Annotated in this window: 49 protein-coding genes and 4 tRNA genes (1 of these 53 only partly in view); 29 read left to right on the top strand and 24 right to left on the bottom strand. The window is 64.5% G+C overall.

The features are described 5' to 3' along the window. The 7 genes from priA to ftsH all read right to left on the bottom strand — a co-directional run. Window positions 1-478 carry the 5' portion of a primosomal protein N' gene (gene priA / locus Q0J57_RS07075; protein WP_297218677.1) on the bottom strand. Its footprint begins 1,883 nt before the window's first position, so only the first 478 of its 2,361 coding nucleotides appear in the window; it begins with the start codon at window positions 476-478; the stop codon falls past the left edge of the window. A gap of 89 nt (window positions 479-567) precedes the next feature. After that, window positions 568-1,440: a UTP--glucose-1-phosphate uridylyltransferase GalU gene (gene galU, locus Q0J57_RS07070; protein WP_297218675.1), complete on the bottom strand. Its 873-nt coding sequence runs from the start codon at window positions 1,438-1,440 to the stop codon at window positions 568-570. A 16-nt stretch (window positions 1,441-1,456) separates the two neighbouring features. Continuing rightward, complete coding sequence (gene glmM / locus Q0J57_RS07065) at window positions 1,457-2,809, bottom strand: phosphoglucosamine mutase (protein WP_297218672.1); 1,353 nt, start codon at window positions 2,807-2,809, stop codon at window positions 1,457-1,459. A 30-nt stretch (window positions 2,810-2,839) separates the two neighbouring features. After that, window positions 2,840-3,766 (bottom strand): CdaR family protein, encoded by a 927-nt coding sequence (locus Q0J57_RS07060; RefSeq protein WP_297218671.1) that lies wholly within the window; start codon window positions 3,764-3,766, stop codon window positions 2,840-2,842. Beyond that, window positions 3,753-4,496, bottom strand: a complete 744-nt coding sequence (gene cdaA / locus Q0J57_RS07055; protein ID WP_297218669.1) for a diadenylate cyclase CdaA — start codon at window positions 4,494-4,496, stop codon at window positions 3,753-3,755. The genes Q0J57_RS07060 and cdaA overlap by 14 nt, the downstream gene beginning before the upstream one ends. A 96-nt stretch (window positions 4,497-4,592) precedes the next feature. Further along, window positions 4,593-5,483: a dihydropteroate synthase gene (folP, locus tag Q0J57_RS07050; RefSeq protein WP_297218667.1), complete on the bottom strand. Its 891-nt coding sequence runs from the start codon at window positions 5,481-5,483 to the stop codon at window positions 4,593-4,595. Further along, entirely contained in the window at window positions 5,470-7,506 is a 2,037-nt protein-coding gene (ftsH, locus tag Q0J57_RS07045; RefSeq protein ID WP_297218665.1) for an ATP-dependent zinc metalloprotease FtsH, read from the bottom strand. Before ftsH ends, folP begins: the two co-directional genes overlap by 14 nt. 182 nt (window positions 7,507-7,688) lie before the next feature. On the opposite strand from ftsH, the gene Q0J57_RS07040 reads away from it, so the two are divergent. From Q0J57_RS07040 to Q0J57_RS06975, 14 genes are all read left to right on the top strand, one after another. Beyond that, window positions 7,689-7,782: transfer RNA gene (locus tag Q0J57_RS07040), tRNA-Sec, on the top strand. Window positions 7,783-7,880: 98 nt separating this feature from the next. Then, window positions 7,881-8,573, top strand: a complete 693-nt coding sequence (locus Q0J57_RS07035) for a 4'-phosphopantetheinyl transferase family protein (RefSeq protein ID WP_297218663.1) — start codon at window positions 7,881-7,883, stop codon at window positions 8,571-8,573. 69 nt (window positions 8,574-8,642) lie between these two features. Further along, entirely contained in the window at window positions 8,643-9,929 is a 1,287-nt protein-coding gene (gene trmD, locus Q0J57_RS07030) for a tRNA (guanosine(37)-N1)-methyltransferase TrmD (RefSeq protein WP_297218661.1), read from the top strand. Between the two features lie 53 nt (window positions 9,930-9,982). Beyond that, on the top strand, window positions 9,983-10,330 hold the full coding sequence (gene rplS, locus Q0J57_RS07025; protein ID WP_297218658.1) for a 50S ribosomal protein L19: 348 nt from the start codon (window positions 9,983-9,985) through the stop codon (window positions 10,328-10,330). Between the two features lie 258 nt (window positions 10,331-10,588). Beyond that, window positions 10,589-11,290: a ribonuclease HII gene (locus tag Q0J57_RS07020; RefSeq protein ID WP_297218778.1), complete on the top strand. Its 702-nt coding sequence runs from the start codon at window positions 10,589-10,591 to the stop codon at window positions 11,288-11,290. Further along, window positions 11,287-11,682 (top strand): hypothetical protein, encoded by a 396-nt coding sequence (locus Q0J57_RS07015; RefSeq protein ID WP_297218656.1) that lies wholly within the window; start codon window positions 11,287-11,289, stop codon window positions 11,680-11,682. Before Q0J57_RS07020 ends, Q0J57_RS07015 begins: the two co-directional genes overlap by 4 nt. Continuing rightward, entirely contained in the window at window positions 11,676-12,122 is a 447-nt protein-coding gene (locus Q0J57_RS07010) for a YraN family protein (RefSeq protein WP_297218654.1), read from the top strand. The genes Q0J57_RS07015 and Q0J57_RS07010 overlap by 7 nt, the downstream gene beginning before the upstream one ends. Further along, a complete protein-coding gene (gene rsmI, locus Q0J57_RS07005; protein WP_297218652.1) occupies window positions 12,055-12,906 on the top strand; it encodes a 16S rRNA (cytidine(1402)-2'-O)-methyltransferase in 852 nt (283 codons plus the stop codon). The genes Q0J57_RS07010 and rsmI overlap by 68 nt, the downstream gene beginning before the upstream one ends. Before the next feature lie 17 nt (window positions 12,907-12,923). Beyond that, window positions 12,924-13,673: a PTS system mannose/fructose/sorbose family transporter subunit IID gene (locus Q0J57_RS07000; protein WP_297218649.1), complete on the top strand. Its 750-nt coding sequence runs from the start codon at window positions 12,924-12,926 to the stop codon at window positions 13,671-13,673. Between the two features lie 45 nt (window positions 13,674-13,718). Further along, complete coding sequence (locus Q0J57_RS06995) at window positions 13,719-14,015, top strand: HPr family phosphocarrier protein (RefSeq protein ID WP_297218647.1); 297 nt, start codon at window positions 13,719-13,721, stop codon at window positions 14,013-14,015. A 2-nt stretch (window positions 14,016-14,017) separates the two neighbouring features. After that, entirely contained in the window at window positions 14,018-15,781 is a 1,764-nt protein-coding gene (gene ptsP, locus Q0J57_RS06990; protein ID WP_297218645.1) for a phosphoenolpyruvate--protein phosphotransferase, read from the top strand. Beyond that, the gene (gene smpB / locus Q0J57_RS06985; RefSeq protein WP_297218643.1) at window positions 15,778-16,233 is read left to right on the top strand and encodes an SsrA-binding protein SmpB; all 456 of its coding nucleotides are present in this window, start codon (window positions 15,778-15,780) and stop codon (window positions 16,231-16,233) included. The genes ptsP and smpB overlap by 4 nt, the downstream gene beginning before the upstream one ends. 4 nt (window positions 16,234-16,237) lie before the next feature. Next, the gene (locus Q0J57_RS06980) at window positions 16,238-18,811 is read left to right on the top strand and encodes a ComEC/Rec2 family competence protein (RefSeq protein ID WP_297218641.1); all 2,574 of its coding nucleotides are present in this window, start codon (window positions 16,238-16,240) and stop codon (window positions 18,809-18,811) included. A gap of 201 nt (window positions 18,812-19,012) precedes the next feature. Next, on the top strand, window positions 19,013-19,588 hold the full coding sequence (locus Q0J57_RS06975; protein ID WP_297218639.1) for an isochorismatase family cysteine hydrolase: 576 nt from the start codon (window positions 19,013-19,015) through the stop codon (window positions 19,586-19,588). Window positions 19,589-19,885: 297 nt separating this feature from the next. On the opposite strand, the gene mutM is transcribed toward Q0J57_RS06975, so the two are convergent. From mutM to Q0J57_RS06940, 7 genes are all read right to left on the bottom strand, one after another. Beyond that, a complete protein-coding gene (gene mutM, locus Q0J57_RS06970; protein WP_297218637.1) occupies window positions 19,886-20,761 on the bottom strand; it encodes a bifunctional DNA-formamidopyrimidine glycosylase/DNA-(apurinic or apyrimidinic site) lyase in 876 nt (291 codons plus the stop codon). A 5-nt stretch (window positions 20,762-20,766) separates the two neighbouring features. Beyond that, complete coding sequence (gene rimM / locus Q0J57_RS06965; protein WP_297218635.1) at window positions 20,767-21,318, bottom strand: ribosome maturation factor RimM; 552 nt, start codon at window positions 21,316-21,318, stop codon at window positions 20,767-20,769. 8 nt (window positions 21,319-21,326) lie between these two features. Beyond that, on the bottom strand, window positions 21,327-21,557 hold the full coding sequence (locus tag Q0J57_RS06960; RefSeq protein WP_297218633.1) for a KH domain-containing protein: 231 nt from the start codon (window positions 21,555-21,557) through the stop codon (window positions 21,327-21,329). A gap of 32 nt (window positions 21,558-21,589) precedes the next feature. Next, entirely contained in the window at window positions 21,590-21,829 is a 240-nt protein-coding gene (rpsP, locus tag Q0J57_RS06955; protein WP_297218631.1) for a 30S ribosomal protein S16, read from the bottom strand. A 104-nt stretch (window positions 21,830-21,933) separates the two neighbouring features. Beyond that, entirely contained in the window at window positions 21,934-23,433 is a 1,500-nt protein-coding gene (gene ffh, locus Q0J57_RS06950) for a signal recognition particle protein (RefSeq protein ID WP_297218630.1), read from the bottom strand. Window positions 23,434-23,652: 219 nt separating this feature from the next. Next, window positions 23,653-23,729, bottom strand: a tRNA-Asp gene (locus tag Q0J57_RS06945). A gap of 150 nt (window positions 23,730-23,879) precedes the next feature. Beyond that, window positions 23,880-23,955, bottom strand: a tRNA-Val gene (locus tag Q0J57_RS06940). A 255-nt stretch (window positions 23,956-24,210) separates the two neighbouring features. On the opposite strand from Q0J57_RS06940, the gene Q0J57_RS06935 reads away from it, so the two are divergent. From Q0J57_RS06935 to hmcF, 6 genes are all read left to right on the top strand, one after another. Continuing rightward, window positions 24,211-24,711 carry a MarR family transcriptional regulator gene (locus Q0J57_RS06935; RefSeq protein WP_297218627.1) on the top strand — a complete coding sequence of 167 codons (501 nt, stop codon included), beginning with the start codon at window positions 24,211-24,213 and terminating at the stop codon, window positions 24,709-24,711. Between the two features lie 977 nt (window positions 24,712-25,688). Continuing rightward, on the top strand, window positions 25,689-29,918 hold the full coding sequence (gene rpoB / locus Q0J57_RS06930) for a DNA-directed RNA polymerase subunit beta (RefSeq protein WP_297218625.1): 4,230 nt from the start codon (window positions 25,689-25,691) through the stop codon (window positions 29,916-29,918). A 63-nt stretch (window positions 29,919-29,981) separates the two neighbouring features. Next, on the top strand, window positions 29,982-34,148 hold the full coding sequence (rpoC, locus tag Q0J57_RS06925) for a DNA-directed RNA polymerase subunit beta' (protein WP_297218622.1): 4,167 nt from the start codon (window positions 29,982-29,984) through the stop codon (window positions 34,146-34,148). Window positions 34,149-34,785: 637 nt separating this feature from the next. Beyond that, entirely contained in the window at window positions 34,786-35,130 is a 345-nt protein-coding gene (locus tag Q0J57_RS06920) for a cytochrome c3 family protein (protein ID WP_297218620.1), read from the top strand. 48 nt (window positions 35,131-35,178) lie between these two features. Continuing rightward, complete coding sequence (gene hmcE, locus Q0J57_RS06915) at window positions 35,179-35,862, top strand: sulfate respiration complex protein HmcE (RefSeq protein WP_297218618.1); 684 nt, start codon at window positions 35,179-35,181, stop codon at window positions 35,860-35,862. A gap of 39 nt (window positions 35,863-35,901) precedes the next feature. Then, complete coding sequence (gene hmcF / locus Q0J57_RS06910; RefSeq protein ID WP_297218616.1) at window positions 35,902-37,290, top strand: sulfate respiration complex iron-sulfur protein HmcF; 1,389 nt, start codon at window positions 35,902-35,904, stop codon at window positions 37,288-37,290. A 410-nt stretch (window positions 37,291-37,700) separates the two neighbouring features. Here hmcF and Q0J57_RS06905 read toward each other — a convergent pair whose 3' ends face one another. Further along, complete coding sequence (locus Q0J57_RS06905) at window positions 37,701-38,624, bottom strand: diaminopimelate dehydrogenase (protein ID WP_297218614.1); 924 nt, start codon at window positions 38,622-38,624, stop codon at window positions 37,701-37,703. 171 nt (window positions 38,625-38,795) lie between these two features. Here Q0J57_RS06905 and Q0J57_RS06900 point away from each other — a divergent pair, with 171 nt between their 5' ends. After that, window positions 38,796-39,911, top strand: a complete 1,116-nt coding sequence (locus Q0J57_RS06900) for a radical SAM protein (RefSeq protein ID WP_297218612.1) — start codon at window positions 38,796-38,798, stop codon at window positions 39,909-39,911. A 42-nt stretch (window positions 39,912-39,953) separates the two neighbouring features. After that, complete coding sequence (locus Q0J57_RS06895; protein ID WP_297218610.1) at window positions 39,954-40,640, top strand: phenylalanine--tRNA ligase beta subunit-related protein; 687 nt, start codon at window positions 39,954-39,956, stop codon at window positions 40,638-40,640. 108 nt (window positions 40,641-40,748) lie between these two features. Here the strand turns inward: Q0J57_RS06895 and Q0J57_RS06890 are convergent, their stop codons facing one another. The 8 genes from Q0J57_RS06890 to Q0J57_RS06855 all read right to left on the bottom strand — a co-directional run bounded on the left by Q0J57_RS06890 (window position 40,749) and on the right by Q0J57_RS06855 (window position 48,136). Next, complete coding sequence (locus Q0J57_RS06890; protein WP_297218608.1) at window positions 40,749-41,459, bottom strand: ABC transporter ATP-binding protein; 711 nt, start codon at window positions 41,457-41,459, stop codon at window positions 40,749-40,751. A gap of 2 nt (window positions 41,460-41,461) precedes the next feature. Beyond that, window positions 41,462-42,229: an ABC transporter ATP-binding protein gene (locus Q0J57_RS06885; RefSeq protein WP_297218606.1), complete on the bottom strand. Its 768-nt coding sequence runs from the start codon at window positions 42,227-42,229 to the stop codon at window positions 41,462-41,464. Then, the gene (locus tag Q0J57_RS06880) at window positions 42,226-43,197 is read right to left on the bottom strand and encodes a branched-chain amino acid ABC transporter permease (RefSeq protein WP_297218604.1); all 972 of its coding nucleotides are present in this window, start codon (window positions 43,195-43,197) and stop codon (window positions 42,226-42,228) included. Before Q0J57_RS06880 ends, Q0J57_RS06885 begins: the two co-directional genes overlap by 4 nt. Next, the gene (locus Q0J57_RS06875) at window positions 43,194-44,099 is read right to left on the bottom strand and encodes a branched-chain amino acid ABC transporter permease (protein ID WP_297218602.1); all 906 of its coding nucleotides are present in this window, start codon (window positions 44,097-44,099) and stop codon (window positions 43,194-43,196) included. The genes Q0J57_RS06880 and Q0J57_RS06875 overlap by 4 nt, the downstream gene beginning before the upstream one ends. Before the next feature lie 121 nt (window positions 44,100-44,220). Then, complete coding sequence (locus tag Q0J57_RS06870) at window positions 44,221-45,345, bottom strand: branched-chain amino acid ABC transporter substrate-binding protein (RefSeq protein ID WP_297218600.1); 1,125 nt, start codon at window positions 45,343-45,345, stop codon at window positions 44,221-44,223. A gap of 226 nt (window positions 45,346-45,571) precedes the next feature. Continuing rightward, on the bottom strand, window positions 45,572-45,910 hold the full coding sequence (locus Q0J57_RS06865; RefSeq protein WP_297218598.1) for an Hpt domain-containing protein: 339 nt from the start codon (window positions 45,908-45,910) through the stop codon (window positions 45,572-45,574). Window positions 45,911-46,031: 121 nt separating this feature from the next. Further along, window positions 46,032-47,258 (bottom strand): amidohydrolase family protein, encoded by a 1,227-nt coding sequence (locus Q0J57_RS06860; RefSeq protein WP_297218596.1) that lies wholly within the window; start codon window positions 47,256-47,258, stop codon window positions 46,032-46,034. Between the two features lie 8 nt (window positions 47,259-47,266). Then, on the bottom strand, window positions 47,267-48,136 hold the full coding sequence (locus tag Q0J57_RS06855; protein ID WP_297218594.1) for a YitT family protein: 870 nt from the start codon (window positions 48,134-48,136) through the stop codon (window positions 47,267-47,269). A 372-nt stretch (window positions 48,137-48,508) separates the two neighbouring features. Here Q0J57_RS06855 and Q0J57_RS06850 point away from each other — a divergent pair, with 372 nt between their 5' ends. The 4 genes from Q0J57_RS06850 (at window position 48,509) to amrB (ending at window position 53,806) form a co-directional block, all read left to right on the top strand. Continuing rightward, window positions 48,509-49,486, top strand: coding sequence for an aspartate carbamoyltransferase catalytic subunit (locus Q0J57_RS06850; protein WP_297218592.1), 978 nt, complete (start codon window positions 48,509-48,511; stop codon window positions 49,484-49,486). Then, window positions 49,487-50,749, top strand: coding sequence for a dihydroorotase (locus Q0J57_RS06845; RefSeq protein WP_297218590.1), 1,263 nt, complete (start codon window positions 49,487-49,489; stop codon window positions 50,747-50,749). A gap of 500 nt (window positions 50,750-51,249) precedes the next feature. Then, window positions 51,250-52,713: an NAD-dependent succinate-semialdehyde dehydrogenase gene (locus tag Q0J57_RS06840; protein WP_297218588.1), complete on the top strand. Its 1,464-nt coding sequence runs from the start codon at window positions 51,250-51,252 to the stop codon at window positions 52,711-52,713. 232 nt (window positions 52,714-52,945) lie between these two features. After that, a complete protein-coding gene (gene amrB, locus Q0J57_RS06835; protein WP_297218586.1) occupies window positions 52,946-53,806 on the top strand; it encodes an AmmeMemoRadiSam system protein B in 861 nt (286 codons plus the stop codon). Between the two features lie 374 nt (window positions 53,807-54,180). Here the strand turns inward: amrB and rfaD are convergent, their stop codons facing one another. After that, window positions 54,181-55,152: an ADP-glyceromanno-heptose 6-epimerase gene (gene rfaD, locus Q0J57_RS06830; protein WP_297218584.1), complete on the bottom strand. Its 972-nt coding sequence runs from the start codon at window positions 55,150-55,152 to the stop codon at window positions 54,181-54,183. A gap of 291 nt (window positions 55,153-55,443) precedes the next feature. Here rfaD and Q0J57_RS06825 point away from each other — a divergent pair, with 291 nt between their 5' ends. The 3 genes from Q0J57_RS06825 (at window position 55,444) to Q0J57_RS06815 (ending at window position 57,604) form a co-directional block, all read left to right on the top strand. Then, a complete protein-coding gene (locus Q0J57_RS06825; RefSeq protein WP_297218582.1) occupies window positions 55,444-56,238 on the top strand; it encodes an ABC transporter ATP-binding protein in 795 nt (264 codons plus the stop codon). Then, window positions 56,235-57,398, top strand: a complete 1,164-nt coding sequence (locus tag Q0J57_RS06820) for a SufD family Fe-S cluster assembly protein (RefSeq protein WP_297218579.1) — start codon at window positions 56,235-56,237, stop codon at window positions 57,396-57,398. The genes Q0J57_RS06825 and Q0J57_RS06820 overlap by 4 nt, the downstream gene beginning before the upstream one ends. Before the next feature lie 130 nt (window positions 57,399-57,528). Continuing rightward, window positions 57,529-57,604, top strand: a tRNA-Ile gene (locus Q0J57_RS06815). The last annotated feature ends 67 nt before the right edge of the window (window positions 57,605-57,671 follow it).

Genomic DNA, 57,671 nt, shown 5'->3' with positions numbered 1-57,671 from the left:
CGGCGTCCATGCCCGGCGCCAGCAGCCGTGCCCGTCCCGCGCACAGGGCCTCCGCCAGCACGGCCTGCCGCGCCGGCTCCTCGCCGGCAATGGCCCGCAGGTCCAGCGTATGCCCCCGCTGTCCGTTCTCCCCTTCCAGCAGACGCAAGCGCACCTGGGCCGCGCGCAGCCCCTGCGGCAGCACATGGCCCAGCACGGCGCCTGCCGTCAGGCTCTGGCGGGCGGCCAGCTCCCGGGCCAGGGCCAGCAGATCGGCGTCAAGAAGGGGCTGCTGTTCCAGCGGCCAGGCCACATCCTTGCACTGTATGCCCTCGGGCGCACGATCCGTGGTTTGCAGCAGCACACCGGCCCGCAGGCCACGGCCCAGCGGTACGGCCACGCGCAGGCCCGGACGCCAGAAATCCTCCGGAAAGAAGACCGGCAAGTGATAGCTCAGATGGCTGTATGGCGGGGAAAGCAGAGCAACAAGAGCATACATGAGGCAGCATCACGGAAAAACCGGAGGGACGCCCCGCACGGGAACGCCCCTCCGTCAGTGTCGGCAAGGTCAGAAAAAGAGTCGCCGGCCTACTGGAACTGCACAAAGGCCCGGAGCTTTTCCAGCAGGTCGTAGCGCAGGTCCTCGTCCTGCAGAGCAAAATAGATATTTGCCGAAAGATAATCTGACCAGTCGCCGGCATCAAAACGCATGCCCGCCATGCGCACGGCCATCATGCCGCGCTCCCGGGCCAGCATCCTGAGGGCATCGGTCAGCTGAATCTCGCCCCCGTGACCAGGCTTCACCTGCGCAAGGTAATCGAAGATATCGGGCGTGAGCACATAGCGCCCCACAATGGCCAGGCGCGACGGCGCATCCTCCCGCCGGGGCTTTTCCACCATGTCCATGACCCGGTACACGCCGGGGGACACTTCCTCGCCCTGGATGATGCCGTAGCGGCTCACCTTTTCCCACGGCACTTCCATGACCCCGATGACCGGCATCTTTTCGGCCTGGGCCACCTCGATGAGCTGCTGTATGCCCGGCGTGGCGCCGAACATGAGATCATCCCCCACCATGACGGCAAAGGGTTCATCCCCCACCAGCTCCCGCGCACACAGCACGGCATGGCCAAGCCCCAGCTGCTTCTTCTGCCGCACGGACATGATGTTGACCATTTCCGCCACGTGCCGGACTTCCGCCAGCTTGTCCAGCTTGCCGGCACGCTCCAGCACGGCCTCCAGTTGCAGATTGTAGTCAAAATGGTCTTCGATGACGTTCTTGTCGCGGTTGGTGACAAAGATGACATCCTGAATGTGGGCGCGCTGCGCCTCTTCCACCACATACTGGATGGCAGGCTTGTTGTAGATGGGGAGCATTTCCTTGGGAATGTTCTTTGTGGCGGGCAGGGAACGGGTGCCCCATCCGGCAACGGGAATGATGACCTTGCGTATATTCTGCATACGTCCTCCCTGTCGATCAGCGCAGTTCACGGCTGACCACATCGGCCAGCTCCGTGGCATAGCGCACAACCTTGTCTTCGTCTTCCGCCTCCACCATGACCCGGCACAGCGCTTCGGTACCCGAATAGCGCAGCAGCACGCGGCCGCGGCCGGCAAGGGCCTTTTCCACCTCCGCCACGGCCTTGCCGATGGCCGGGCGTTCCTCAAAGGGCAGCTTTTTCTCCACACGGACATTGATGAGCTTCTGCGGAAAGAGTTGCAACTGCCTGGCCAGTTCCGACAGGGGGCGCTCCTTCTCGCGCATGATGCGCAGTATCTGCAGGGCTGCCAGCAGACCGTCCCCCGTGGTGCTGTACTGCCGGAAGATGAGATGCCCGGACTGCTCCCCGCCCAGCATGGCGCCCTCGCGCCGCATGGCCTCCACCACATAGCGGTCGCCCACGCGGGTGCGCAGCAGGGTGCCGGCCCGTTCCTTCATGAAGATTTCCAGGGCCAGATTGCTCATGGCCGTGGCCACCAGCACGTTGCCCGGCAGTTCGCCCCGCTCCATCATGGCCTGTGCGCACAGGGCCATGATCTGGTCGCCATCAAGCACATTGCCCTGTTCATCCACCACGATGAGCCGGTCCGCATCGCCGTCCAGGGCCAGCCCCACATCCGCGCGCACCTCGCGCACCTTGGCCACCACGCCCTCGGGATGCAGGGAGCCGCAGTGCTCGTTGATATTGGTGCCATTGGGCGCCGTGCCCAGACGGAAGACCTCGGCACCCAGTTCTTCCAGCGCCAGGGGCGCCACCTTGTAGGAGGCCCCGTTGGCACAGTCGATGACAATGCGCAGCCCTGCCAGCGTCAGATGCGCGGGAAAACAGCTCTTGGTGTACACGATGTAACGCCCGCCGGCATCCTCGATCTTGCTGGCACGGCCGACCTTGTCGGACGCCGGATAGGGCCAGCGAAAGTCAGGGTCCAGCACCATGGCCGAAATTTCGTTCTCCACCTCGTCGGGCAGCTTGAAGCCGTCGGCATCAAAAAACTTGATGCCATTGTCCGAATAGGGATTGTGCGAAGCGGAAATGACCACGCCCAGGTCCGCCCGCATGTTCCGCGTCAGAAAGGAAATGGCCGGCGTGGGCAGGGGACCGGTCATGATGACGTGCATGCCCGCCGCACACAGCCCGGCAGTGAGCGCCGATTCAAACATGTAGCCCGACAGGCGGGTATCCTTGCCGATGACCACCTTGTGCCGGTGCGGCCCCTTGCGAAAACGCACCCCCGCCGCCAGCCCCAGCCGCAGGGCCACGTCCACGGTCATGGGCGCAATATTCACCGGACCGCGCATGCCATCGGTACCGAAAAGACGTTCTGCCATAGAGCTGCTCCTCGCCGTCGGGGACGGCTGCTACTTTTTGCGTGAAATGGTTACGGGGCTGACCGAGGGGTTGAGCAGAACCATCCCCTCGGGCAGACGGATTCGCGGTTCCACCTGGCGGCTCTGCCCCTCTTCCAGCGGCGGCGGCACCACAATGACCCCCAGCTTGCGCAGATAGGAGGAATTGCGGGCCAGGGCTTCCGGCACCTCCACCAGCAGCTCCACGGTTTCCGGTTCCACCGTATAATGGCGCGCGTCCTGGGCTTCCACCTCCACCCGGACCTGGCGGGTCACCACGCTGCGTCCGCTGGTGATGGTATACTGCACTTCCACCCGCGACGGCACGGCCGTGACCAGACCCGGCGTGTCCAGCGGCAGGGATGTGCGCACCGTGGTTCCCGCGGCATTGGGGTCCAGCGTGATGGTCAGCGGCACATGCGACATGCGGGAAATGAGTTCCTCCGGTCCCCGTAGGGTCACGGACGCCGGAGACACAATGACATTCTCCACCGTCAGGGCACCGCTGCGCAGGGGCGATTCGATTTCCGCCCGCACGGGAACGCTGCGTTCCATATAGGTATCGGCCTTGATCACCAGACGCGGCGGCTGCACGTCGATCAGCTCAAAGGCCCGCAGCTGCGGCCCCATGTGATCCCCGGTAAGGGGCACCACGGTGGTCCCCTTCTTGATGCCGGACAGATTGATGGCCTGCTTGAGCGTCTGCTGCGAAATGGCCCGCAGCAGCAGTTCTGGACCGCGCAGGCGCACATGAATCTTGCTGATAAGCCCGTCCGTGACCACCAGATCAGGCGGCACGCCGTTATAGTCGATGCTCACTTCCAGCTGCACTTCCAGCCGGTCCCGCACGCTGACCACGTACCACATGGCCACGGCCGTCACCATGGCCACAATGGCTGACAGCAGATGCGGCATTTTCTTGGGATCAAAGGACATCATGAAGCACCTGCCTCAGCCGGGTCGCATCAAGGTTGCGCACAAGCTCCCCCTTGATGGCCACGGAGATTTCGCCACGCTCCTCGGAAACCACCACGACCACGGCATCGCTTTCGGCCGTGGCGCCCAGTGCCGCACGGTGGCGCGTGCCAAAGGATTGTCCCCGGGCCTCGGCCAGGGGCAGAATGCAGGCGGCCGCCAGAATGCGCCCCCGGCTTATGACCACCGCGCCATCATGCAGCGGCGCCTTGGGATAAAAGATATTCATGAGCAGCTGCCGGGACAGGCGGGCATCCAGGGGAACGCTTTCCCGCTTGACCATGTCGCCCAGCCGCATGCTGCGCTCGAAAACGATGAGCGCCCCCACGCGCAGACGGGCCATTTCCACACAGGCGGACACCACCTCTTCCACCATGCCCTCATGCAGATTGCGCTTGCGGAAGAAGTGCCGGCTGCCCACCTCGCCCAGGGCCTGCCGGATGTCGCTCTGGAAGATGACCACAATGAGAATGAACAGGGAACTGAAGATATGCTGCAACAGCCAGGACAGCGTATACAGCCCCATGCTGCGCGACATGAAGTACAGGGCCGTGAGCAGCCCCAGCCCGGTGAGCACGGCCAGCGCCCGTGAACCGCGCAGCAGCTGGATGACCTGATAGAGCAGCACACCGACCAGAGCGATGTCCAGCGCGTCACGCCAGTCAAAAACAATATGATCAAGCACTATGGGCATGGTCTGCTCCGCAGGAGGTGACAGGAGGAGTTGCCGCTATGTCCGTATAGGCCAGACGCCACTGCTCCGCAAGGGGCAGCCGGCAGGCCGTGCGCCCTACCGGTCCGCTGCCGTCCGTTGCCCGTGGCCGGCCAGTGCCGCAGCCAGCGCAAGGCTTTGCCGGGTGGCCGCCACATCATGGACCCGGTGCCAGAAGGCCCCTGCCTGCCATTGCAGCACCGTGGCCACCTGCGTGGCTGTGCCGCGCCGCTCCACCGGCAGGGAAAGCAGCTGCCCGAACAGGGATTTCATGGACAGGCCCATGAGCACGGGCCGCCCCAGGGCAAGCCAGTCGCGGGTATGGGCCAGCAGGGTCAGATTATGTTCCAGTGTCTTGCCGAAGCCGATGCCCGGATCCAGCACGATGCGGTCTTCCGGCAGGCCGGCCGCCGTAAGGCGATGCAGGCCCTCTTCAAAAAAAGTCATGACCTCGCGGCACACATCCGCATAGCGGGGCGCCCGCTGCATGACCTCCGGCCGCCCCTGGCTGTGCATGAGCACATAGCCGGGCCGGAACTGCACCAGAACGTCCAGCAGGCCGGGATCAAAACGACAGGCCGAAATATCGTTGATGATGTGGACGCCCTGCTCCAGCACGGCCGCCGCCGTATCCGCATGGTAGGTGTCCACGGAAAGGATGGCGCCGGGGGCCTTCTGCCGCAGGCCGGCCAGTACGGGAAGCAGGCGCTCCACTTCCTCCCGGGACTGAAGTTCCCGGGCGCCCGGCCGGGAGGATTCGGCGCCAAGGTCCAGAATGTCCGCCCCTTCCTCCCGCAGACGCAGGGCATGGGCCAGCCCTGCGGCGGCATTGGCATGGCAGCCGCCATCAAAAAAGGAATCGGGCGTCAGGTTCACAATGCCCATAACGCCGAAAGGGGCGGGCGCACAGAGCGCACGCCCCCCCACAATATGCCAGGCTCCGGTCTGCGGCAGCTCAGCGGGAGACATTGTCATCCTTTGGTCCCGCCGTGTCCTGACCGCCGTCATGGGCATTGCCGCCCGTTTCGAGCGCGGAGCCGGCCGGCTTTTCCGCCGCATCCGTGTCCGGTTCAAGGCGGAAGTCGTCAGCCGGCGCAGCGGCCGTCTGACCCGCGGCAGGCGCCGCAGGTGTTGCAGCGGGTGCGGCGGGCGTGGCCGTCTTGACGGGCTTGCCGTTGGCGTCCAGCGGCGGCAGGGGCTTGCCTTCCATGATCAGGTCCAGCTCTTCCCCGGTAATGGTTTCGCGGTCCAGCAGGGCACGGGCAATGCGGTGCAGCACTTCCAGATTTTCCTGCAGCAGGGTCCGGCAGCGGGAATGGGCTTCTTCCACAATGCGCTTGACTTCCCCGTCCACCAGACGGGCCGTGTCTTCACTGTAGTTCTTGTTCTGCACCCATTCGCGACCGATAAAGACCTCTTCACCGGTTTCGCCGATGGCCAGCGTGCCGATGGCGTCGCTCATGCCCCATTCGCAGACCATCTTGCGGGCCATGCGGGTCACGCGCTCGATATCGTTGGACGCCCCGGTGGTAATGTCGTCAAAGATGATTTCCTCGGCCACACGCCCGCCCAGCAGCACCACCAGGGTATTCCGCAGGTAGTTGCGGGAATAGCCGTGGCGATCTTCCTCGGGCAGCTGCATGGTCACGCCCAGGGCACGCCCGCGCGGAATGATGGACACCTTGTGCACCGGGTCGGTACCGGGCAGCAGACGGGCCGCCAGGGCATGACCGCCCTCGTGATAGGCCGTGATGCGCTTTTCCTCATCGGAAAGGATGAGGCTGCGGCGCTCCCGCCCCATGAGGACCTTGTCCTTGGCGAATTCGAAGTCGTTCATGTCCAGCTTGTCCTCGTTGAGCTTGGCCGCCTGCAGGGCCGCCTCGTTGACGAGGTTTTCCAGGTCGGCGCCGGAAAAGCCCGGCGTTCCCCGCGCCAGCACATCCAGGTCCACATCGTCCGCCAGCGGCGTGCGCTTGGTGTGCACCTCAAGAATACGCCGGCGGCCGCGCAGGTCAGGCGTGGGCACCACCACCTGACGGTCAAAGCGCCCGGGACGCAGCAGGGCCGGGTCCAGCACGTCGGGCCGGTTGGTGGCGGCAATGAGGATGACGCCTTCGTTGCTTTCAAAGCCGTCCATTTCCACCAGCAGCTGGTTCAGGGTCTGTTCGCGTTCGTCATGACCGCCGCCCAGCCCCGCACCGCGCTTGCGGCCCACGGCATCGATTTCGTCAATAAAGATAAGACAGGGCGCATTCTTCTTGCCCTGCACAAAGAGGTCGCGCACGCGGGAAGCGCCCACGCCCACAAACATTTCCACAAAGTCCGAACCGGAAATGGAGAAAAAGGGCACTCCGGCCTCGCCGGCCACGGCCCGGGCCAGCAGCGTCTTGCCGGTGCCGGGAGGCCCCACCAGCAGCACCCCCTTGGGAATGCGCCCGCCCAGACGGGTGAATTTCTTGGGATTGGAAAGAAATTCCACCACTTCGGACAGTTCTTCCTTGGCCTCGTCCACCCCGGCCACATCGTCAAAGGTCACGCGGGCGCTGTCCTCGTTGAGCATGCGGGCACGCGAACGCCCGAAGCTCATGGCCTTGCCGGCGCCCCCGCCCTGCATCTGGCGCATGACAAAAATCCATACGCCCAGCAGCAGAAGCAGCGGCAGCCAGTTCACCAGAAAGGCCGTGTACCAGGCCGGTTCTTCCGGCGGTTCGGCACGCACTTCCACCTTCTTGGCCATGAGCTGGGCCACGGTGTCCGCCCCTTCGGGGGCATAGGTCTGTATCTGGGCGCCCTTGCCGTCCAGGGCATTACCGGTCAGCACATTGCCCTGGATGGTCACGGACTGTATCTGTCCAGACTCCACACGCCCCATGAAATCGGAGTAGGAAATGCGCGACGCCGTGTTTTGCGGCTGCTGGAACATATTAAAAAGCATCACCATCGCCAGGCCAAGAGCGACCCACAGCAACAGATTACGGCTTGTCTGATTCAAATTGACCTCCACGGTTGCCCGCCTGAAGGCCGGGCATACCTCCACAAAAATAGCCTTGCCGGCTGTATGTGTCAAATGCCGAGTCCCTCAGGGACCATTTTTTTCAAGATAAGGTCATGGGCCGTCAAGGCAAGGCCCCACCTTGCTTTGACGGCGCTTTTGCGCTACATACCAGAAGACGGGGAGACGTGTCGTCACCGGTGTGGCGCCCGGTCTTCAAAACCGGCGGCAGGCTTTGCCGTCTGCGGTAGGTTCGACTCCTATACGTCTCCGCCAGTCATCCCGCCGGGCCTGACGGCCTCGCCGTTTCCGGCCAGCTCCTGGAAGCCCAGGTATGCGCCTGCCGCCTTCCTGCCCGCACAAGCCGTGCCTTCATGTCATCCATCCCGTCCGTCTTCCTTGCTCTGGCCCCCCTGCCCGCTGACGACCAGCAGCTCGCCCTGCTGACCAGCCGTCTTTGCGCACGGCTGACCCCGCTGCTGGCCGATGCGCAGCTGTGCCACCTGCACCGCTTCCGCCATGCCTCCGATCGCTGTGCCCGCTGGCTGGCCCGTGCCCTGCTGCTGGAGCTGCTGTGTGCCCGGAATCTGCCGGCGGACCGTCTGCGCGCCCTTTCCCACAATGCGGCCGGGGCGCCTGTGCTGCCCGGCTTTGTCCTGTCCTTCAGCTATACTCCCCGCGCCGTCTTCTGCGCCCTGGGCAGCCAGGCCGCGGGCATGCACTGCCTGGGCATGGATGCGGAATGGCTGCTGTCGCCGGCGCCGCATGTGTCCGCCTTTTCCCGGCAGGAGTGCAGGCATGCCGCCGGATACGGGGCGGAGCGCGACCGCCGGCGTCGCTGGACCATCAAGGAAGCCCTGCTCAAGGCCAGGGGCACCGGTCTCACGCTGCCGCCGGACCAGGTGGACAGCGGACGCGCCGGGCAGCGCCGCGGCCATACCGGTACCGGCTGGCAGGGACCGGCCCTCTGCTGGCGCTCCGTGCCCCTGCCGGAACACTGGCTGAGCCTGGCGGCGCCGCGACCCTTTCATCTGGTAACGCCGCAGCATGCCCCTTGGCCGTACTGACGGCATGTCGCCTGCGCCACCGGCGCATTTGCCCTTGCCAGCACGCGGCGATTGCGGCACTCTGCGGCCATGCCACGCTTTCATATCGTCACCCTCTTTCCCGAATTTTTCCATTCGCCCCTGGAGGCGGGCCTCATGGGGCGCGCCCGGGAGGCAGGCATTGTGTCCTGCACGCTGCACGATCCGCGCACCTTCAGCACCAGCCGCCACCACCATGTGGACGACCGCCCCTACGGGGGAGGTCCCGGCATGGTCATGCAGGGCGAACCCGTGGCCGCCGCCCTGCGCTCCATTGCCAGTCCGGGACGCATGCTGCTCATGTCGCCCGGCGGGCGGCCCCTGACGCAGGCCCTGGCCCGCGAGCTGGCCCGCGAGGACGACCTGACGCTCATCTGCGGCCGCTACGAGGGCCTGGACGCCCGCCTCAACGACCTTTTTCCGCTGGAGGCCGTGAGCGTGGGGGAAGCCGTGCTCAACGGCGGAGAAACCGCCGCGCTGGCTGTGCTGGAGGCCGTGGCCCGTCTTGTGCCCGGCTACATGGGCAAGGAAGCCTCGGGGGACGAGGAAAGCTTTTCCCACGGCCTGCTGGAATATCCGCACTATACCCGTCCCGAGGTACTGGAAGGCCTGCCCGTGCCCGATGTGCTGCGCAGCGGCGATCACGGCCGCATTGCCCGCTGGCGGCGCGAAGAATCCCTGCGCGCCACCCTGCTGCACCGCCCGGACCTGCTGGACACGGCCCCGCTGGACCGCGAGGATGCCGCCGCGCTGGCCAGCATGCCCCGCCCGCGGGCAGGGCGCAATCTTTCCTTCTGCCTGGTCCATCATCCGGTCCTTCTGGACGGGAAAAAAAGCGGCACTTCTTCTTTGACAAATCTCGACATTCACGATATAGCCCGTGTTTCGCGAAGCTATGCGACGGGACCCTTCTATGTCGTGACGCCGCTGGAAGAACAGCAGGCCCTGCTTGGTGCCATCCTGCGGCACTGGACCGGCGGCAGAAACGACACCGACCGGGCGCGCGCCCTGGACATGGTCCGCCCCGCCCTGTCGCTGGATGACGCGCTGGCGCAACTGGAGGAACGCAGCGGCACCCGCCCTGTCCTGCTGGCAAGTTCCGCCGCCTGGCCGGGAAAAAAATGCCGTCTTCCCCTGCTGACGCCGCGCGATGCACGCGACTTGTGCAGCAACGGCCCGGTCATGCTCTGCCTGGGCACGGCGCGGGGGCTGGCAGCCGAAGTGCTGGCCCGCTGCGACGGCATCATGCGTCCCATACGTTTTTTGAGCGACAACCACCTGTCGGTGCGCAGTGCGGCAGCCATTCTGGCCGACAGGATTCTGGGCGACTACCACTAGCCCTCAGTTTTTACCGACGGCCCGCGCGGCTGCGGATACCAAGGAGTAGATGCATGGACATCATCAAAAAGATTGAACAGGAAAACATGCGCATGGATATGCCCACGTTTCGCTCCGGCGATACGGTGAAGGTGCATCTGCGTATCGTCGAAGGCGAAAAGGAACGTATCCAGGTTTTCCAGGGGAATGTGATCCGCCTGCAGCGCGGCACCACCGGGGCCACCTTCACCGTGCGCAAGGTGTCTGACGGCGTGGGCGTGGAACGCATCTTCCCCCTGCATTCCCCCTTCATCGATCATGTGGAAGTGATCGGCCAGGGCCGCGTGCGCCGCAGCCGTCTCTACTACCTGCGCGCCCTCAAGGGCAAAGCGGCCCGCATCAAGCCTCGCGGCCGCTTCTGATCCGCCGAAACGTTCTTTCCGTCACGTCAGTTCCGCTGACGTGCGCGTGATTTCATCACCTCACCCGGTTTTTTTGCAGAAACCGGGTGAGGTTGTCGTGTTTATGGCAGGCATGCCCGACGGCCGGTGCCGCCGGCCCTGTCTGTCACACACAACCACATGGCGGCGCTGTGCTGCCATGCCCATTGCCGTGCTGTGTTGCCGCGTCGCTGCCGGGAGATAGCCATGCCCCGTTCCCGTTCTGCCACCCATGCGCCCATGCTGCTGCCCGGAACCCTTCCGGCCCCGGTCCTGCCGCCCGCTGCCTGTGCGGGCATTGACGAGGCCGGGCGAGGCTGTCTGGCCGGGCCGGTGGTGGCGGCAGCCGTCATTCTGCCGGAACACTATGATCTGCCGGGTCTCGCGGACTCCAAAACGCTCAGCGCCCGGCAGCGGGAACAGCTGGCCCCGCGCATCCGCCGGCATGCTCTGGCCTGGGGCCTGGGCATGGTCTGGCCGCGCCGCATTGATGCCATCAACATTCTGCAGGCCACCTTCGAGGCCATGAGCCGGGCCGTGGCCACCCTGGGACCCCACTGCGGGCAGGGCCGGCAGGCGCCGGAAGCGCTGCACCTGCTGGTGGACGGCAACAAGACCATTCCTCCGCAGGTCCTCCGGCACGCCCTTGCCGGCCGCCGCCAACTCCCGGCGCAACGGGCCGTGGTGGACGGCGACCGCCTGATACCGGCCATTTCCGCCGCGTCCATCCTGGCCAAGACCTGCCGGGATCAGCTCATGACGGTTCTGGACAGGCGCTGGCCCGGCTATGATCTGGCCCGGCACAAGGGCTACGGCACGGCGGCCCATTATGCGGCCCTGCGGCGTCTAGGGCCGTGCCCGCTGCACCGGCTGACCTTTCGCGGCGTCTGTGCCGACACGCCGGATGCCGCCCCGGCAGCCTGTCAGGGGGAGCTGCTGTGACCATGTTTCTGCCCGGTGCTGGCGGCATCTTCGGCGGTCTGGGCCGCCTGCTCAAGCGTCCCGTCCCCCTGCGGCAGCGTGCCTGCCACGAATTTTCCCATGCGGAATTCACGGAAACGGAATTTACGCCCCTGCCTTCCGAACCGCTGCCGGAATGGGACGGCGTGGCCGTGCCCCTGGAAGAGCTGCTGGACCAGAGCGAGGCCCGCATGGCCGCCCGCCGGGCCAGCCCACAGGCCGCCACGGCAGGCACGCCAGCAAGCGCCCCGCCCCCGGGCAGCACAACGACGCCAGCGCCAGACAGGGAAAACGACATGACCTTTCAGCCCCTGCGCATGCCGGCCCCCGGACCGCGCCGCCGGCGTTTCGGCCGCCGGCGCTCGTCATGCTGAAGCCCCCCGCGCAGGCCGCCACCTCCGCGGCACAGGCCAGGGCGGCACTGGGACAGCGGGGGGAAGCGGCAGCCGCAGCCCTGCTGCAACGCCGGGGCTATGTGCTGCTGGACCAAAACTGGCGGCAGGGCCGGCTGGAACTGGACATTGTCTGCCGTGACGGCGACACCCTTGTTTTCGTGGAAGTAAAAAGCCGCCGTGCCCATACGCAGGCCGGCCCGGCGGACGCCATGACCCCGCGCAAGCGGCGGACCCTTGTGCGGGCGGCCCAGTACTGGCTGGATGCGCATGCGGCCTGGCACCGCCCCTGCCGTTTTGATGTGGTCACGGTCATTGAAGACGCCCAGGGCCTGCATCTGGAGCATCTGCCCCATGCCTTTGACTTCACAAGCGCCGGGGACCCTGTGGATTGTGGCCACACCGCTTGGCAACCCTGGTGACCTGTCGCCACGCGCCCGCCACATCGTGAGCACGGCAGACGTGCTGCTGTCCGAAGATACGCGGCGAACCGGCCAGCTGCTGGCCCGCTGCGGCATCACGGCCCGCCGCCTCATGAGCTTCCACGACCGCAACGAGGCCGAACGCCAGGACGAGGTGCTGCGCCTGCTGCACGACGGGCAGCAGCTGGCCCTGGTATCGGATGCGGGGACGCCCCTGGTGGCAGACCCGGGCTATCGTCTGGTGCGGGCCTGCCGGGCGCAGGGCATCCGCGTTTCGCCCGTGCCCGGTCCGTCCGCACCGGTAACGGCCCTCAGCGCAGCGGGTATCCCGCCGCTGCCCTTTACCTTTCTGGGCTTCCTGCCCCGTGATGATGCCGGCCGGCGGCAGCTGTTCACGGCCTTTGCGCGCACGCCCGGCTCGCTGGTTTTCTTTGAGCGCAAGGACCGACTCCCGGCCAGCCTGGCCGTGGCCGCCGCCGTTCTCGGCCCGCGCGAGGCGGCCGTATGCCGTGAATTGACCAAGACGCACGAGGAATTTATACTCTTCCGCCTGGAAGACCATCAGCGCCTGTCCCACGAGCTGCTGGGCGAGATCACCGTCATCATCGGGCCGCCGGAACAGCAGGAGCGTGCCGCGGAAGACGAGGCCCGGACCTGCCTGCGGCGGCTGGCGGCCGGTCATCCCTCCGCGCGCTCCAAGGAACTGGCCCGTCTGGCCCAGCCGGAACTGCCGGGCTGGAGCGTCAAGGAACTGTACGAACTGCTGACCCGCGACGACAGCTGATCAGCCACGGAGCCACCATGCTGCCCACACGAATTGCCCTGCGCTGCCTTCTCCGCACCTTCTGCGTCAATGCGGCGGTGACGGCGCGCGGCATGCAGCTGACAGGGCAGCTCTATGCGCTGCAACCGGGGCTGCGGCATCTCTACCCGGACCAGACGCAGCGGGCCGAGGCCGTGTCCCGTTATCTGGTGCACAGCAACACGCATCCGTACATGCTGCCCTTCTATGTGGGCGCCGTGCTGGGGCTGGAAAATCTCATTGCCGCCGGCACGCTGCCCGCCTCGGCGGTGGCCAATGTGCGCAAGACCCTGAGCACCACGCTTTCGGCCATTGGCGACGGCTTTTTCGAGGGGGCGCTGCTGCCCTGCTGGACCCTGCTCACGGTGGTTCTGCTGCTGGCCCATCTCGTCACGCCGGCCCTGGTGCTGCTGGGGGCCACCCTGCTCATGCTGCTGGCCTTTCGCTGTGCTACCTTTTTCTATGCCTTGCGCAACGGCATCACGGCGCTGGCCGGGCTGAAGCGCCTGAATCTCATCAACTGGTCCCGGCGCATCAAGATGGTCAATGCCCTGCTCATTGCCGTCATCTTCTGGCAGCTGGCCCCGCATGAAGCCCGCCTGGCCCCCTGGAACTACGGGATCATCAGCCTGCTGGCGCTGCTGGGGGCCGCCTGGGTGGTGGGGCGCTGGCGCCTGCCGCGCATAGTGCTGTGGCTGGGTATGCTTGGCCTGCTGATTTTCATGGACGAACGCCTGCTGGGCGTGTAAAATGGTGGCCGCCCTGCCACCACGAGCCGAAAACGCGGAGACACCATGAGCCTGAGCGATGCCATCGTGGAAACCCCCGAGGGGCTTGTCCTTTCCCTGACCCTGCGCATGCGCGGGGGCCTGCACGCACGTCCTGCCGCCCGTCTGGCGCAGGAGGCCCAGCGGCACAAGGCTGCCGTTACCCTGCGGGCCGGCGAGGCCAGCGCCGATGCCAAGAGCATGCTGGACGTTCTTTCCCTGGCCCTGCCGGAAGAGGCCCGCATCACCCTTGAGGCCACGGGCGAGGATGCCCGCGAGGCCCTGCTGGCCGTGGCCGCCTGCCTTGACGACATACGAGAATAGCCATGCCCCGCGCCCTGCTTTTCGGAACCCCAGTCTCGCCCGGCATTGCCATCGGCATGCTGCGCTTCAAATATTCCGCCCGCATGATCGAGCGGCGTCGTCTCACGTCCGGCGAAGTGCCCAAGGAACAGTCCATGCTGCGCGACGCGGCCGACAGCGTGCGTGAAGACCTGCGCGAGGCCATGGACAAGGTTCCCGATGACCTGGCCGAATATCGCGAGGTCATTGCCGCCCAGATTGAACTGGCCCGCGATCCCAAGCTGCTGGACAAGGCCCAGAGCGCCATCGAAAAGGAGCTGATCTGTGCCTCCTGGGCGCTGGAAAAGACCGTGGAAGAGCTGTGCGACATCTTCCGCAAGATGGACAATCCCTACCTGCGGGATCGCGCCCAGGACATCCGCGCCGTGGGCCTGCGCATACGGGCCTGCCTGGCCGGCTCCGACGTGGACGACGATCACCCTGCCATCCTGGCCGCCGAAGACCTCTCGCCGGCCGATGTCATGGAAACGGACTTCAAGAGCGTGCAGGCCATTGTGACGGCCGAGGGCGGCCCCACCTCCCACACGGCCATCCTGTCGCGCGGGCTGCACATTCCCGCCCTGGTGGGCGTGACGGGCCTGCTGCATACGGCCCTGCACGGCGAACGGGTCATTGTGGACGGCCTCAAGGGCTGTATCCTTCTTGAGCCGGACGAGGAAGACATTGCCCGCTACAAGAACCGGCGCAATGACTACCTGGCCTGGGAACAGCGCACCCGCCAGGAAGCCCACTGGCCCGCCGAACTGCGGGACGGCATGCGCGTTTCCGTGCAGGCCAATCTGGAACGGCCGGAAGAAGCCGCCGACCTCCAGGCCAGCGGGGCCGAGGGCGTGGGCCTGTACCGCACGGAATTTTCCTTTCTGCGGGATACCCTGCCGGACGAGGAAAGCCTGCTGGCCGAATACAGCGCCGTGGCCCGCCGCATCGCTCCGGAACGGGTGGTCTTCCGCACCCTGGACTGCGGTGCGGACAAGATGCTGCGCGCGCAGGAGGCCCTGCGCGAACCCAATCCCGCCCTGGGGCTGCGCGGCATCCGCTTCTGCCTGCGCCATCAGGATATTTTCCGCACCCAGCTGCGGGCGCTCATGCGAGCCGGCGTCTGGGGCAATGCGGCCATCATGCTGCCCATGATTTCCAGCGTGGATGAAATCCTGGCCGTGCGCCGCATCATGCAGGAGCTGCATCAGCAGATGCAGGCCGCTGGCATTCCCCATGCCGACAGCCTGCCGCTGGGCATCATGGTGGAAACCCCCGCCGCCGTGCTCATTGCCGATACCCTGGCCTGCGAATGCGACTTTTTCAGCATCGGCACCAATGACCTCATCCACTACCTCATTGCCATTGACCGCAACAACGTGCACGTGGCCCACCTGGCCGAGGCCCTGCATCCGGCCGTGGTGCGCTCGCTCAAGCGCGTCATCGACTCGGCACACCGCGAGGGCATCGGGGTTTCCGTCTGCGGCGAACTGGCCGCCGATCCCTACGGTCTGGCCATTCTGCTGGGCATGGGCATTGACACGGTTTCCGCGTCGCCCCGTTTTGTTCCCGGCATGAAGCACATGATCCGCCGCATGGACGCGGCCTTCTGCGAAGAACTGGCCCACAGCGTCCTGGGCAGTGCGGATGTTTCCGTTTCCCAGCGCATCCTGCGCGAACGCCTCCAGGCCGTGCTCGGCAGCGAGCTGGCCTTTCACACCACCAGTATTCTCACCGACAGCCGCCCATGAGCAAGAAGTCATCCCCCGCCACCATTGCGGTGAACAAGAAGGCCCGCCATCTCTATGAACTGTCCGATTTTCTGGAGGTGGGCATCAGCCTCACCGGTCCCGAGGTCAAGAGCCTGCGTGCCGGCCGGGTCAACTTCCTTGACAGCTACGTGGACTTTCGCCACGGGGAGGCCTTTGTCCTTTCCCTGCACATTGCGCCCTATGCCAATGCGGGCTATGTGGTGCAGGAGCCGGACCGGCCCCGCCGCCTGCTCATGCACGCGGCGGAAATCCGCCAGTATACCGCCAAGGTGGAGCAGAAAGGACTGACCGTGGTGCCCGTGAGCCTGTATTTCAAGCGCGGCAAGGTCAAGATGGAAATTGCCCTGGGACGGGGCAAGAAGCTCTTTGACCACCGCGATACCCTCAAGCGCCGCGCCGAAGAACGCGACGCCGCCCGCGAAATGGCCTGACGGCATGCGGCGTCCGCCCCTGCAGGCCCCGCTTCTGTGGCAGAGCTATGCCCTCTGCTGGCTGCTGGGCCTGATTGCGGCGGCCTGGCCCCTACCCGCCGGCATGCTGCTGTGTCTCCTTGTCCTGCTGGACACACGCCTGCACCCTCCGCGGCATGCCGTACGAACCCTGCTGGCGCTGCTGCTGGCCGGGGCCGGTCTGCTGCTGGCCTCCCACCTGCTCCGCCTTCCTCCTGCTCCGGCCTGGCTTGCCTCGGCCCTGCCCACCGTACCGGCTGCCCAACGCCCGCGCCTCTGCGGCACGGTGCACAGCGTCAGCGGTCTGCCCGGAGAACGTCTCCGCGTGCTGCTGCAACAGGTCCATCCTCAGGAACAGCCGGAGCAGCCGGCACTGCCCGGCCTTGTGGCCTGGACCTGGCAAAATCCGCTGTTTACCCCGCTGCCCGGACAGACGGTCTGCCTGCGCAGCGCTGTCCGCCCCGTGCAGGGCACACGCAATGCCAGCATGCAGGACTGGGGCCTCTGGTGGCGCGCCCAGGGCGTGCACTGGCGCCTGTGGAGCCGGGGAAACGGCGCCCAGGCCCGTCCTGACGGCAGCCCCTCCCTTTCCGGTCGCTGGCGGCACCAGATCAAGGAACGGTTTTTGCGTGCCCTGCTGCCCGAAGAGCTGCCCCCGGCCCACAGGGACCGCTGGCTGGCTGCCCATCAGGGCCATGCCGTACTGCCCGCCCTGCTCTTTGGCGACCGCTACTTTCTTGACCGCCATGTGCTGGACCAGTTTGCCGCCGCCAGCCTGCTGCACAGCCTGGCCCTTTCCGGGCAGCATCTGGCCATAGCGGGCCTGCTGGGTCTGGTCTGTGTGCTGCTGGCCGGACGCCTGTGGCCCGGCCTGTATCTGCACCGTCCCCGCGTGGTGCTGGCCACCCTGGCCGCCTGCCCGCCGGCCCTGCTCTATCTGTGGCTGGGCAATGCCCCTTCCTCCCTGCTGCGGGCAGCCTGCATGCTCCTGGCCATGGCCCTGAGCCTGACCATCCTTACCCGGCGCAGCGGTTCCCTGCCCGAAGGGCTGCATGCCCATCTGCCCCGCTCCACCCTGGACCTGCTGGCCACGGCCCTTGTGGTCATCTGCGCGGCCGCTCCCCTGGCGGTCTTTGACACCGGGCTGCAACTGTCGGCCCTCTGCCTGTTTGCCATCGGCATCAGCATGCCGCTGCTGCGGCGCTGGCTGCCCCTGCCGCGGCCGCAGCGCGAGGGTCTCCCGTCCACGCCATGGCAGCGCCTGGGGCAGCGGCTGAAACGGCTGGGCATACAGGGCGCCCGGCTGCTGCTGCTTTCCCTGTGCATCCAGCTTGTGCTGCTGCCCCTCAATGTCTGGCTGTTCGGCAATGCCGGGCAGTGGTTTTTCCTCAATCTGCTCTGGCTGCCCGTGCTGGGCTGCCTGGTGCTGCCCGGTACGGTGCTCGGGCTGCTGCTCTCCCTGTGCGGCCTGCTGTGGCCCGCCCGGTGCATCCTGGATATCTGCGCCCTGCCCTGCCAGTGGCTGGTGGATGGTCTGGGATTGCTGCATGCCCATGGTCTGCTGGAGCTGCCAGCCCTGCCGCGGCCGCACTGGACGGCCATTCCCGGCATGCTGCTGCTGTGCGCGGCAGCGGCCCGGCATTTTTCGCTGGAACCGGCGACGGTTGCCCCCTGCCCGGCGAGTCCGCCGCGGGGGCATGGCCGTCTGCTGCTGGCGGCGCTTGTGCTGCTGTCCGTGGGGCCGGTGCTGGCGCTGTGGCCCCGCTGGCAGCGCCCCATACGTCTGGATGTGCTGGATGTGGGACAGGCCCAGGCTGTGCTGCTGCATGTTCCCGGCGACGGATGGCTGGCCGCGCCGCAGCGCCTGCTGGTGGACGGGGCCGGCCCGCTTTCGCCCTTCTACGATCCGGGCCGACGCCTGGTGGCGCCCATACTGCTGGCCAATGCCCTGCCCCGGCTGCACAGCGTCATCAACAGTCATCCCGACATGGACCACTGCGGCGGACTGATCTACATTCTGCGCCATTTCCGCGTGGACGCCCTGTATGACAACGGCCGGCAGGCCACCAACCGTTACGGCCGGGCATGGAATGCCCTGACCCGGGACTTTCCTGCCCGCCCCCTGTTCCGGGGAGACCGCCTGCCGCTGGGCGACCCGACCCTGGGTCTGACTCTGGAAGTGCTCCACCCGCCGCGCGGCCCGGAAGGACAACGCTGGAAGGGCAATAATGCTTCGCTGGTGCTGCGCCTTGTGCGCAACGGGCACGGCCTTGCCCTGCTGCCCGGCGATGCGGAAACACCGGCACTGGCGGCCCTGCTGGACAGCGGGCAGAATCTCCAGGCCGAAGTGCTGGTGGCGCCCCATCACGGCAGCGACAGCGCCTTTCTGCCGGCCTTCTACGAGGCGGTGCAGCCCCGTCAGGTGCTGGTGAGCTGCGGCTTCCTCAACCGCTACCGCACGCCCTCTGCCCGTCTGCGGAACTGGCTGGCACAGCGGCACATTCCCCTGCGGGTCACGGCCAGCGAGGGACAGATTACCATACGCTGGCCCGGCCGCTGACGCCGGATGCATGACAGCATGGACCGGTCTGGCCCCCCATGCGCACGACGGCAGGACATGCCGCCGGGAGCGGCATTGCCACCCACAGGGCGCCGCGCCCTGTGCGGCTGGGCCGGCCGTTGCCGCACGGCGCCTTCCGGCGGCCCGAGGCCCTTGTGCCCGGATGCCCTGCGGGCTACAGTGCCGGAAAGGAGAGTAACCATGCGCCCGGCCCTGCTCATCATTGATATGCAAAACGATTTTGTACTGCCCGATGCCCCGCTCTGCGTGCGCGGTGCGGCCCCCACGGTCCCTGTCATCCGCCATCTGCTTCTGGACGCGCGCGAGGCGGGCATTCCCGTCTGCCATGTCATCCGCTGCCACAACCGCGACGGCAGCGATGTGGAAAAGATGCGTCAGCCCCTGTTCAGCGACGGACCGGGCATCTGCGTTCCCGGCAGTGAAGGCGCACGCATCGTGACGCCCCTCCTGCCGCTGTCCGGCGAATACATCATCTGCAAGCGCCGTTTCAGTGCCTTTTTCCAGACGGAACTGGACCTGCTGCTGCGCCGCCTGCACGTGGACAGTCTGCTCATTACCGGCACCCAGTATCCCAACTGCGTGCGCAGTACGGCCGTGGACGGCATGAGCCTTGACTATGACGTGACCGTGGTGACCGATGCCTGTTCGGCCCAGACACCGGAAGTGGCCGCTGCCAATATCTACGACATGCAGCACATGGGTATTGCCTGCCTGCCCCTGCGAGAACTGCCGCCCCTGCGCATGCCGCGGCACTAGGGCTGTTAACACGATTCGTTGCCTGTTCGGGGGGGAAGGAAAACCCCTCCGCCAGCGCGGGAGCGGGTTTCCCTTCCCCCCAGGCCCCCCATCCCTTCCCCAGCGCGCTTTTACCGGGGGAAGAGCAGGGACACGAGGTACCCCCGCCTCCCACGGCAAGCGGAACAAGTTCAGCTCGTTTGTTTTATCTATTGAAATTATTTGTAAAATTTGTGTTAACAGGCCTTAACCGGCATTTTGCAGCAGACCCGGCGCAGGGTACGGGCGCTCCGCTTCCACAGCATGGCCGCACTGATGTCAGTGCTGGCAGGAGGGACAGAAAATGGTGGTGCGCCCGGCCACGCGCGTTCTGACCAGCGGGCGGCCGCAGCGCGTGCACGGCTCGCCACCGCGCCCGTAGACGGCAAAACTGTTCTGAAAGGCGCCCACATGCCCGTTGGCATCCCGGTAGTCCCGGATGGAACTGCCGCACTGGGCAATGGAAAGCCGCAGCACCGCCTGCAGGGCGGCACAGAGCTGCTGCCACTCCGGCAGGGCAAGGGACGCGCCGGGGCGGCGCGGGTCCAGACCGGCCTGGAACAGGGACTCGTCGGCATAGATATTGCCTATGCCGGCAAGCACGCTCTGGTCCAGCAGCAGGGCCTTGAGCGCTGTGCGGCGGGTATGCAGGCGGGAGAAGAGGTCGGCTCCCAGCGTCGCGGCCGGATGTTCCAGCGGCTCCGGCCCCATGCGGCGCCAGAAGTCCCAGCGCTGCAACAGGGCCGGCGTGGCGGCAAACAGCAGGCCGAAGGCGCGTACATCATCAAAGAAGAGCACGGACGGGCCGTCCGTACCGTCCAGGTAAAAGAGGCAGCGGCTGTGCGCGTGTGGCGGGGTGCCGTCAGGGTGGGTCATGAGACGGCCGGTCATGCGCAAATGCACCGCCAGCAGCTCGGGCACATCCGGGGCCGCGGCTGCGATCTGCGGGCAGGAGGCGGGCGCGGCCAGATGCAGCAGCACCAGCTTGCCGCGGCGCGTGACCTCTACGATCTGCCGCCCTTCCAGCGTTGTCAGGGGCAGACTCAGGGGATGCACCTGCGACGGGCGCAGCAGGTCCACCCGCCGGATGCACCGGTGGAGCACCTGCGGACGCAGGGTGCGGACCACGGTTTCCACTTCGGGCAGTTCGGGCATGGGCATCAGTCCTCTGTGGCCGGCGTGTCTGTCCCCAGATAGATATCCAGCAGCCCGTCAGGCGGCGCAATGGTCACGCGGGGGCCCTGCGGATCCCCCAGGTCAAAGCCCACAATGAAGCAGGGTTCCGCGGGAAAGAGCACTTCCCGGCCATCTGCGGTGCGGATGCCCCAGACCTCGCGGCCGGCGGGGTATTCCACATGGTCCAGACAGCCCAGGCGACGGCCATCGTCCAGAAAAACCGCACAGCCCAGGAGGTCTTCCACATAGACCTCATCCTCGTCCGTTTCCGGCAGGGAGGCGCGGTCGATGAGAATGCGGGCGCCGCGCAGTTCTTCCGCAGCCGTGCGGTCATTCACGCCGTCCGGCAGCAGAAGAGGACGCCCCTTGTGCATGCGCCAGGCACGCAGGCGCAACGGGCGGGGAGGACGCTGCCCCTGTTGCAGAAACAGGGGCGCGTCAAGAAGGGAAGGGGAGTCTGCATACCAGTCGATGCAGCACTCCCCCTTGATACCGTGCGGGCGTAGGAAAACGCCCAGTTCGATCCAGTGGGGCATGGTCAGGCCTATTCCAGAATCTCCAGCACCGCCCGTTTGCGGCATTTGGTGGAAGCGGCGCTCAGCAGCGTGCGCATGGCGCGCGCCGTGCGGCCCTGCTTGCCGATGACCTTGCCCAAATCTTCCTTGGCAACCTTCAATTCCAGCACAGTGGTTTGTTCGCCTTCGATCTCGCTGACCTGTACCTCTTCAGGGTGATCCACCAGCGACTTGGCGATGTAGAGAATCAACTCCTTCATACGAACCTCCGCCGCGCCGGACAGGCGCGGAATTAGCCCATGTGCTTCTTGATGAGGGCACGCACGGTGTCGGTGGGTTCGGCGCCGCGGCCGAGCCATTCCTTCACCTTGTCGGCGTCCAGCTTCACATCAGCAGGCTCGACCATGGGATTGTAGTAGCCCAGGAAATCCAGCGGGCGGCCATCACGACGGGTTTCGTCGTTGGCGGCCACCACGCGGTAGAACGGATGCTTCTTGCTGCCCATGCGGGTCAATTTCAGCTTAACGGCCATGAGTATTACTCCCTTTTGTTTAATGCGTTCATGTATCGTTATCAGGGCAAAAGAGCAAGCACAGCCTACTCCCGCCGGACAGATAGCATAACGGGGGCAGCCCGTTATTTTTTCTTGTGCTTGGCCGGACGTTCGCGCTTCTTGCGCTTCTTGGCCGGAGCGGCCTTGCCGGCCGGCATTCCCCCCGGCAGACCCATTCCCGGCGGCATGCCGGGCAGTCCCATGCCGGGCGCCATCCCCCCCATGCCGCCGGGCAGATTCACGCCGCGGGGCAGACCGGGCATGGACGGCATCTTGGCCTTGCCGCCCATCATGCCCTTCATCATCTGGCGCATCTGCTCGAACTGACGCACCAGCTGATTGACCTGCTGTACCGTCACCCCGGCCCCCCTGGCAATGCGCGCGCGGCGGCTGCCATTGAGAATATCCGGATTGTGGCGCTCGGCCATGGTCATGGAATTGATGATGGCTTCGGTACGGGCCATTTCCTTTTCGGGCATGGCGCCGCCGGCCTCGGCCAGCTTTTCGCGCAGACCGCCCAGGCCGGGAATCATCTTGAGAATGCTGTCCAGTGAGCCGAGTTTCTTGACCCGGCGCATCTGGGTGCGAAAATCTTCCAGGTCAAAGCTGGCCTTGCGCATTTTGCGGGCAAGGGCTTCGGCCTCTTCGGCATTGATGGTTTCCTGGGCCTTTTCCACCAGGGTCAGCACATCCCCCATCCCCAGGATGCGCCCGGCGATACGGTCGGGATGGAATACCTCCATTTCCGACAGTTTTTCGCCCATGCCCACAAATTTCACCGGTGCACCGGTCACCGCGCGAATGGACAGGGCCGCGCCGCCGCGGGCATCGCCGTCCATCTTGGTAAGCACCACGCCCGTGATGCCCAGCCGCTGATTGAAGGACTCGGCCACGGTCACGGCATCCTGACCGGTCATGGCGTCAGCCACAAAGAGGATTTCCTGCGGCTGCACCGCCGCCTTGATGGCGGACAGCTCTTCCATGAGCGGCTCGTCCACGTGCAGGCGACCGGCCGTATCCAGCAGCACCACGGTGGCCTGCTGCTCACGGGCGGCTTCCAGGGCCTTTTTGGCGATGTCCACGGGCTTCATGTCCACCGTGGAAGGATAACAGGGCATGTCCAGCTGCCGGGCAAGCACGGTCAGCTGATCAATGGCGGCCGGGCGGTAGACGTCAGCCGGCACCAGATAGGGGCGCATCTTCTGCTTGCGCAGCAGATTGGCCAGCTTGCCGGCGGACGTGGTCTTGCCCGACCCCTGAAGGCCCACCAGCATGATGACAGCCGGCTCCCTGCCCTGAAGGTCAAGCCCCGTAGTCTCTCCGCCCAGCAGATTCACCAGCTCGTCGTGAACGACCTTGACCACCTGCTGTGCCGGGCTGACCCCCTTGATCACCTCCTGACCAAGGCACTTTCCGCGCACGCTTTCCACAAAGTCCTTGACGACCTTGTAGTTGACATCGGCTTCCAGCAGGGCCAGGCGCACTTCCCGCAGCCCGGCCTGGATATTCTCTTCGGTCAGCTGGGTTTGCCCGCGCAGACTGCGGAACGCGGATGACAGCCGGTCGGAAAGACTTTCAAACATGACGCCCCCAAAGGCGGTAGCGCAGGGACGGGCAAGCCGTCTCTGCGGATTTACAGAACTTGCATTTATAGACTGTTTGCCGGCAATGGTCAAGGGAAGAGCGCCAACAGACCACCGCCGGCCCCCGGCCATCCGGCAAGTCCGGCAAGCACGGCCCGTGCGCGCAGCAGACACGGCGGACACAAAAAAAGCGCACCGCAAAACGGTGCGCCTGATTTCTGGCGGAGCGGAAGGGACTCGAACCCTCGGCCTCCGGCGTGACAGGCCGGCGTTATAACCGTCTTAACTACCGCTCCAGAAACGGAATAGTTTCCGTGAAGGCTCTTATAGGCCACATGCCGCCTGCTGTCAAGCCTTTCGGGGGACATGCCGCCCTCCCCGCACGCCGCAGCAGGGGCAGCACACAAAAAGGGGCTGCGGCAGCTGCCGCAACCCCTCTGTTGTCCTGGTGGGCAGTACAGGACTTGAACCTGTGGCCCCCGCCTTGTAAGGGCGGTGCTCAACCAGCTGAGCTAACTGCCCGGAGCTGATTCCATACCGCAGAAAAGATTCTGCCGTCAATCTCTTTTCCCGGCGGACGCGCCGGCCCGGCTTGCTGTCCTGCGCGTTTCCCCGTATGCTTATTGGTCAGATGCCTGATTGCCCCGCCCGTGTCCGCCGCCTGACAGACAGGAAAACAGCCGCCCCCAGCGGCCCGCCGCGCTCCGGGGGTATCGGTCCCGGCCGGACAGCGGCGCCCGCCCGGCGGAGGGTTCCGCCACAGCAGCAAGGATGCGTATGAAAAAGGAAGACTCGGTGCAGCAGCGTAACCAGCGCTGGAAGGATATCTTCCCGGACCTCAAGCCGGAAGGTGTCTGGGGGCGCATTCTGCGTATGAGCCGCTGCCATGCGCAGCTGTGCAGCGAGACCCTGCGCCCCCTGGGCCTGCGCAGCGTGGAGGCCGATGTGCTGGCCGCGCTGCTGTATGCCGGCCCGCCCCACGAGCTGACCCCCAAGGACATCACCGCCCAGTGCAATCGCAGCCCCGGCGCCATGACGGGCATTCTGGACGCCCTGGAAGCGCGCGGTCTTGTCAGTCGCCGCACCCAGGCCCACAACCGGCGCAGCTATCTTGTCACCCTGACCCCTGCCGGTCAGCAGCTGGCACGGGAAGCCTTCCTGGCCCGGACCGCTATGGAAAAGCAGCTGCTGGACGTGCTGAGCAGCAAGGAACGGAAGGATCTGGCCGCGCTGCTGAAAAAGGTCCTTGCAGACCTGGAAGAAAAGGGCCTGCTCTAAGGACGAACTCCTGGTCAGCCTGCCGCACGGCCGTGTGTTCCCCATGGCCTGCCATGGCCGGAAAAGCCATTACGGCACGGGCGGATGCGCTGCGCCCCGATGCTGCCCCGTGTTCTGCCCCATGCCCTGCCCCGCGCCGCCATGCCGCAGCAGCAGGCAGCACGCCGGCCCTCCTTCCTCTGGCAGACAAGCCGGACCGGCGGACGACAGCTGCCGCGTCCTGCTCTTTGTGCTAATACTTTTGCCAAAAAAATTTTAGTTCTGAACAAAACACGTGCTGCCTGCATCCCCCTGCATCCCCCTGCATCTCGCTGTCGTGAGCGGTTCCGGCCGCATGCGCGTGTCCCGCAGGACAACACCTGCTGCCCGCCCCATGGCATTGCCCCACGGCACGGGCCGTCCCGTGCGGCAGGCTGCCGCGCCCCCTGCACCTGCGCCTGACACTCCGGCGCCCCAACGGCCCGCCGGTGCAGTCCACCCGCCATGCCCCGCCTTCCCGGCACATGTTTCCGGGGGATGTGGCGCTGCCGCCAGCGCAGCCCGCAACCAATCTGCCCCGGCGGCTCCCGTTGTGCGGTACGCCCGGCACGCCCTGGCGCACCAGAAACCGACACCCCGCCCATCTCGCCGATCCGGCAAAACGGCACATACCGCCCAAAAAACATCTTGCCAAAAAGAGGGAAACGGGATATCCATTGCAATTCCTGTCAAGCATTGGAGGAATGCTCTGGTCGATCATCCGCATCATGCACGATATGCCTAGCCTTTTTCTGGCGCACAAAACGGAAACGCTCCTGCCCGGGAGCGTGGCCTTTTGTCGCCTGTTTGCGTTTTCGATCTGACATTCCAAGGGAACTACGCTTCGGACAGCGGCACACCGGTACAACGCTGCGGGCCATACGTCCGCCCGCAGACCGGGGCCTCCCAGCCCGGCACCGGCATACCGAAGCGCAACCGCTACCCACCTGAGGTATAGCATGGGCCAGCTCATCAAACAGTTCGGCAAAATCAAAGTTTCGCTCCCCATCCCTCACCTGCTCAATCTTCAGATCGACTCCTATCAGAAGTTTCTGCAGGAAGGCGTGGCCGAGGCCGACCGCAAGCCCGACGAGGGGCTGGAAGGCGTGTTTCACACCGTCTTCCCCATTGAAGATTTCAACAAGACTGCCAGCCTGGAATTCGTGAGCTACGAAATCCAGGAACCCAAGTACGATCAGGCCGAATGCATTTCCAAGGGGCTGACCTATGAAGCCCCCGTGCGCATCAAGGTGCGCCTTGTGGTGTATGACATCGACGAAACTTCCGGAGACCGGAAGGTCCGCGATATCAAGGAGCAGGACATCTATTTCGGCACCCTGCCCCTCATGACGGAAAAGGGAACCTTTATCATCAACGGCACCGAGCGCGTCATCGTCAACCAGCTCCAGCGCTCGCCCGGCATCATCTTCGAGCATGACGGCGGTAAGACCCACACCAGCCGCAAGGTGCTCTACTCCTGCCGCGTCATCCCCATGCGCGGTTCGTGGCTTGATTTCGACTTTGACCACAAGGACATTCTCTACGTCCGCATCGACCGCCGCCGCAAAATGCCCGCCACCATCCTGTTCAAGGCCATGGGCATGACCAAGACGGACATCCTCGATTATTTCTACACCCGCGAACACTACCTGCTGGAAAGCGACGACCGCCTGTTCTGGGAAGTGGAAAAGCACCTCTACCGCAAGGACAATGCCTATGCCGACATCTGCACGGCGGACGGCACGGTGCTCATCCGGGCGGGCAAGCCCATCACCAAGCGCGGCTGGCGCCAGATCTGCGAAGCCGGCATTCCGGCCATCGAGGTGCCCCCCACCCTGCTGGACGGCATGTTCCTGGCGGAAGACGTGGTGGCCGAGGGCAGCGGCGAAGTGCTGGCCGAAGCTGCGGACGAAATTACCCCCGGCCTGCTGGAACGCATGCGCGAGGCGGGCATCAAGCGCCTGGCCGTGCTGCACACCAAGGGCACGGACACGTCCTCGTCCATCCGCGATACCCTCATGCAGGACCGCATTGCCGACCAGGAAAAGGCCCAGGAGGAAATCTACCGCCGTCTGCGTCCCTCCTCGCCGCCCACGGCGGAAATCGCGGCCAGCTTCTTCGACAATCTGTTCCGCAGCCCGGACTACTACGATCTGTCGCCCGTGGGCCGCTACAAGCTCAACCAGCGTCTGAATCTCACGCCCGAATCCATCGTGGATGCCGACCTTTCCGATTACGACAGGCGCCTGGTGAACGAGGACGGCAAGACGCCGCAGGAAAAATACGGGGCACTGCTGGAAAACCGCACCCTCAATGACCATGACATTCTCACGGCCATCAAGGTGCTGGTGCAGCTCAAGGACAGCCACGGCCCGGCCGATGACATCGACCACCTGGGCAACCGCCGCGTGCGCCTGGTGGGCGAACTGGTGGAAAACCAGTACCGCATCGGCCTGGTCCGCATGGAGCGTGCCATCAAGGAACGCCTGAGCCTTCAGGAAATCTCCACGCTCATGCCCCATGACCTTATCAATCCCAAGCCGGTGGCGGCCGTGCTCAAGGAATTCTTCGGCACGTCGCAGCTGTCGCAGTTCATGGACCAGACCAACTCCCTGTCCGAGGTCACGCACAAGCGCCGTCTGTCGGCCCTTGGCCCCGGTGGTCTGACTCGTGAGCGCGCCGGCTTTGAAGTGCGCGACGTGCACACCTCGCACTACGGCCGCATCTGCCCCATCGAAACGCCGGAAGGTCCCAACATCGGCCTCATCGTCTCCCTGACCACCTTTGCCCAGGTCAACGACTTCGGCTTCATCGAAACGCCCTACCGCGTCATCCGTGATGCGCAGGTCACCGATGAAATCGTGCATCTCGATGCCTCGCGCGAAGCCGATGCCGTGGTAGCCCAGGCCAATGTGCGCATTGACGAAAACGGCCGCCTGGCTGACGAATTCGTCACCGTGCGCGTCAAGGGCGAAGTGGAAATGCGCCCCCGCGAGGAAGTGACCCTCATGGACATCTCGCCCAGTCAGATGGTGTCCATTTCCGCCGCGCTCATTCCCTTCCTGGAGCATGACGACGCCAACCGCGCCCTCATGGGTTCCAACATGCAGCGCCAGGCCGTGCCCCTGCTGCGCAGCGAAAAGCCCCTGGTGGGCACCGGCATGGAAGTGGACGTGGCGCGCGACTCCGGCGCCTGCATCGTGGCCCCGGCCGACGGCGTGGTGAAATATGCCGATGCCGACCGCGTGGTGGTGGCCTATGAGGGCGACCTCTTTGCCAAATCCGGCGGCGTCAAGGCCTACGATCTGCTCAAGTACCACAAGTCCAACCAGAACTCCTGCTTTGGCCAGAAGCCCACGTGCTATCCCGGCCAGATCGTGAAAAAGGGCCAGATTCTGGCCGACGGCCCAGGCATTGACGAAGGCACGCTGGCCCTGGGCAAGAACCTGGTGGTGGCCTTCATGCCCTGGTGCGGCTACAACTACGAAGACTCCATCCTCATTTCCGAGCGCGTGGTCAAGGAAGATACCTTTACCTCCGTGCACATCGAGGAATTCGAGGTGGTGGCCCGCGATACCAAGCTGGGACCGGAAGAAATCACCCGCGATATTCCCAACGTGGGCGAAGACATGCTGCGCAACCTGGACGACAGCGGCATCATCCGCATCGGCGCGGCCGTGAAGCCCGACGACATCCTGGTGGGCAAGATCAGCCCCAAGGGCGAAACCCAGCTCACCCCGGAAGAAAAGCTGCTGCGGGCCATCTTCGGCGAAAAGGCCCGCGACGTGAAAAACACCTCCCTCAAGGTGCCCCCGGGAGTGGAAGGCACGGTCATCGATGTCAAGGTCTTCAACCGTCGCTCCGGCGAAAAGGACGAACGCACCCTGGCCATCGAGGCCCATGACATCGCCGTGCTGGACCAGAAGGAAGCGGACCATCTGCGCGCCCTGTCCGAGCGCACCCGCAGCCTCATGGCGCCCCACGTCATCGGCAAGCAGGTAGCCACTACCCTGCCCGGAAAGAAGAAGGGCGAAGTGCTGGTGGAAGCCGGCGCGGCCCTCACCGAGGAGCAGCTGGAAGAAATTCCGGTGAAGAAGCTGGCCGGCCTGTTCAAGAGCCGGGAAGTGAACGATACCGTGGCTGCCCTGCTGGAAAGCTATGACCATCAGGTGGACTATCTCAAGGCCATCTACGATTCCAAGCGGGAAAAGGTCACCGAAGGCGACGACCTGCCCCCCGGCGTCATCAAGATGGTCAAGGTGCACATCGCCATCAAGCGTAAGCTTTCGGTGGGCGACAAGATGGCCGGCCGTCACGGGAACAAGGGGGTGGTCTCCTGCATTCTGCCTGAAGAGGACATGCCCTTCTTTGCCGATGGCCGCCCCGTGGACATCGTGCTCAATCCCCTGGGCGTGCCCTCGCGCATGAACATCGGCCAGATCATGGAAACGCACCTGGGCTGGGGCGCCAAGGAACTGGGCCGTCAGCTGGCCGAACTGGTGGATTCCGGCGCGGCCGTGGCCACCGTGCGCGCGGATGTGAAGGATGTCTTCAATTCCGAAGCCATCAACGAGCTGGTGGACAGCATGGATGACGAGGAATTCATTGCCTCGGTGAAAAAGCTGCGCAACGGCATCGTGACCCGCACGCCCGTCTTTGACGGCGCCACGGAAGATGAAATCTGGGGCTGGATGGACAAGGCCCACATGCCCAATGACGGCAAGACCGTGCTCTATGACGGCCGCACCGGGGTGCCCTTCAAGAACCGCGTGACCACGGGCGTCATGTACATGCTCAAGCTGCATCACCTGGTGGACGAAAAGATCCATGCCCGTTCCACCGGTCCCTACAGCCTCGTGACCCAGCAGCCTCTGGGCGGCAAGGCCCAGTTCGGTGGCCAGCGTCTCGGGGAAATGGAAGTCTGGGCGCTGGAAGCCTACGGCGCCGCCTACCTCCTGCAGGAATTCCTCACCGTCAAGTCCGACGACGTGACGGGTCGCGTGAAGATGTACGAAAAGATCGTCAAGGGCGACAACTTCCTGGAGGCCGGCCTGCCGGAATCCTTCAACGTGCTGGTGAAGGAACTCATGAGTCTGGGTCTCAACGTGACCCTGCATCAGGAAGAAGGCAAGAAAAAGCCCAAGCGCGTGGGCTTCATGCGCGATATGGATCAGGACGAACAGGCCTAGCCTGCCTTCCGCCCCGACCCGCGGCAACGACTGTAACCAGCTTTTGACAAGCAAGGTGGACATATGAGCCTGGACGATCTCTTCACCGTGCGCGGCACGTCGAGCAACGTGACCAATATCCGCAATCTGAAAGCCATCCAGATTTCCATCGCCTCGCCCGAAGCCATCCGCGAATGGTCCTACGGCGAGGTGAAGAAACCGGAAACCATCAACTACCGTACCTTCAAACCCGAACGTGACGGCCTGTTCTGCGCCAAGATCTTCGGCCCCGTGAAGGACTACGAGTGCAACTGCGGCAAGTACAAGCGCATGAAGCACCGCGGCATTGTCTGCGAAAAGTGCGGCGTGGAAGTCATTGCCTCCAAGGTGCGCCGCGAGCGCATGGGCCACATCGAGCTGGCCGCGCCCGTGGCTCACATCTGGTTCCTCAAGACCCTGCCCTCCAAGATCGGCACCCTGCTGGACATGACCATGGCCGATCTGGAAAAGGTGCTCTATTTCGATTCCTACATCGTGCTGGACCCCGGGCAGACCAATCTGCAGAAGCAGCAGGTCATCTCCGAGGAGCAGTATCTCCAGATTCTGGACCACTACGGCACCGATGACGTGCTCACCGTGGGCATGGGCGCCGAAGCCGTGCGCTCCCTGCTGGAAGAACTGGACCTGGAAAAGCTGCGCGCCGAACTGCGCGAAGAAGGCGAAACCACCAAGAGCCAGACCAAGAAAAAGAAGATCACCAAGCGGCTGAAGATCGTGGAAGCCTTCCTCGAATCCAACAACAAGCCCGAATGGATGATCATGGAGGTCATTCCCGTCATTCCGCCGGAACTGCGCCCGCTGGTTCCGCTGGACGGCGGCCGCTTTGCCACCTCGGACCTCAATGATCTCTACCGCCGCGTCATCAACCGCAACAACCGCCTCAAGCGGCTCATGGAGCTGGGCGCGCCGGAGATCATCATCCGCAACGAAAAGCGCATGCTCCAGGAAGCCGTGGACGCCCTCTTCGACAACGGCCGCCGCGGCCGCGCCATTGCCGGCACCAACGGTCGCCCGCTCAAGTCCCTGTCCGACATGATCAAGGGCAAGCAGGGCCGCTTCCGTCAGAACCTGCTGGGCAAGCGCGTGGACTATTCCGGCCGTTCGGTTATTACCGTCGGCCCCTACCTCAAGCTGCATCAGTGCGGCCTGCCCAAGAAGATGGCCCTGGAGCTGTTCAAGCCCTTCATCTACTCGGAGCTGGAAAAGCGCGGCCACGCCACCACCATCAAGAGCGCCAAGAAGATGGTGGAGCGTGAAGAGCTGGTGGTCTGGGATATTCTCTCCGAAGTGGTGCGCGAATATCCCATCCTGCTCAACCGCGCCCCTACCCTGCATCGTCTGGGCATCCAGGCCTTCGAACCGCTGCTGGTGGAAGGCAAGGCCATCCGCCTGCATCCGCTGGTCTGCACCGCCTACAACGCCGACTTTGACGGCGACCAGATGGCCGTGCACATCCCCCTGTCCGTGGAGGCGCAGATCGAATGCCGCGTGCTCATGATGAGCACCAACAACATCCTGTCGCCGGCCAACGGCGGCCCGGTCATCGTGCCCTCGCAGGACATCGTGCTGGGCCTCTACTACATGACGGCCGAACGCAGCTTTGAACCCGGCGAAGGCATGACCTTCTGCGGTCCCTGGGAAGTGGAGGCCGCCTATGACGCCGGCCAGATCTCCCTGCATGCCCGCGTGAAGGTGCGCATGCCCGACGGCAAGATCTACGACACCACGCCCGGCCGCGTGCTGGTGAGCAATATCCTGCCGCCCGAACTGGGCTTCGAGCATGTGAATCTGGTGCTCACCAAGAAGAATATCGCCAAGCTCGTGGGGGCGGCCTACCGCCGCTGCGGCATCAAGGCCACGGTCATCCTCTGCGACAACATCAAGAACCTGGGCTACGAGTTCGCCACCCGCGCCGGGGTGACCATCGGCGTCAAGGACCTGACCATTCCGGCCCGTAAGAAGGATATTCTGGAAAAATCCCAGGCCGAGGTGGACGATATCGAACGCCAGTACCGCGACGGTATCATCACCCGTACCGAAAAGTACAACAAGGTCGTGGATGTGTGGACCAAGGCCACGCAGGACGTTTCCGCGGAAATGACCAAGGAAATTTCCTATGACATCCTCACCGACCCCAAGACCGGACGCCAGGAAAAGAACCAGAGCTTCAACCCCATCTTCATGATGTCCAACTCCGGTGCCCGAGGCAACCAGGACCAGATGCGCCAGCTGGCCGGCATGCGCGGCCTCATGGCCAAGCCGTCCGGGGAAATCATCGAAACGCCCATCACCTCGTCCTTCCGCGAGGGCCTGTCGGTGTTGCAGTACTTCACCTCCACCCACGGCGCGCGCAAGGGTCTGGCCGATACGGCTCTGAAGACGGCCAACTCCGGCTACCTGACCCGCCGCCTGGTGGACGTGGTGCAGGATGTCATTGTTTCCGAACATGACTGCGGCACGGTGGACGGCATCGAACTGACCCCGCTCAAGGATGGCGGCGACATCAAGACCCCGCTGTCCGAACGCGCCATCGGCCGTGTGCTGCTCTACCCGGTCTATGATCCCGAAAATCCCGACCATGTGCTGCTGCCCGAAAACACGCTCATCAATGAAGAGGAAGCCAAGATTCTGGAAGATCACGGCGTTTCCTCCATCATGGTGCGCTCGCCCCTGACCTGCCAGTCCGAACGCGGCATCTGCGCCCTCTGCTACGGGCGCGACCTGGCCCGCGGCCATCTGGTCAATACGGGCGAAACCGTGGGCATCATCGCGGCCCAGTCCATCGGCGAACCGGGCACCCAGCTCACCATGCGTACCTTCCACATCGGTGGTACGGCCTCCAGCACCATTGAAAAGAACAAGTTCGAGGCCCTCAATGCCGGCCGCATCATCCTCAACCGCGTCAAAGCGGTCACCAACCGCGACGGCGCGCAGATGGTCATCGGCAAGAGCGGCCAGCTCTCCATCGTGGACCCGCAGGGCCGCGAACGCGAAAAGTACATCCTGCCCAACGGCGCACGCCTCAATGTGCAGGACGGCCAGAACGTGACCAAGGGCACCGTGCTGGCCGAATGGGACCCCTTCAACGAACCCTTCGTCAGCGAAGTGGACGGGACCATCCGCTTTACCGACATCGTGGACGGCAAGACCGTGCAGGAAAAGGTGGACGACGTGACCCGCCAGACCTCCCTGACCATCATGGAATACCGCACCACCAACTTCCGTCCGGCCGTGTCGGTCTGCGATGCGGACGGCAACGTGAAGCTGCGACCTTCCAGCAATACGGCTGCCGTCTACAGCCTGCCCGTGGGCTCCATCATCATGGTCAAGGATGGCGAGGCCATTCAGGCCGGCGACATCATTGCCCGCAAGCCGCGCGAAACCTCCAAGACCAAGGACATCGTGGGTGGTCTTCCCCGCGTGGCCGAACTCTTTGAAGTGCGCAAGCCCAAGGACATGGCCGTGGTTTCGGAAATCTCCGGCACGGTGACCTATGCCGGCGAATCCAAGGGCAAGCGCAAGCTGGTGGTCACGCCGGAAATCGGCGAGGCCAAGGAATACCTGGTGCCCAAGGGCAAGCACATCACCGCCACGGACGGCGACTTTGTGGAGGCGGGCGATCCCCTCACCGAAGGCTATCCCGAACTGCACGACATCCTGCGCACCCGCGGCGAAAAGTACCTGGCCCGCTATCTGGTGGATGAAATCCAGGAAGTGTACCGCTTCCAGGGCGTGGGCATTGACGACAAGCACATCGAAGTCATCGTGCGCCAGATGCTCAAGAAGGTGACCATCCTGGATTCCGGCGGCACCAGCTTCCTGGTGGGCGAACAGGTGGACAAGGCCGAATTCCGCGCCGAAAACCACAAGGCCATAGCCGAAGGTCGCCAGCCCGCCACGGCGGAACCGCTGGTGCTGGGCATCACCCAGGCCTCGCTCACCACCTCGTCCTTCATCTCGGCGGCCTCCTTCCAGGAAACCACCAAGGTGCTCACCGAGGCTTCCCTCAAGGGCAAGATGGACTACCTGCGCGGCCTCAAGGAAAACGTCATCGTGGGCCGGCTCATCCCGGCCGGTACCGGCTACCGCGAATATGTCCATGGCGACATCAAGGTGCCGGACCAGAAGGAACGCCCGGACAAGTTCCTGGAGGAACTGGAAGAAAACCCCGTCCTGGTGGACCTGGGCTAGTCACTGTCCCGCCGCCCGTTTTCGCATGCCGTCATGCGGACGGGCGGCGGTTTTTTGCCGCAGCTGGCGAAGCCCGTGCCTGTGCCGTGTATACGGGCTGCCCCGGCCGGCCTTCCCGCACAGCCGCCCGCTGCTGCCGGCATTTCCCCCGCCCTGTGGCGGGGGTTTGGCGTTTTGGGGCGGACGAACTTTTCCTGCTGTTCTCCTGTCTTGCATTGCAAAATGGGCTTGCCTAGCCAGGCTGGCTGTGATAGAAAAGAAAAATATCTTGTCCTTTCCCGCACCTCTTTTTCCGCGAGGGACGCGGCCCCGCGCCTCAGCGGCGCGGAACGGGCAGGATCCCCGCGTCGCAAGGTACGTTTCCCCGACGGGAGCCGCTTCCTTGCTTTTTTACGTGGCGGATACCTTGGCAAAAACAATACGCCGATGTATTGTTTGTGTTGGCCGCATACGCGGTCATGGGTGCCGGTACCGGCAAAGCGGCCTGCCGCCTTGCCCTGCCGGTGCAGACCCCGGCCTGTGGGCCACAAGGGTCGATCTGGTTTTGGCGGGTACTTGGGCGGCATGGGCCGTCCGGCAACAAATTTCAGCCCCTTAAAGGACTTGTATGAAAGCCCCAAACACGAAACAGATGGTTATGGCGTGTGCCGCGTGCCTGCTGACGCTGGGCCTTGCCCTGCCCTCCGGCGCCACGGCCGAGGAGTACATCCCCTTCCAGAACACCGGCATCACCGCCAGCAAGATGCCCAAGGTCTTCTTCAATCATGACGAGCATGTGGCCGCCATGAAGGACGACTGCTCTGCCTGTCACCTGGAAGATACCCCGGACGTTTTCCTTGAAGTGGACAAGAAGGCCGTGAGCACGCGGGTCGCCTATATGCACGAAAACTGCACGGCCTGCCATGCCAAGATGCAGGATGGACCGCGCATCACCGAGTGCCGCTCCTGTCACAGCGCAGCCATTGCCGCTGCCCAGAAGTAGTGCCTTCGGGCGTTGCTCAACCAACCGCACATCAGGAGGCAACTTCTCATGATCAATTTCATCACTGGCGACCTGTTCACCCTTTCGCTGGCGGTTTTCTTCATCGGCATGATCTACCGCATTGCGGCCTACATCATCGGCCTTGACGGCAAGGCCGACCGCATCGCCTATCGTGCCCATACCGACCGCTCCATTCCCGGCATTGCCGCTTCCATCGGCAAATGGCTCCTCCCCGGCGGTACCCGGGGCTGGCGCACGCAGCCTGTGTCGGCTGTGCTGTTCTTCCTGCTGCATTTCGGTGCCGTGCTGGTGCCCCTCTTCCTGCTGGGTCATACCGTGGTGCTGGAACACGCCCTGGGCATCTCCCTGCCGGCGCTGCCGTCCTTCCTGGCTGACCTGCTGAGCGTGGCCAGCATCGTGGGCCTGGCCCTCATCATTGTTCGCCGTCTCAGCAATCCCAACCTGCGCCTGCTCACCACCAACAGCGACTGGCTCATCCTCGTGCTGACCATTCTGCCCTTCCTCACCGGCGTCATCGCCCGCTTTGAAATCTTCGGCGGCTACGAGGGCTGGATGCTGGTTCATGTGCTCACCGGCGAACTCTTCCTCATTCTGGCTCCGTTCACCAAGCTGTCGCACATCGCGCTGTTCTTCATGTCCCGTGCCCAGATCGGCATGGACTATGCCATCAAGCGCGGTGGCCGTGCCCGTGGCGGTGCCTTCCCCTGGTAGTCAAACACTCCAGCATCTTTCCTTTGAAAGGAGCCTCTAATGTCTGAAATGCTCTGCACTCCCAAGCCGCTCACCACTGCGGAAGAAATCCATACCCTTCTGCAGGACAAGGCCGGCGCCAAATACTATGCCCAGATGAAGGAACTGAAGGTCGATACGGCCCAGCTGGCCAAGGACGTGGAAAACTTCCTCAAGTCTTCCCGTAACAAGACCTGGCTCGACCTGTGCGCCCGTTGCGGCATGTGCGCCGACAGCTGCTTCCTGTACCTGGCCAACAACAAGGACCCCAAGCAGATCCCGTCCTACAAGTTCCACAGCACCCTGGGCGAACTGGTGCGCCGCAAGGGTCAGGTGGATAACGCCTTCATGCTGCACTGCATGGAAGTGGCCTGGTCGCAGTGCACCTGCTGCAACCGCTGCTCGCTCTACTGCCCGCACGGCATTGATACCGGCGTGCTCATCAGCATCCTGCGCGGCATTCTCTTCAAGCACGGCTTTGTGCCGTGGGAACTGAAGATCGGTTCCGGCATGCACCGCGTCTACGGCGCCCAGATGGACGTTACCCAGGAAGACTGGGTGGACACCTGCGAATGGATGGTGGACGAAAACTCCGAAGAATGGCCGGATCTGGAAATCCCGGTGGACAAGGAAGACGCGGACATCATGTACATCCTCAATGCCCGCGAAGTGAAGCACTATCCCAACGATATTGCCGATGCTGCCATCCTCTTCCACATTGCCGGTGAAAACTGGACCGTGCCCAGCGAAGGCTGGGAAAATACCTCCCTCACCATGTTTGCCGGTGACTGGGAAGGCGCGGCCAACAATGTGAAGCGCATCTACAAGTCCGTGAAGAAGCTGCGTCCCAAGATGGTGGTGGGCACCGAATGTGGCCACGCCCACCGCGCCACCGTGGTGGAAGGCCCCTACTGGGCCGGCCAGGAAAACGGTGACCCGCCGGTGCCCTTCCTGCACTATGTGGAATGGGTGGCCATGGCCCTGCGCGAAGGCAAGCTCAAGATCGACCCGGCCAAGAAGATCAAGGAACCCTGCACCCTGCAGGACTCCTGCAACTACGTGCGCAACAACGGTCTTGGCCGCTACACCCGTGAAATCATGTCCTACATCGCCGAAGACTTCCGCGAAATGGCCGTGCATGGCGACCATAACTTCTGCTGCGGCGGCGGTGGCGGCTTCAACGGCGTGGGCCTGTACCGCCAGCAGCGTAACGTTGGCCTGAAGATGAAGCTGGAACAGATCCGCGCCACCGGCGCCACCCTGGTCATCTCGCCCTGTCACAACTGCTGGGACGCCATCCGCGACATGATGGAAGTGTACGAGGAACACAATATCCGCTGGACCTTCCTCAAGCCTCTGCTGCGTGAAATGGTCATCATTCCCGACAATATCAAGCACGTGGAAGTGTAGTTTCCCCTGCTGTCTCATGGGGGCGGCCGGTTTGCCGGCCGCCCTTTTTTTGTGCCCGGCGTCCGTCAGGGGGGCAGCGCGTTTTCCCTTTGAACACGAAAAACCGCGAAGCGGCGACACAGCCCCTCCCGGCCAAAACTACGCGGAAAAGCAGAGCGTTTTTTCGCGAAACGACAGGCCGCACGCATGGTGTGAACGGCAAAGCGTTTCAAACGGAACGTGTTCTCCAAGCGCCCTAGTCCGTCCTGCCGCCTGGCTCCCGATGCCGCTCGCCGTCCTGCCGGCGTCACAAAGAGAATCTGGAGCAATGCGCAGCCCTGCGGTCATTCCGTTTGGCTGTCCGCAGGGGCAAAAAAAAAGGCGCTCCCTGCGGGAACGCCTTGTACGTCAGACGACGGATACGGGTACGGCTAGACCATGCGGCTGATGATGTCCATGCGCTCGCCGGGCAGCAGCTTGATGGGCGGCACTTCGATGAGCGTGTGGCAGCCCGGCTCCATGCGCGTGGCGGCACGTGCGCAGGAAACCAGCACCTGCGCCGTCAGGGCAGGATTGTTGATGCGCATGTCAAACTTGAGAATCTGATTGTCCGTCATGCCGGAGGCACCGGTGCGCTCCATGAGCACGCCGTGGGACTGGTCCGCCGCAAAGGCCAGTTCCTGACGGTCCTTGCACTGGCGAACTTCCAGCGGATCGTGGGCAAAATAGTCGTCGGCCTTGATGCGGGCCGTCACATCCGCCAGATTTTCCCCAGCTTTCAGCACCACATAGACCAGGCGGGAATGGCGTCCCCCTCCCAGCGGGATGGTGATGGACACGGCATCCTCCACGCCGGCAATGGCACGGGCCGCCACGGAATGGCCCATGGAGCGCCCGCGGCCAAAATTGGTGAAGGTGGTTCCGGTGGGCGCCATGGCCTCGAACAGGGCGCGCATGACGGAGTCCGTGCCGGGGTCCCAGCCGGCGGCCGTGATGCTGACGGCGCCGCCCTCGTGGGCGGCCTTGTCCAGCCGCATCACGCTCTGGGGAATGTCGGTGTGCACGTCGAAGCTGTCCACGCAGTTGTAGCCCTTGCGCAGCAGCGCTTCCGCCGTCTGGGGAATGCTGCGCGAGGGACCGCACAGGGCAATGACATCGGGACGTCCCTGGGCAGCCTCAAGGCTGGCCAGATCGGCATATTCCGGCAGGCCGCGCAGGGCCTGCGTGCGCGTTCCCAGCGAATCGGCGCGGCGAATGACGCCGAGGCACTGGCAGTCGGGGGCAGCCAGCGCGGCTTCCACCACCCGGGAACCGATATTGCCCAGACTGTGAACAGCAAGCGTAAACTTCTTCATTGTCGTTCCTTTGGCAAAAAATTCAGACAGCGCTTCACCCTGAAGACGGGAGCGCGTCCCTCTTCTTAGATGCAAGAGGCGCGGCCCGTCAAGAAAACAGACGGCCTGCCCGGCACATCCCGTATCGACCCGCCGGGAGAAGTATGCTACGCTTCCGCGCTGGAGACCACCATGACCGATTGCCTCAGACGCCTGTATATTGAAGCCACCTCGCAGTGCAACCTGCGCTGCCGCATGTGCTTCCGCAACAGCTGGATCGATGAACAGCCCGGCCATATGCGCCAGGAGACCTTTGACAGCATTCTTTCTCATCTGCCGCCAAGCGTGGAAACCCTTTTTTTCGGCGGCATGGGCGAACCACTCTTTCATCCGCACATTGTGGATATGGTACGCGCTGCCCATGCCACAGGGCGCCGTGTGGAACTGCTGAGCAACGGCACTCTGCTGGATGACGCCTGCTCCGCCGCCCTGCTGGATGCCGGCCTGGACATGCTGTGGCTGTCCATTGATTCGCTGGAAGACGATGCCTACGGGGATATCCGCCGCAACAGCACCCTGCCGCTGATCAGGCAGCATATGGCGCAGTTCAACGAACGGCGCTTTCGCCTGCCGCGCCCGGTGCAGCTGGGCATGGCCTTTGTGGCCATGAAAAGCAATGTGCGCGATCTGGCCCGTCTGCCCTATTTTGCCAGCTTCTACCGGATCAACGACGTCCGCATCTCCAACGTCATTCCCACGGATGCCCGCACTGCCGACGAGCTGCTGTACAAAAACGTGGTGGACTGGGACCTGGGCGGACAGGCGCCGCTGCCCACCTCGCCGCGCATTCACGTGCCGCTCATGGACTGGCTGGACGAGGATGTGTCGCACGGCATGGCCGGCCTGTGCAGTTCCGGCATGTGTGATGTTTTCCTTTCCGGCCAGCGCCTGCAACGCCAGGCCCGCCACTGCCGCTTCATTGACGAGGGCATGGCCTTTGTGCGCCATGACGGCCTGGTCAGCCCCTGCATGCCCCTGCTGCGCAATTCCACCCTGTACTGGGCCGGCAAGACGCGCCATGTGGCGCATCACTTTTTCGGCAATGTCCTGGAACAGCCCCTGGACCGCATATGGAACGGGCAGGACTATGCCGCCTTCCGCCAGCGGGTCCGCCATTTTGAATTTTCCCCCTGCTGCCGCTGTAGCCAGTGCGAAAACTGGGAACAAGGCCGCGAGGACTGCTACGGCAATACGGCCCCCACCTGCGGCGCCTGCCTCTGGTCCGAGGGGGTCATCAGCTGTCCCTGAGGCGACCATCCGCCCGTACTGCACCTTTTTATGGAGGAACTCATGCTTCCCGCACTGCATATTGCCCCAGAAATCCTGTCCCGGTGGCCGCAAAGCCGTCTGGGCTGCCTTGTGCACGAGGTTCAGGTGGAAGAATCCCGCGCCGATGCCCAGAACTATCTGTCCGAAATCCTGGCGCCCATGCTGCAACGCCTGCTGCAGGATACGCCCCTGGCCAGCATTCCCAACCTGAGCGAGTCTCGCGCCGCCTACAAGGCCTTTGGCAGGGACCCCGGCCGCTACCGCATCTCCTCCGAGGCCCTCTACCGCCGCATCCGGCAGGGCAAGGCCCTGTACCGCATCAACAGCGTGGTGGATGCCAACAATCTGGCCTCGCTGGAAACGGGCTTTTCCGTGGGGTCCTACGACCTTTCCCAGGTGGGCAGCGACATCCTTCTGCGTCTGGGCCAGGCCGGGGAAGTATACCGGGGCATCGGCAAGGAGGACCTGCCGCTGGAAAATCTGCCTCTGCTCTGCGATGCGCAGGGGCCGTTCGGCGGCGCCACCAGCGATTCCACCCGCGCCATGATCCGGCCGGAAACCACCACCTGCCTGACGGTGATCTACGGCTTTTCCTCCCTCGACGCCCTGGACAGGGCCATGCAGACCACGGCCCGCCTCTTTGCGGACTTCACGCAAAGCCGCCCGCTCACCGCGCCCTTTGTGGTGCCGCCGTCCCCGGCAGCATGAGGCGCCCGGCTGTTCTCCGCTGCCTGCGGCCAGCGCACACAGCAAACACAAGGGCCGGCAGACACGTCCGTGCCTGCCGGCCCTTGTGCAAACAGCGCAGAAAACAGGCTAACCGCCCAGATAGGCATGCTGCACGCTGGGGTCTGCCAGCAGGTTTGCCGCCGTATCGTGCATGACCACATTGCCCACTTCCAGCACGTAGCCGCGCGTGGCCAGCTTGAGCGCGGCGCGGGCATTCTGCTCCACCAGCAGCACGGTGACGCCGCGCCGGCTGATGGTGCGCACGGTCTCGAAGATGGAGCGGACCAGAAGCGGCGCCAGGCCCAGCGACGGTTCGTCAAGCAGCAGCAGGCGCGGTTCGGCCATGAGGGCACGCCCGATGGCCAGCATCTGCTGCTCGCCCCCGGAAAGGGTGCCGGCCAGCTGTTCGCGGCGCTCGAAAAGGCGGGGAAACAGCTCAAAAATCCAGTCAAGGGTCTGCTGGGAGCGGGCCGCATCGCGCACGGAAAAGGCCCCCAGGTGCAGATTTTCCAGCACGGTCATGGTCCCGAAAACACGGCGCCCTTCCGGAGACTGGGCCACGCCGTGGCGCACCACGTCATGGCTGGGCACCTTGAGCAGCGACTTGCCGTCCAGCAGCACATCGCCGCCACAGGGTCGCACCAGGCCGCTGATGGTGAGCAGGGTCGTGCTCTTGCCCGCCCCGTTGGCGCCCAGCAGCGTCACGATCTCGCCCTCGTCCACATGCAGATTAATGCCGTGCAGGGCCTCCACATTGCCGTAGCGGACCCGAATGTCCTTCAGCTCAAGCATGGCCATGCCTAGACCTCCGTATCCGCGCCGAGATAGGCCTCAATGACGGCCGGATTGCTCCGCACCTCTTCCGGTGCCCCCTGGGCAATGAGGGTCCCGTTTTCCAGCACTACCAGCTTTTCGCAAATGCGCATGACCAGACGCATGTCATGCTCGATGAGCAGCACGGTGATTCCCCTGTCGCGGATGGCACCGATAAGATCAATGAGGGCCACGGTTTCCTGATCGTTCATGCCGCCCGCCGGTTCGTCCAGGATGAGCAGCCGCGGGTCCGAGGCCAGCGCACGGGCAATTTCCAGCAGGCGCTGATTGCCGTAGGACAGGCTGGAAGCCGCCTCGGCATGGTGGTCTGCCAGGCCCACAAAGGCCAGTTCCTGCATGCAGCGGGCCACGGCTTCCCGTTCTTCCCGGCGCTGGGACGGCGTGTGCAGCATGGAGGCCAGCAGCCCGGCCCGCAGACGGCAATGGCGGCCGGAAAGCACATTTTCCAGTACGGGCAGACGCCCGAACAGGCGGATGCTCTGAAAGGTGCGGGCGATGCCGCGCTCCACCAGCCGATGCGGGCGCAGGCCCGTCACGTCCTCGCCGGCAAAGAGAATATGCCCGTGCTCCGGGCGGTAGTTGCCGGTGATGCAGTTGAATACCGTGGTCTTGCCTGCGCCATTGGGACCGATAAGGCCCACCACGCTGCCCTCTTCCACGGAAAAGGACACTTCGCTCAGGGCAATGAGGCCGCCAAAAATCTTGCTGACCTCGTGCAGTTCCAGAAGGTTCATGCCCTACCTCCGCCGGTTCCGTCTGTCGCGCCCTCCGCCCTGGTGGTCACGGCGTAGCGGCGTGCCCGCGGCGGCATGAGGCCCTGCGGCCGCCAGATCATCATGAGCATCATGGCCAGGCCGAAAATGAGCATGCGGGCATTGGAAAATTCGCGCAGCAGTTCCGGCAGGCCAATGAACAGAAAGGCGCTGACCAGTACCCCCAGCATGCTGCCGCCGGACAGGATCACCACGGCAAAAATGATGACCGATTCCATGAAATTGAAGGATTCCGGCGTGATGGTGGTCATCTGTGCGGCATAGACCGTACCGGCCATGCCCGCCCAGAAGGCGCCCAGCACAAAGGCCATGAGCTTGTAGCTGGTCACATCGATGCCGCAGCCTTCCGCCGCAATGTCATCTTCCTTGATGCAGTTCAGGGCGCGCCCAATGCGCGAACGCCACAGACCGTAGAACAGCAGCAGGCTGATGCCCACCATGCCCCAGACCAGATAGTAGAAATGCACGGTCTTGACGATCTTGAAGCCAAAGAACTGCGGACGGGCAATGCCGAACAGGCCGTTGGAACCGCCTGTATAGCCCCCCACGTCATTGAGCAGGGCAATGCGCACGATTTCCACAATACCGATGGTGACAATAAGCAGATAGTCGCCACGCAGATGGATGATGGGCCGGGCCACCAGCAGGGCAAAGAGGGCCGAGGCCGCACCGGCCACGGGCATGGTGGCAAAGATGGGCCACTGAAACAGGGTATTGAGAATGGCGGTCACATAGGCGCCCACGGCATAGAAGGCCGCATGCCCCATGTGAAAGATGCCCGCCTGGCCCAGAATGACGTTGAGAGACAGCCCCAGCAGGGCATACAGGCCGACGCTCACGCAGACGGAAACCCAGTAGGACCCCGCAACAAGCGGCAGCAGCAGGATGACCGCGCCCAGCAGCACGGCAGCAAGGGTGCGCATGCTCATAGCTTGTCCGCCGTTCGTTCGCCCAGGATGCCCGTGGGACGGATGATCAGAATGAGAATGAGTACCAGGAAGGCAATGGCATCCTTCCAGGCAATGGCCACATAACCGGCCGCCAGGGCCTCGATGACACCCAGCAGCAGACCGCCCAGCATGGCGCCGGGAATGTTGCCGATGCCGCCCAGGATGGCCGCCGTAAAGGCCTTGAGGCCGTAGGACCAGCCCATGGTGAAGTCGATCTGCCCGTAGTAGATGCCCACCATGAGGCCGGCCGCGCCGCCCAGCCCGGGACCGATGAAGAAGACCAGCGAAATGACCCTGTCCACATTGATGCCCATGAGCCGGGCCGCCCCCTGGTCAATGGCCACGGCCCGGATGGCAGCGCCGGTCCGGGTGCGCTGGATGAAGGCCCACAGGGCCAGCATAAGCAGCACGCTGGCGCTGATGACCATAAGACGTACACCGGGCACATCCAGGCCGAAGAGATTCACCGTGAAGTCCGGCCGCAGAAAATCCGGGTACACATAGAAGCGCGCCCCGTAAATGAGCATGACCGCATTCTGGAAAAAGATGGAGGCCCCCAGGGCCGATACCACGGCGGACAGCCGGTTGGCCTTGCGCAGCGGACGATATGCCGCGCGCTCCAGCAGGCAGCCGATAAGCGCCACAAGAATGGACACCATGACAAAAACCACCAGCACCGACGCCACCGGTCCCAGCAGTCCCGCAAGATTGCAGCTTACCAGCAGGGTCAGGCCCAGATAGGCACCGATGGTAAACAGGTCGCCGTGGGCAAAATTGATGAGCTTGAGCACGCCGTAGACCATGGTATAGCCCAGCGCCACCAGCGCGTAGATGCCACCCACGGCCAGGCCGTTCAACAGCTGCTGAAAAAATTGTTCCATACGCATGTTCCGCGCCGCGCGGCATCCCGCAGGGGATATCGCGCGGCGCGTTGTTTTCCTGGTTGGAATTCAGGGCAGCCCCGGGCGGCATGCGCACCGGGCTGCCTCACCAGCGGTCGTCCTACTTGCCCTGCAGGACGAACTTGCCCTGGGCATCCACCACATAGGTGCGGTAGAATTCGCCCACCCGGTCGCCCTTTTCGTCAAAGCCCAGACGGCCGGTAAGGCCGGGCATGTCCTTGAGCTGCTTGAGCCAGGCGGCCATGTCCTCGGACTCCACCTTGCCGTTCTTCAGCGCCGCCTCGATGACCTTGTAGGCGTCGCCGGCCACCACCGCCCACACGGAAACGGGCGCCGTCTTGTAGCGGGCCTTGAAGGCTTCCAGGAAGCTCTTGGCTTCCGGCGTGTCCATGTCCTGCGGCAGCGGCGGGCTGATGAAGAAGTAGCCGGCAGCGGCATCGGCGCCGGCAATCTTCACCAGGTCCTGATGGTTGGCGGCATCACCGCCCATCATGGGCACGTTCCAGCCCATCTCCTTCTTCTGGCGCAGCAGCATGCCCGTTTCGGGATAGTAGCCCGTGAAGAAGATCAGGTCGGGATTGGCGGCCTTCAGCTTGGTCAGAATGGCCGTATAGTCCCGTTCGCCGGGAGTCAGGGCATCATAGAACACGATGTCCACATTGGACTTTTCCAGGGCCTTGCGGCTTTCGTCGGCCAGGCCCTTGGCGTAGGACGACTTGTCGTGCAGCAGGGCCACCTTCTTGTAGCCGCCCTTGATGATGGCGGCAGCAGCGGCCGCCCCCTGTGCATCGTCACGCGGACAGGTGCGGAAGAAAAGGGGCAGGCCCTTTTCCGTCAGGCGCACGCTGGTGGAACCGGTGCCCACCTGCACCAGCTCGGCCTCGGCCACAATATTTTGCGTGGCTTCGGTCACGGCAGAACCGTAGGTGCCGATGATGGCCACCACTTCGGCGCCCACCAGCTTCTGGGCTGCCAGGGCCGCCGTGCGCGGATCGCCCGCGTCATCTTCCACCACCAGTTCCACTTTCTTGCCGTTGATGCCGCCCTGGGCATTGGTTTCATCCACCAGCAGGCTCACGATATTCTTCATGTCCTGCCCTTCGGAAGCCCATTTGCCCGTCAGGGGGCACATAAGGCCGATCTTGATGCTGCCGCCGGCCAGCGCCAGTGCGGGCGTCAGCAGGCAGAGCGCCACCGCAACAAGCGCACGTCTCCAGATGCTCATGAAAAACTCCCCGAAATGAGAAAACGTTACAGACAGACGGCAAGAGTAGCCTAAAAATCTCCAAAGGAAAAGCCCGGCAGCGGGAACTTTTCCCGCTTGTCCCCGGGCCGCTCCGGCCTCCTCCGGCGTGCGGCCGGCGCCGCACAGCGCAGACGCCACCCGCCGCCCCCCAGCGGCAGGACGCATGACCATGCCCGCCACGCGGGCCGGGCCACGGGTCCTGCCCCTAGAAACTGCGGTAGGAGGCCATGGCCAGCAGGGTATCGGTCAGCATGCGGTCAAAGCGCCCCATGACGGCAGCCGTCTCCGCGCCGGCGCGAATGGCCATTTCCAGTTCAAAGGCTGCCGAGGCCAGCGGCCTGGCCCCCAGCTGTACGGCCTGGCCCCGCAGCTCGTGCACCAGATGCCGCGCCGTTTCGTCCTCATGCTTGCGCAGCGCGCCCGCTACCTGCACGGCCGCTTCCCGCTGCTCCAGCATGAACTGCCCCAGCTGCCTGCGATACAGGGCTTCATCGCCGTCCAGCCGGGCAAGGCCCTCCTTCCAGTCCAGATAAGATGATCCCATACCTGTTCCTCCTGCGGCAATGGCCGCAATTCTCCCTCAGTGAAGCCGGCGTTTCCCTGCCGGCCATATTCGTAACTGCCGGGCGCGCTGCCGCCTTCGGCCGTACCCGTGCCCTCCGGTGCTAGATGCACAATGCCTCGGGCAACAGGCTCCAGTGCGCTGCCATGCCGCGTTCCAGCCTGCCCAGGGCGGGCATTTGCAGGGCGGCGGCGCCATTGACGGTCAGCAGGCGCAGCAGCACCTCCGGCGGCACATCGAAATGCTCGCGCAAAAACAGGGCTTCCTGCCGCACATCCAGGTCCGTATTGGACGACAGACCATCCGTGCCCAGGCATAGCAGCACGCCGCTTTCCATGGCCTGGCGCAGGGGCGGCAGGCCCACGCCAAGATGGGCATTGGAACGCGGGCACAGGCAGAGCGCGCTGCCGCTGGCCGCCAGTACGGCAAGCTCGCGGGCATCAAGCTGTGTGCCGTGCACCGCCAGCGTCCCCTGACCAGGCAGCCCCAGTTTCACGGCCAGCGCCAGAGGCCGCAGGCCCGGCGCGCGCCAGCCCGCCGGCAGCACCACCCCGTCATAAAACTCCTTGAGCGGTCCCCGGCCGTCCAGCAGCAGCTCCGTTTCGTCAGGGGACTCCGCCAGGTGCAGGGCAAAAACCCGGCCCTGTTCACGGCACCAGCGCCGGGCATCCTGCAGAATTTCCGGCGCAGTGGAATAGAGCGCATGTCCCGCCGGGGCACAGCGCGCCTCCAGCGGCGCCACCAGATCGCCGCCGGGCTGTCCGGGGGTCGGCCCCTCGGCCTCAAGGGCGGCACGGCACGCCGGCGGCCACGGACGCCGCGCATCCACAAAGGGCGCCGCCATGCCGAACCATTCGCAGAAATGGCTTATGCCCAGCCCGGCAGCCCTGGCCGCCTGCTCCACCAGCAGCAGACCGGCACCGGCATAGTCGCCCACATGGGCCGTACCGGCCTCCCGCATGGCCGCGCAGGCCGCGTTCACGGCGTCCTGGGAAAAGTCCTCGTGCAGCAGCGGCACCAGGCTGCGCAGCCAGGCCGTGAAGCCCTCGCCCCAGCGGGTGCGCCCGGCCACATGGGACAGCTGAAGATGACAGTGGGCATTGATCAGCCCCGGCGCCAGACAGACCTCCCCCAGGTCCCGGACCTGGCTGCCGGCAGGCAGCGAAACGCTGCCCCAGCGGCCGGCCTCCAGCACCTGACCATCCGCACAGAGCAGCACGGCATCGTCCACCCGGCGCAGGGGGGCAAAGAGCTGCGGCTCGCCCCGGGCAGGCTGTTCCCCCGCCAGGGGAATCATGGTGCGCGCGCGATAGGCAATGATGTCGGCCATGGGCGCTCCTAGCGGTCACGGCGGGCAAACTGGCCGCCGGAAACATAGAAGGTATTTTCCACAATGAAGAGCGCCCCGGGGTCGATGCTGAACACCAGATTTTCCAGACGCTTGAGCACCACGTTATTGGTCACGGTAAGCAGAATGTCGCGGTCCGTGCCGGAATAGGCCCCCTTGCCGCGCATGAGCGTCACGCCAAAACGCTCCGACAGCAGGATGGCCTCGCTGATGGCCTCGCCCATGGGCGAGATGATGAGCACCATCTTGCGCCGGTTGAACATGCCCAGCACATATTCCAGCGTATTGGCCGAAATGAACATCATGAGCAGCGAGGCCACGATGAGGTCCAGATTGAGGCTGAAGGAGGCCAGCAGATAGACGCAGGCATTGACGGCAAAGGAAAACTGCCCGATGGGAATGTTCCAGTGCTGCTTGAGCACCACGGCCACAATGTCCGTGCCGCCGCTGCTGCCCATGGTGCGCAGCATGATGCCCGCACCGGCGCCGTGCAGCACCCCGGCAATGACCGCCGCGTAGACCTCGGTCTGAAGGGGCAGCTGCACCGTGATGAACGAACCGAAAAGCGTAATGCAGATGGTGCCATAGGCCGTGTACAGCAGAAAGCGCCGCCCCACGAAAAACCAGCCCCACACCCAGATGGGGATGGACAGCAGCAGATACCAGACCAGCAGGTCCAGCAGGCCCGTCCAGTGCCAGACAAGATAAGACAGGCCCAGCATGCCCCCGGCCACAAAGTTGTGCGGGGTGGCCACGGTCTGCATGCACAGGGCCATGAGAAAGGCCCCCACCGTCAGCCAGAGCAGGTTCCACCACACGGACTCGGCCAGGCGGCGATTGTAGGTTTGCAGAAGTTTCATGCAGGCTCTCCAGAGGTTGCGGCCAGCGCACACGGGCAGAACCCGCACCATGGCCGTTTTTCCCTGCCGGGGAAGGCGCAGGCGCCTGCCCCGTGCGGGCGGAAGGCATCCGCCGTTCCTGCGGCAGACGGGGCAACAGCGCCGCACGGCCGCAGACATGCGGCCTGACCCTAGTAAATGGGCGTGCCAGCGTCAACCCGGCTTTTTTTGCTTTACAAAGCCGGTTGCCGGGACTAGCCTGACGCTCATGAACCGTCATGCCGTACGCCCCAGCCGACACCGCCTTTTTGCGCCCGTCATCCGGGACGCACGGCCCTTTTGTTTTTTCCCCGCTTTCAGCGGGGATTTTTTTGACCTCAGCCCCCGACAGCCATGAACGTCACAGACAATCGCTATCAGTGGAAGCACAAGGACCTGCTGGACATTGCCCAGCTCAGCCGCGACGACGTGCGCCATATCCTCGACGTGGCCGCCAGCTTCGAGGAGATCAACCGCCGTCCGGTCAAGAAGGTGCCCACCCTCAAGGGCAAAACCGTGGTGCTCTTCTTTGCCGAAAACAGCACCCGCACCAAGACCTCCTTTGACGTGGCAGGCAAGCGCCTCTCCGCCGACACCTACTCCCTGGCCAAGAGCGGGTCCAGCATCAACAAGGGCGAAAGCCTCAAGGATACGGCCCTGACCCTGCAGGCCATGCGGCCGGATGTCATTGTCATCCGGCATTCCAGCAGCGGCGCGGCGCAGTTCCTGGCCGATCTGCTGCCGTGCAGCATCGTCAATGGCGGCGACGGCTGGCATGCCCACCCCACACAGGCCCTGCTGGACAGCTTTACCCTGCGCAGCGTGTGGGGCAGCGACTTTGCCGGGCGCACGCTGACCATCCTTGGCGACATTGCCCACAGCCGCGTGGCCCGCTCCAATGTCCATCTGCTGACCATGCTGGGCGTGAAGGTGCGCCTGTGCGGTCCGCGCACCCTTCTGCCGGCCGGCGTGCACAACTGGCCCGTGGACATCTTTACCGATCCTGAGCGTGCCCTGCGGGACAGCGATGCCGTCATGTGCCTGCGCCTCCAGCTGGAGCGGCAGCAGGCCGGCCTGCTGCCGGACCTTACCGAATATTCCCGCCGCTTCTGCCTGACCCCCGCCCGCCTGGCCCTGGCCCGCCCCGGCGCGCCGGTGCTGCATCCCGGCCCCATGAACCGCGGCCTGGAAATTTCCGATGCCGTGGCCGATGGCCCGCAAAGCCGCGTGCTGGATCAGGTATCCTCCGGCGTGGCAACCCGCATGGCTGTGCTCTATCTTCTGGCCACCCGCAACGAGGGGGCCGCCACCCCCCATGAAGGAGGCTGCTAAATGACCCTCTGCATCAAGAACGCCCGCCATCTTGACGCCCCCGTGGACCTGCTTGTCCGGGACGGCAGGGTGGTCACCATGACACCGGCCGGCCATCATGCCGCCCCGGAAGGCAGCGAAATCGTCCAGGCCGACGGCCTGCTGCTCATGCCCAGCCTCATTGACGTGCATGCCCACTTCCGCGATCCCGGTCTGGAATACAAGGAAGACATTGTCACCGGCCTCACGGCCGCCGCCCGCGGCGGCTTTGGCACGGTCATGTGCATGGCCAATACCCGGCCCGTCAACGACACGGCCAGCGTTACCCGCTATATGCTCGAAAAGGCCCGGACAGCCTATCCGCACGGTCCCCGCCTCGTCCCCGTGGCCGCCGCCACCGTGGGCCTTGCCGGAAAGGAAATGGCTCCCCTGGGCGAACTGAAGGACGCCGGCTGCGTGGCCGTTTCCAATGACGGCTGCCCCGTCACCAGCGCGGAAATGATGCGCCGCATCATGGAATACGCCGCCGACCTGGGCATGATCGTCATGGATCACTGTGAAGACCCCGACCTGGCCCGCGGCTGGGTCATGAACGAAGGCCCCCTCAGCGGCGAACTGGGCGTTAAGGGCCAGCCCCCGGTGGGCGAGGCCATGCAGGTGGCCCGCGACATCATGCTGGCCGAGTATCTGAACATTCCGGTGCACATTGCCCACGTTTCGGCGGCCCTGTCCGTGGACATGCTGCGCTGGGGCAAGGCCAGGGGCGTCCGGGTCACGGCGGAAACCTGCCCGCACTACCTGACCCTGGATGAAAGCGCCCTGGCCGGCTACAACAGCAATGCCAAGGTCAGCCCGCCCCTGCGCCGCCCCGAAGACCGCGAGGCGCTGCGCCAGGCCGTGAAGGACGGCACCCTGGACATCCTGAGCACGGACCACGCCCCCCACGCCCTGCATGAAAAACAGCATCCCCTGGATGAAGCGCCCAAGGGCTTTACCGGTCTGGACCTGGCCCTGCCCCTGACCTGGGACCTGGTGCGCCAGGGCATTCTGGACGAGGCCACCCTGCACGACCGCTGGTGCTACGCCCCGGCGCGCATCTTCGGCCTGCCCTGCAATCACTTTGAACCCGGCGATCCGGCGGACTTCTTCCTGTTCGACCCTGACCAGCGCTGGACCGTCAGCCCGGAAAGCCTGTATTCCAAGAGCGCCAACACGCCCTTCCTGGGGCAGGAAATGCGGGGCCGCGTGCGCCATCACTGGTGCGCCGGCGTCCAGCTTTTCTAGCGTTTCGAACGAGCATTACGGCACAGGGGAAGGCCGGCGTCAGCATAACCGCTGCGGGCAAAATGCCCGTATCGGCTGACCCGCCTTCCCCGTGTTCTTTCCGCCTTCCGTGCCCTGCCCCGCCGGCTTCCGGGTCAGGCTCTGATCCGGCATTCGTGGCGCATATCGCATGCGGCCCATCCTCTTGCGTCTTTTTTCACCACACATACCATTTCCTTCCCGAAACCGACCGGGATCATGCCTGTCTGCCCCGGAGGGCCTGGCCGGCCACCCGCGCGTTTCTGCCACACCGTGCCGCTGACCTGTGCGGCGCGTCCTGTCCCGGCGGAGCATACGGCCGCAGGCACCGGCGCAGGAAAATTCCGGGAGACTTCGGGCAAAAAGAGGATGACTTTGCCAGCGACTGGCCGTACAGTGCGGCCGTGACATCGCTTTTGTGCACATTCTTCACAAATGGCGTCTGTCCCCTCACCTTCAACCGCCCTGCCAAGGAGCCTGCCATGCCCGCACAGCTGAAAGACCCCAGCCTTTTCCGTCAGCACGCCTGCATCAACGGCCAGTGGTGCCATGCCGCCGACGGTGCCGTCATTTCCGTAAGCAATCCGGCCACCGGCGAAACGCTGGGCACCGTGCCGCGCTGCACGGCCGAGGATGCCCGCACTGCCATTGCCGCCGCCCAGGCCGCCTTTGCCACCTGGCGCAAGGTTCCCCTGCAGGAGCGCGGTGCCGCCCTGCGCCGCTGGGGACAGCTCATCGAGGAGCACATCGACGACCTCAGCCGCATTCTGACCCTGGAACAGGGCAAACCGCTGGCCGAAGCCCGGGGCGAAATCCTCCAGGGAGCCACCTACTTCCCCTGGTTTGCCGAGGAAATCCGCCGGGCCTACGGCGATGTGGTCCCCGCCCCCCGTGCCGGTGTGCGCCCCATCACCCAGAAGCAGCCCGTGGGGGTGGTGGGCGTCATCACGCCCTGGAACTTCCCCTCGTCCATGACCCCGCGCAAGGCCGCTCCGGCCATTGCCGCCGGCTGCACGCTGGTGGTCAAACCGGCCAGCGCCACGCCCTTTTCCGCTCTGGCCCTGGCAGAACTGGCCCTGCGGGCCGGCATTCCGGCCGGGGTATTCAACGTGATCACCGGGGATGCCGCCGTCATCGGCCGGGAAATCACCCAGAGTCCCGTGGTGCGCAAGCTCAGCTTCACCGGCTCCACTGCCGTGGGCAAGCAGCTGGCCGCGGACTGCGCCGCCACCCTCAAGCGCCTGTCGCTGGAACTGGGCGGCAATGCGCCCTTTATTGTCTGCGACGATGCTCCCCTGGACGATGCCGTCACCGCCGCCATGGCCAGCAAGTTCCGCAATGCGGGCCAGACGTGCATCTGCGCCAACCGTTTTCTGGTGCAGCGGGGCATTCATGACGCCTTTGTGGCTGCCCTCCGGGAACGGATACGCGGCCTGCGCGTGGGCAACGGTCTGGAGGCCGGCGTTAGTATGGGGCCGCTCATCAATGCGGCGGCCGTGGAGCACGTGGACGGTCTGGTGCGGGATGCCCTGGACAAGGGCGCCACGCTGCTGGCCGGCGGCAGACGCCACAGCATGGGGCCGCTCTTCTACGAACCGACCCTGCTCACGGGCCTGACCCGCCATATGCGCCTTTTCCACGAAGAAATCTTTGGCCCTGTGGCTGCCGTCATGGCCTTTGATACGGAAGAAGAAGCCCTGGCCCTGGCCAACGACACCTGCTTTGGTCTGGCCTCCTACCTCTGCACCCGCGATCTGGGCCGGGCCTGGCGCATGGCCGAAGGGCTGCAATACGGCATGGTGGGCATCAATGACGTGACCCTGGCCAATGCCGAAACCCCCTTCGGCGGCGTGAAGTTCAGCGGCATGGGCCGGGAAGGCAGCCGCGAAGGTCTCAACGACTATATGGAAACCCACCTCTTCCTCATGGGCGGCATCGACAACTAGCCGCCATGCCTCCGTATCCGCCGGGAAAGGGACGCGCCGTGCCTGCCTTTCCCGGCGGTTTTTGCTGCTGCCGCTTCCGTTCGGGGCACGCGCCCCCGCTGCCGGTCATCCATCCGCGGCATCGGCCGCCGGTACCGCCCGAGGTGCGCCTTCCGGCAGTGCCCGCAGCTTGACAGGATGCGGACAAGGCCGGAAAATCGTCTTCCCTGCTCGACGTTTTCCGGAGGTAGCCATGTCTATTCGTCAGCCCATTGCCGCCGGGCGCTTTTATCCCGCCGCGCCCGAAGACCTGCGCCACAACATCCAGGCCTTTCTGGATGCCGGCGCCGCACGCCATCCGCAGCCGGCCGCGCCCCTGCATCCCGTCGCCCTCATGCTGCCCCATGCAGGGCATGTCTACTGCGGGCATGTCATCGGCGCCACCCTGGCCGGCGTGATCCTGCCGCAGACCCTTATCCTGCTCTGCCCCAATCACACCGGCATGGGCCGGCCCCTGGCCGTCTGGCCGGAAGGGGCATGGCAGACCCCGCTGGGCCAGGTGCCGGTGGACAGCGGCATGGTGGATGACCTCTGTTCCGCGGCCTCCTCCTTTCAGCGTGATGAGCTGGCCCACTGGCAGGAGCACGCCCTGGAAGTCATCCTGCCCTTTCTTCAGGTGAGCCAGCATCAGGAATTCCGCGTGGTTCCCATCTGCGTGGGCACACGGGAACCGCAGCTGCTGGCCGAAGCCGGCCGGGAACTGGCCCGTGTGCTGCGTGCCCTGCCCACCGGAGAAGACGACCTGCCGGTGGGCATCATCGTCAGTTCCGACATGAACCACTATGAAGACGCCCGGCTCACGGAACAGAAGGACCGCATGGCCCTGGCCCATGTGCTGGCCTGCGACCCGGAAGGTCTGCTGCGCACCACGGGGCACGAACACATCAGCATGTGCGGCGCTGCCCCCCTGGCTCTGGCCATGCATGCCCTGCGCCACCTGACCGGCAAGCATCCGCCCAGGGCCGAACTGGTGCTGCACGATACGTCCGGCAGCATTTCCGGCGACATGACGCACGTGGTGGGCTATGCCGGCGTACGCTTTTTCCTGCCATAGGCGCTGCCGGTGGTATTCCCGGCGCATGACAACCCGGACTTCACGCACCGCCGCAGCCCGCGAGGACGACGCGCCCGGCTGACAGTGGGCAACAGGGCAGCGCCCCGTCCGCCACGCTCCCCCCAATGCGCAGGATAGCGGCAGCGGCCTGGCGGCAAAAAACGCCCCTCCATGCTGACGGCGCTTTCCGCTCTCCGCCGATCTGGCGGCTGTGGGAACAGTCTCTGATAGCCGGGACCGGCTGGAAGCCGGCAGCGCATGGCCTGTCCGGGGCACGGTACCATGAGGCCCCGCAACGCCACTGCGCCGCGGGGCCTCAAAACGGTCACTGCCGAGACGGAGGAAAAGGGGAGACGGGAGCCTGCGCCCCCGGCCTACAGATAACGATCGGGCTTTTGCAGGTAGTTCTGCACAAAGTCCGTCACGCCATCTTCCAGCGATGTCAGCTGAAGGGGGCAGCCTACCTTCTGCAACCAGTTCATGTCGGCCTGGGTATAATTCTGGTAGATATCGCGCAGGAAGCCGGGCATGTCCACATAGGTGATGCGGCAGCTGCGCTGCATGGCCGCAAAGACGGCACGGCCCAGCTCGTTGAAGCTGCGGGCCTGCCCGGACCCCATATTGCGGATGCCGTTGACATGGGCATGTTCCAGCAGCCAGCCCATGAGGGCCACGCAGTCCTTGACGTACACAAAATCGCGCTTCTGCTCGCCATCGGCAAGACCGGGACGGGTGGAACGGAACAGCTCGATATCGCCGTGCCGCATGATCTGGCTGTAGGCCTTGCAGACCACGCTACGCATCTCGCCCTTGTGATATTCGTTGGGGCCGTAGACATTGAAGAACTTGAGGCTGACCACCTCCTTGTCCAGGCCCTGCCGCCGCAGCCAGAGGTCAAAGAGGTGCTTGGAATAGCCAAAAAGGCTCAGGGGGCGCAGGCGTGGCAGCAGATCGGGATCATCGCTGAAGCCCAGTTCTCCGTCGCCGTAGGTGGTGGCGGAGCTGGAATGGATGAAGCGTGCGCCCTTGTCCAGGGCAAAACGGCAGAGATCGCGACTGTACTGGAAATTGTTTTCCATGAGAAAGTCGCCGTCCACCTCCGTGGTATCGGAGCAGGCGCCCAGATGGATGATGGCATCGATTTTCCAGGGCAGGGCATCGCGTTGCATGAGGTCATGAAAGCGTGTGCGGTGCATATAGTCCGCATAGGTATGCTTGGCGAGATTCCGCCACTTCTCGTCCCTGCCCAGGTGGTCCACCACCACCACGTCCTCAATCCCCATGGTGTTGAGCTGCCACAGCATGGCGCTGCCGATAAAGCCGGCGCCTCCGGTAACAATATACATGGCAAACCTCCCCGCGCCTGGGCGCATCCTGTGTTGTGCTATCTTTCTATAGGCTGTCCGCCCGGCCAGCGCAAGCCACCCTCCGGCCTTTCCGGCAGGCACGATTTTTTGCCCTGCCGGGCTGGACAGCGCCCTGCAAGTTTGCGACTATGCCCCCATTCAGGAAACAGACGGCAGGCCCGCCCTGCCTTGCGCCGTCCGGCCCGCCCCTGTGCGGCGGCTGCCGGACGCTTTGGCGCTTTTGTCGCAGCAACGCGCCCCTGTGGCGCACGGTTATCTTTGGGGAAAAACATGCTCCAGATTCGCGATTTGCATGTTTCGGTGCAGGGTACACCCGTTCTGCACGGCATAGACCTGACCATCGAATCCGGCGAAACCTTTATCCTCTTCGGTCCCAACGGCTCGGGCAAAACCACCCTGCTCATGACCATCATGGGCTTTTCCGGCTACCAGGTCACCCGCGGCAGCATTGTCTTCAATGGCAAGGACATTACGCACGCGCCCATGTACGAGCGTGCCCGCCTGGGCATCGGCATGTCCTTTCAGCGGCCGCCGACCATTCACGGCCTGCCCACCCGGCGCATGGTGGAACTCTGCGGCCGTGGCCGGGACATGAACATTACGGAAATGGCCCGCCGTGTCCATTTCGACACCTTTCTTGACCGCGATGTCAATGCCGGCTTCTCCGGCGGCGAAATCAAGCGCTCGGAGCTGCTGCAGCTCATGGCCCAGCAGCCCAACCTGCTGCTGTTTGACGAGCCGGAATCCGGGGTGGACCTGGAAAACATGGCCCTTGTGGGCCATACCGTACGCCAGCTTCTGGACGGCGTGCCGGCCTGCTGTACCGCCACCCTGCGCCAGCAGGGGCGCAACCGCTCCACCAGCGGTCTCATCATCACCCACACCGGGCACATTCTGGAATACGTCAATGCCGACCGCGGACAGGTCATGTATCACGGCAAGCTCTGCTGCGAAGCCCGCCCGCGGGTCATTCTGGACCACATCGCCCAGCACGGCTATCAGGAATGCCTGCGCTGTCTGGCAGGTGACAGCTACGGCAAGATCATGGAGGCTCCGCTGAGATGAGCACAGTTGACCTTTCCCGCTTCAATTTCACCGGCGGTGAAAATGCCGCCCCCATCGAAGATCTGACCGTTCTGCCCCTTCAGGACCGCCAGCGCCTGGTGCTGGCCGGCATCGATGTGCAGGACAATCACGTCAGCGGTACCTTTATGCAGCTCAACCACGCTGACGTGCACTGCGGCACCAAGCATCCTGGCCTGGAACTGCTGGACATCCGCCAGGCCCTCAAGAAATACGACGGCCTGCCGCAGCACTACTGGAAGCTGCTGGATCCCAACAAGGACGAAATCACCCGCATGACCTACGAGCACTGCAACGGCGGCTATTTCATGCGGGTGGCCAAGGGGGTCAAGCTCACGGAGCCGGTGCAGTCCTGCATGTTCATCAAGGGCCGCAATGCCGGGCAGAGCATCCACAATGTGGTCATTGTGGAAGAAGGCGCGGAACTGAGCGTGCTGGGCGGCTGCGCCACGGCCCATGACGCGGAACACTCGGCCCATCTGGGCATTACCGAATACTACGTGGAAAAGGGCGGCAAGCTGACCTTCACCATGATCCACAACTGGGGCGAAAGCGTCACCGTGCGGCCGCGCTCCGCCGGCATCGTGGCGGCCGGGGGCGTTTTCCAGAACAATTACATTCTGCTCAAGCCCGTGGGCAATCTCCAGATGTATCCCGGCATCAAGCTGGCCGGCGAAGGCGCCGTGGCCCGCTTTGATTCGGTCATTGTGGCGCCCGCCGGCTCCCACGTGGACAGCGGCAACCGCATCGACCTGGATGCCCCCCATACCCGCGGGGAGATCATCTCCCGTGCGGTCACCACGGGCGGCACCATCATCAACCGCGGCTTCCTGGGGGCCTCGTCCACGCCGGTAAAGGGGCACCTGGAATGCAAGGGCCTTATCCTCGGCAATGGCCGCATGCACGCCATCCCGGAACTGGACAGCAATCAGGATGGCGTGGAACTGTCCCATGAAGCCGCTGTGGGCAAGATCGCCCAGGAAGAGATCGAATACCTCATGGCGCGCGGCCTGGATGAGGATGAAGCCACGGCCACCATCGTGCGGGGCTTCCTCAATGTGGACATCATGGGCCTGCCCGCGCCCCTGAAAAAGGCCATGGACGACCAGATACGCCTGCTCCAGTGCGGTCACGCCATGTAGCCCGTCTTGCCCGCACACCATGCCAGACATCACGGCCGGTTTCCCTGCGGAACCGGCCGTTTTTTTACCTTCGTGCTTCCGCCGGAGAGACCTTGACCGCCCCGCGCCTTGCCGCTATAGTCCGCTGCGTGGGCCTATAGCTCAGTTGGTAGAGCCTCCGGCTCATAACCGGCAGGTCCCAGGTTCGAGGCCTGGTGGGCCCACCACACAAGCATCATGCGGTCAGCAGGAAAGAGCTGGCCGCTTTTTTTGTGCGCAGCATGGTTCCCCTTA

The sequence above is a fragment of the uncultured Desulfovibrio sp. genome, from assembly GCF_944324505.1.
Taxonomy (GTDB): Bacteria; Desulfobacterota; Desulfovibrionia; order Desulfovibrionales; family Desulfovibrionaceae; genus Desulfovibrio.
The sequence above is the reverse complement of the archived record's forward strand: the minus strand, read 5'-3'. Positions and strand labels throughout refer to the sequence as shown.

Coding starts and splice junctions, on each gene's coding strand:
- galU (WP_297218675.1), bottom strand. CDS start 1,440: ATGCAGAATATACGCAAGGTCATCATTCCCGTTGCCGGATGGGGCACC.
- glmM (WP_297218672.1), bottom strand. CDS start 2,809: ATGGCAGAACGTCTTTTCGGTACCGATGGCATGCGCGGTCCGGTGAAT.
- Q0J57_RS07060 (WP_297218671.1), bottom strand. CDS start 3,766: ATGATGTCCTTTGATCCCAAGAAAATGCCGCATCTGCTGTCAGCCATT.
- cdaA (WP_297218669.1), bottom strand. CDS start 4,496: ATGCCCATAGTGCTTGATCATATTGTTTTTGACTGGCGTGACGCGCTG.
- folP (WP_297218667.1), bottom strand. CDS start 5,483: ATGTCTCCCGCTGAGCTGCCGCAGACCGGAGCCTGGCATATTGTGGGG.
- Q0J57_RS07035 (WP_297218663.1), top strand. CDS start 7,881: ATGTCATCCATCCCGTCCGTCTTCCTTGCTCTGGCCCCCCTGCCCGCT.
- trmD (WP_297218661.1), top strand. CDS start 8,643: ATGCCACGCTTTCATATCGTCACCCTCTTTCCCGAATTTTTCCATTCG.
- rplS (WP_297218658.1), top strand. CDS start 9,983: ATGGACATCATCAAAAAGATTGAACAGGAAAACATGCGCATGGATATG.
- Q0J57_RS07020 (WP_297218778.1), top strand. CDS start 10,589: ATGCTGCTGCCCGGAACCCTTCCGGCCCCGGTCCTGCCGCCCGCTGCC.
- Q0J57_RS07010 (WP_297218654.1), top strand. CDS start 11,676: ATGCTGAAGCCCCCCGCGCAGGCCGCCACCTCCGCGGCACAGGCCAGG.
- rsmI (WP_297218652.1), top strand. CDS start 12,055: ATGCCTTTGACTTCACAAGCGCCGGGGACCCTGTGGATTGTGGCCACA.
- Q0J57_RS07000 (WP_297218649.1), top strand. CDS start 12,924: ATGCTGCCCACACGAATTGCCCTGCGCTGCCTTCTCCGCACCTTCTGC.
- Q0J57_RS06995 (WP_297218647.1), top strand. CDS start 13,719: ATGAGCCTGAGCGATGCCATCGTGGAAACCCCCGAGGGGCTTGTCCTT.
- ptsP (WP_297218645.1), top strand. CDS start 14,018: ATGCCCCGCGCCCTGCTTTTCGGAACCCCAGTCTCGCCCGGCATTGCC.
- smpB (WP_297218643.1), top strand. CDS start 15,778: ATGAGCAAGAAGTCATCCCCCGCCACCATTGCGGTGAACAAGAAGGCC.
- Q0J57_RS06980 (WP_297218641.1), top strand. CDS start 16,238: ATGCGGCGTCCGCCCCTGCAGGCCCCGCTTCTGTGGCAGAGCTATGCC.
- Q0J57_RS06975 (WP_297218639.1), top strand. CDS start 19,013: ATGCGCCCGGCCCTGCTCATCATTGATATGCAAAACGATTTTGTACTG.
- mutM (WP_297218637.1), bottom strand. CDS start 20,761: ATGCCCGAACTGCCCGAAGTGGAAACCGTGGTCCGCACCCTGCGTCCG.
- rimM (WP_297218635.1), bottom strand. CDS start 21,318: ATGCCCCACTGGATCGAACTGGGCGTTTTCCTACGCCCGCACGGTATC.
- Q0J57_RS06960 (WP_297218633.1), bottom strand. CDS start 21,557: ATGAAGGAGTTGATTCTCTACATCGCCAAGTCGCTGGTGGATCACCCT.
- rpsP (WP_297218631.1), bottom strand. CDS start 21,829: ATGGCCGTTAAGCTGAAATTGACCCGCATGGGCAGCAAGAAGCATCCG.
- ffh (WP_297218630.1), bottom strand. CDS start 23,433: ATGTTTGAAAGTCTTTCCGACCGGCTGTCATCCGCGTTCCGCAGTCTG.
- Q0J57_RS06935 (WP_297218627.1), top strand. CDS start 24,211: ATGAAAAAGGAAGACTCGGTGCAGCAGCGTAACCAGCGCTGGAAGGAT.
- rpoB (WP_297218625.1), top strand. CDS start 25,689: ATGGGCCAGCTCATCAAACAGTTCGGCAAAATCAAAGTTTCGCTCCCC.
- rpoC (WP_297218622.1), top strand. CDS start 29,982: ATGAGCCTGGACGATCTCTTCACCGTGCGCGGCACGTCGAGCAACGTG.
- Q0J57_RS06920 (WP_297218620.1), top strand. CDS start 34,786: ATGGCGTGTGCCGCGTGCCTGCTGACGCTGGGCCTTGCCCTGCCCTCC.
- hmcE (WP_297218618.1), top strand. CDS start 35,179: ATGATCAATTTCATCACTGGCGACCTGTTCACCCTTTCGCTGGCGGTT.
- hmcF (WP_297218616.1), top strand. CDS start 35,902: ATGTCTGAAATGCTCTGCACTCCCAAGCCGCTCACCACTGCGGAAGAA.
- Q0J57_RS06905 (WP_297218614.1), bottom strand. CDS start 38,624: ATGAAGAAGTTTACGCTTGCTGTTCACAGTCTGGGCAATATCGGTTCC.
- Q0J57_RS06900 (WP_297218612.1), top strand. CDS start 38,796: ATGACCGATTGCCTCAGACGCCTGTATATTGAAGCCACCTCGCAGTGC.
- Q0J57_RS06895 (WP_297218610.1), top strand. CDS start 39,954: ATGCTTCCCGCACTGCATATTGCCCCAGAAATCCTGTCCCGGTGGCCG.
- Q0J57_RS06890 (WP_297218608.1), bottom strand. CDS start 41,459: ATGGCCATGCTTGAGCTGAAGGACATTCGGGTCCGCTACGGCAATGTG.
- Q0J57_RS06885 (WP_297218606.1), bottom strand. CDS start 42,229: ATGAACCTTCTGGAACTGCACGAGGTCAGCAAGATTTTTGGCGGCCTC.
- Q0J57_RS06880 (WP_297218604.1), bottom strand. CDS start 43,197: ATGAGCATGCGCACCCTTGCTGCCGTGCTGCTGGGCGCGGTCATCCTG.
- Q0J57_RS06875 (WP_297218602.1), bottom strand. CDS start 44,099: ATGGAACAATTTTTTCAGCAGCTGTTGAACGGCCTGGCCGTGGGTGGC.
- Q0J57_RS06870 (WP_297218600.1), bottom strand. CDS start 45,345: ATGAGCATCTGGAGACGTGCGCTTGTTGCGGTGGCGCTCTGCCTGCTG.
- Q0J57_RS06865 (WP_297218598.1), bottom strand. CDS start 45,910: ATGGGATCATCTTATCTGGACTGGAAGGAGGGCCTTGCCCGGCTGGAC.
- Q0J57_RS06860 (WP_297218596.1), bottom strand. CDS start 47,258: ATGGCCGACATCATTGCCTATCGCGCGCGCACCATGATTCCCCTGGCG.
- Q0J57_RS06855 (WP_297218594.1), bottom strand. CDS start 48,136: ATGAAACTTCTGCAAACCTACAATCGCCGCCTGGCCGAGTCCGTGTGG.
- Q0J57_RS06850 (WP_297218592.1), top strand. CDS start 48,509: ATGAACGTCACAGACAATCGCTATCAGTGGAAGCACAAGGACCTGCTG.
- Q0J57_RS06845 (WP_297218590.1), top strand. CDS start 49,487: ATGACCCTCTGCATCAAGAACGCCCGCCATCTTGACGCCCCCGTGGAC.
- Q0J57_RS06840 (WP_297218588.1), top strand. CDS start 51,250: ATGCCCGCACAGCTGAAAGACCCCAGCCTTTTCCGTCAGCACGCCTGC.
- amrB (WP_297218586.1), top strand. CDS start 52,946: ATGTCTATTCGTCAGCCCATTGCCGCCGGGCGCTTTTATCCCGCCGCG.
- rfaD (WP_297218584.1), bottom strand. CDS start 55,152: ATGTATATTGTTACCGGAGGCGCCGGCTTTATCGGCAGCGCCATGCTG.
- Q0J57_RS06825 (WP_297218582.1), top strand. CDS start 55,444: ATGCTCCAGATTCGCGATTTGCATGTTTCGGTGCAGGGTACACCCGTT.
- Q0J57_RS06820 (WP_297218579.1), top strand. CDS start 56,235: ATGAGCACAGTTGACCTTTCCCGCTTCAATTTCACCGGCGGTGAAAAT.